The organism is Micromonospora profundi (assembly GCF_011927785.1).
GTDB lineage: Bacteria > Actinomycetota > Actinomycetes > Mycobacteriales > Micromonosporaceae > Micromonospora > Micromonospora profundi.
Genome location: NZ_JAATJK010000001.1, coordinates 1,609,693 through 1,667,363, shown reverse-complemented (window position 1 = coordinate 1,667,363; position 57,671 = coordinate 1,609,693). Strand labels below are relative to the sequence as shown.

The following is a 57,671-nucleotide window of genomic DNA, read 5'->3' as shown; positions in this document are numbered from 1 at the left end:
CTCGACTACGCGCCGCTTGCCGAGATCCTGGGCCGCTCGCACATCGCCTCCCAGGCGCTGAACTGCTCCGCCCCGGACACCGGGAACATGGAACTGCTCACCATGTTCGGCACCGAGGAGCAGCAGAAGCAGTGGCTCCAGCCCCTGCTGGAAGGCGAGATCCGTTCCTGCTTCGCGATGACCGAGCCGGCGGTGGCCAGCTCCGACGCCCGCAACATCCAGTGCTCGATCGTCCGCGACGGCGACGAGTACGTCATCAACGGCCACAAGTGGTGGATCTCCGGTGCCGGCGACGCCCGGTGCAAGATCGCCATCGTGATGGGCAAGACCGACCCCGACGGCCCCACCTACCGGCAGCAGAGCATGGTCCTCGTGCCGCTGGACACCCCGGGCGTCACGCTCGTCCGCAGCCTCACCGTCATGGGCTACCAGGACCAGGAGGGGCACTGCGAGATCACGTTCGAGAACGTCCGGGTGCCGGTGACGAACCTGCTGGGCGAGGAGGGCGGCGGCTTCGCGATCGCCCAGGCGCGGCTCGGACCGGGCCGGATCCACCACTGCATGCGGTCCCTCGGGGCGGCCGAGCGCGCCCTGGAGCTGCTCTGCCAGCGGGTGACGTCCCGCGTGGCGTTCGGCGGCCCGCTGTCCGAGCAGGGTCAGATCCAGCGCTGGATCGCCGACGCGCGGATCGAGATCGACCAGGCGCGGCTCTACACGCTCTACACCGCCTGGCTGATGGACACCCAGGGCAACAAGGCCGCCCGGACCCAGATCTCCGGGATCAAGGTCATCGCCCCCAACGTCGCGCTCCGCGTGCTCGACCACGCCATCCAGGCGTTCGGCGCCGCCGGCCTCGGACCGGACACCCCACTGCCCAGCATGTACGCCCACCAGCGCACGCTGCGCTTCGCCGACGGCCCGGACGAGGTGCACCGGCGCTCGATCGCCCGTGCGGAGCTGAACGCTCAGACATCAGCCTGACCGGAACGATGGCGGCGTGGGCGACAAGGCAGAGGAGCTGACCGTGGGGATCTACCCGGACCGCGTGCTGGTGGCCAACCGGGGCGAGGTGGCCGTCCGTGTGCTGCGGACGCTCGCCGACCTCGCCGTGCCGTCGGTGACGGTGTACGCCGCCGACGACGACCGCTGCCTGCACGTACGCCGGGCGGACCAGGCGGTGCCGCTGCCCGGCGCCGGAGTCGGGGCGTACCTCGATCAGAACGCGTTGATCGAGGCCGCCCACGCGGCCGGAGCCACGGCCGTGCATCCCGGCTGGGGGTTCCTGAGCGAGAACGCCGAGTTCGCGCGCCGCTGCGCCGAGGCCGGGTTGGTGTTCGTCGGTCCGGCGCCGCAGGTGCTGCGGGTGCTTGGCGACAAGACCGCAGCCCGCGCGGCGGCGGAGTCGGCAGGTATCCCTGTGGTGCCGGCGACCGGGCCGGCGACGTTCGACGAAGCGGCGAAGTTCCTGGCCGGCGCGCCGGAGGGCATCATGCTCAAGGCCGTTGCCGGTGGCGGCGGGCGCGGGATGCGGCCGGTCACCGACCCGGCCGACCTGGCCGCCGCGTTCGAGCGCTGCCGGTCCGAGGCGCTCGGCGCGTTCGGCGACGGCACCCTCTACGCCGAGCAGCTGCTCACCGGCCGCCGGCACATCGAGGTGCAGATCGTCGGCGACGGCACCGGCGCGGCCGTCGCCCTCGGCGACCGGGACTGCAGCCTCCAGCGGCGCCGGCAGAAGGTGGTGGAACTCGCCCCGGCGCCCGGACTGACCGCTGGACTACGCGACGCGGTGCACGACGCGGCGGTACGCCTGGCCGCCGGACTCGGCTACCGCGGGGTCGGCACCGTCGAGTTCCTCGTCGGCACTGACGACTTCGTCTTCCTGGAGGCCAACCCGCGCCTGCAGGTCGAGCACACGGTCACCGAGCAGGTGTTCGACGTCGACCTCGTGGAGATCCAGCTGCGCCTGGCAGCTGGAGCGAGCCTCGCCGACATCGGTCTGGACGGGCCCGCGCCGAAGCCTGCCGGAACGGCGATCCAGCTGCGGGTCACCACCGAGACGGTCCGCCCCGACGGCGGCAGCCTGCCCGCCACCGGCGTACTCACCGCCTTCGACCCGCCCGCTGGCCGGGGCGTACGCACCGACACCCACGGCTACGCCGGCTACCGGGTCGGCACCGGGTACGACTCGCTGCTGGCCAAGGTGGTCGTGCACGAGCCCGGCGGTGACCCGTCGGTGCTGCGGCGCAAGGCGTCCCGGGCGCTCGCGGAGTTCCGCGTCGAGGGCGTGGACACGAATCTGGGCGTACTGGGGCGGCTTCTGGAGCACCCCGAGGTGACCGACGGGACCGCGACGACCGCCTTCCTCGACGAGCACGCCGCCGGCCTGGCCACCGCGCCGGCCCGGGAGCCGCTGTGGTTCCCCGGCGCCGACGTCGATCCGGCCGCCGCACCCGAGCCGGAGCAGGCCACGGACGGCATCGCGGTCCGGGCACCCATGGAGGCCACTGTCATCGCGGTCCCGGCTGCCGAGGGCGACCAGGTGACAGCGACGTCCGTCCTGGTGGTGCTCGAGGCGATGAAGATGGAACACCAGGTCGTGGCTGGCGCGAGCGGCGTGGTGGACCGGCTGCCGGTGGCCGTCGGCCAGACCGTGCACCCCGGCACGCTGCTCGCCTCACTGCTGGCCGGCGAGGTCGCGGCGACGACTGTCGACACGGTGGCCGAGGCCGACCCGGACCTGATCCGCCCCGACCTGCGGCGCGTCCTGGACCGGCAGCACAAGACCCGGGACGAGGCGCGGCCGGACGCCGTGGCGAAGCGGCACGGCCGAGGGCACCGCACCGCCCGGGAGAACCTCGACGACCTCTGCGACGCGGGCACCTTCTCCGAGTACGGCTCGCTGGTCCTTGCCGGCCAGCGGGCGCGGCGCAGCCTCGACGACCTGATCGACCGGACCCCCGCCGACGGCCTGGTGGCCGGTGTCGGCCAGATCAACCGCACCGGCTGCGTGGCGATGGCCTACGACTACACGGTGCTGGCCGGCACCCAGGGCTACAACGGGCACCGCAAGAAGGACAGGCTCTTCGAGCTTGCCGAACGCAACAGGTGGCCGGTCGTCATGTTCGCCGAGGGCGGCGGCGGGCGCCCCGGCGACACCGAGAACCCGGGCGTGGCCAACCTGGACACCCGCGCGTTCGCCCTGCTCGCCCGGCTCAGCGGGCTCGTGCCGACGGTGTCGGTGGTGACCGGCAAGTGTTTCGCCGGCAACGCCGCCCTCGTCGCGTGCAGCGACTTCATCGTGGCCACCCCGGACGCCAACATCGGGATGGCCGGACCTGCGATGATCGAGGGCGGCGGCCTCGGCGTGTACCGCCCGGAGGAGATCGGGCCGACAGCGGTACACGCCGTCAACGGCGTTGTCGACCTTGTGGTCCCCGACGACGCGGCGGCTGTGCGCGCCACCCGTCAGTACCTCTCCTACTTCCAGGGTCGGCTCGACACCTGGGAGGAGCCGGACCAGCGGGCGCTGCGCCACGCGGTGCCGGAGAACCGGCGGCGCACGTACGACGTGCGTACCGTGATCGACACGCTGGCCGACCGGGACTCGGTGCTGGAACTCCGGCGCGAGCACGGCGTCGGCATGATCACCGCGCTGATCCGGGTGGCGGGCCGCCCGGTGGGGCTCATCGCCAACAATCCGCGCCACCTCGGCGGTGCCATCGACGCCGAGGGCGGCAGCAAGGCGGCCCGGTTCATGGAGCTGTGCGACGCGTTCGATCTGCCGATCGTCTCGCTGTGCGACACACCGGGCTTCATGGTCGGCCCGGCGGCCGAGGAGAGCGCGCAGGTGCGGCACTTCGGCCGGATGTTCCTGGCCGGCGCCAGCCTGACCGTGCCGATGGTGACGGTGGTGCTGCGCAAGGGGTACGGGCTGGGCGCGCAGGCAATGGCTCGCGGCGGCTTCTACGAGCCGGAGCTGACAGTGTCCTGGCCTACCGGCGAGTTCGGCGGAATGGGCCTGGAGGGCGCGGTACGGCTCGGCTACCGCAAGGAGCTGGACGCGGTCACCGACCCGGACGAGCGCGAGGCGCTCTACCAGCGGCTGGTGGCGCAGATGTACGAGCGCGGCAGCGCGCTCAACATCGCGAGCGTGTTCGAGGTGGACGACGTGATCGACCCGGCGCAGACCCGCAACCGGATCGTCGGCGTGCTGGACGCGGCTCCGCCGCCAGCACCCCGGTCCGGGAAGAAGCGACCCCTGGTCCCCGCATGGTGACCGGGCCGGCACGACGAGGAGGAGGTCGGATGAAGGCGTGGCAGGTGACCCGGTTGGGCGAGCCCACGGACGTTCTGGAGTGGACCGACGTGCCGCAGCCCCCGGCACCCGACGGCGCCCTCCGGGTCGCTGTCGAGGCGGTGGCGCTGAACTTCCCCGACGTGTTGCTGTGTCGGGGCGAGTACCAGGACAAGCCGGCGCTCCCGTTCACGCCCGGCGCTGAGGTGTGCGGGCGCATCGTGGACGGGCCGCGGGCCGGCGAACGGGTGCTCGCCGCGCCCGAGTTGCCGTACGGCGGGCTCGCCGAGCAGGTGGTCGTCGCGCCGCACCGGGTGTTCGCCATCCCTGACGACATGCCCGCCGAGAAGGCGGCCTCCATGCTGATCACCTACCAGACGGGGTACGTCGGCCTGCACACGCGCGCCCGCCTGCAACCCGGCGAGTGGCTGCTTGTGCATGCCGGGGCTGGCGGCGTCGGGTCGGCGGCGATCCAGATCGGCAGGGCCGCCGGCGCCCGGGTGATCGCCACGGCGGGCGGACCGGACAAGGTGAAGGTGTGCCGGGACCTCGGCGCGGAGGTGGTCGTCGACTACCTGTCGGAGGACTTCGTGCCGGTGGTCAAGGAGGTCACCGGCGGGGCAGGGGCGGACGTCATCTACGACTCGGTAGGCGGCGACGTCTTCGACAAGAGCCGCCGGTGCGTCGCCTTCGAGGGCCGGATCGTCGTTGTCGGCTTCGCGGGCGGCCGGATCGCCCAGGCGCCCACGAACCACGCCCTGATCAAGAACTACAGCGTTGTCGGCCTGTACTGGGGGCTGTACCACGTCAAGAACCCGGCAGTGATCGCCAGCACCCACGAGCGGCTTGTCGAGCTGTGGCACCAGGGCCTCGTCGACCCCCTGGTCAGTGAGGTGCTCCCGATGAGCGCCGCCCCGTCCGCCCTGGCCAACCTCGGCGACCGCCGCACCGTCGGCAAGGTCGTGCTCGTCAACAACCCCATCTGAGGACGTACCCATGAGTGAACAGGATCTGGTCCGCGACCGGTGCGTGGTGGTCACCGGCGGCGGCAACGGTATCGGCCGGGCGATCGCCCGGAAAATGGCAGCCCAGGGTGCCCGCGTCGTCGTCGGCGACCTGGACTCCGCCGCAGCCGAGCGGGTCGCGGCCGAGGTCGGCGGCGTCGCCGTGGGCGGCGACGTGTCGACCGACGAGGGCGTGGGGCGGTTGCTGAGCGCCGCCGCCGGACGCGTCGACATCTTCTTCGCCAACGCCGGAGTGGGTGTCGGAAAGGGCATCGACACCCCCGACGCCGACTGGCACACCGCCATCGAGGTGAACGTCCTGGCGCACGTCCGTGCGGCCCGCGCGCTGATCCCCGACTGGCTGGAGTCCGGCGGCGGCCGGTTCGTGGTGACCGCCTCCGCGGCGGGACTGCTCACCATGCTCGGCAGCGCGCCGTACTCGGTGTCGAAGCACGCGGCCGTCGCGTTCGCGGAGTGGCTCTCGGTCACCTACGGGCATCGCGGCATCACCGTCCAGGCGCTCTGCCCGCAGGGGGTACGGACGAAGATGCTCGACGACTCGGGCGAGTTCCGGGATCTGCTGAGCCATGACGTCGCGTTGGAGCCCGAGCAGGTCGCCGAGGTGGTCTGGGAGGCGCTGCACGACGACCGGTTCCTGATCCTGCCGCACCCCGAGGTGCAGCGGTACTACGAGACCCGCGCGGGCCGGACCGACGCCTGGCTGACCGGCATGCGCAAGCTCCAGAAGCGCTTCGACGACGCGGCGGTGACCCACAATGGCTGAGCGCAAGGTAGCTGTCGTGACCGGCGCGGCACGCGGAATCGGGGCGGCGGTGGCCACCCGGCTCGGCGCTGACGGTTTCGCCGTGGCCGTGTGGGACCTGGACGCCGACGGGTGCGACAAGATGGTGGCCGACCTGGGCGAGAAGGGCGTTCCGGCGTACGCGGTGGTCGCCGACGTGTCCGACGAGGCGGCAGTCGTGGCCGGTGTCGAGCAGATCGCGCAGCGGCTGGGCCCGCCGGTGGCGCTTGTGAACAACGCTGGCGTCCTGCGTGACAACCTGCTGTTCAAGATGTCCTCAGCGGACTGGGACACGGTTCTCGGAGTGCACGTCCGGGGCGCCTTCCTCATGAGCCGGGCGGTGCAGGCACACATGGTCCAGCAGCGGTGGGGACGGATCGTGTCGTTGTCCAGCACCTCGGCGTACGGCAACCGTGGCCAGGCGAACTACTCGGCGGCGAAGGCGGCGCTTCAGGGCCTGACCAAGACGCTCGCCGTCGAGCTGGGCCCGTTCGGCATCACCGCGAACGCGGTGGCGCCCGGCTTCGTGCAGACCGAGATGACCGCCGCTACCGCGCGGCGGATCGGCCGCCCGTTCGACGAGCTGATCGCCGAGGCGGCCGCCGGGATTCCGGTACGCCGGGTGGGGCAGCCGGAGGACATCGCCGAGGCGGTCTCGTTCTTCCTGGGGGAACGGGCCGGCTACATCAGCGGTCAGGTGCTCGACGTGGCGGGCGGGCCGCAGCGATGAGGGTCTTCACGGGCATCGAGGAGTTGCGCGCGGCCGTCGGCGAGCACCTGGGGCACAGCGACTGGCACCTCGTCACGCAGCAGCAGGTGGACACGTTCGCCGAGGCCACCGGCGACCACCAGTGGATCCACGTCGATCCGGAGCGGGCAGCCACCGGGCCGTTCGGTGCGACGATCGCGCACGGTTTCCTCACCCTCTCCCTGATTCCGACGCTGGCCGCACAGGTGTACCGGGTGGACGGTATGAGCATGGGCGTGAACTACGGCTCGGACCGGCTGCGGTTCCCCGCGCCGGTGCCCGTCGGGTCGCGGATCCGTGCCGGGATCACCCTCACCGGTGTGCACGAGGCCCGTCGCGGTTTCCAGGTCACCTCGGACATCCAGATCGACCTGGAGACGGGCGGACCGCCAGCATGTGTGGTCGCCGCCATCTCGCTGCTCGTCCCCTGATCCGCAACTCAGAAACAGGAGCGAATCGCGTGCAGAATTCTTTCGAGGGCCGGACCGCTGTGGTCACCGGCGCGTCGCGCGGGATCGGTCTCGCCGTGGCCCGCCACTGGCACGAGCAGGGCGGGAACGTGGTGCTCACAGCCCGCACCGCCGAGGCCGCCGAAGCCGCCGCCGCGACGCTCGGCGAGCGGGCGCTCGGCTTCGGCGCGCACGTCACCAACCAGGACCGCGCCCAGGCGTGCCTGGAGACCACACTGGAACGCTTCGGACGCATCGACCTGCTGGTGAACAACGCCGGCACCAACCCGGCGTTCGGGCCGGTGGTCGAACAGGACCACGGGCGCTTCGCGAAGCTGATGGACGTCAACCTGTGGGGTCCGGTGCTGTGGACCTCGCTGGCCTGGCGGCTGTGGATGCGGGACAACGGTGGCGCGGTCGTCAACGTGGCGTCGCTGGGCGGGCTGGCGGTGAGCCCCGATCTCGGTCTGTACCACGTCTCCAAGGCGGCACTGATCCACCTGACCCGGCAGTTGGCTCTGGAACTGGCACCCGGGGTACGGGTCAACGCCGTCGCGCCGGGAGTGGTCCGGACCCGGCTGGCCGAGGCGCTGTGGAAGGAGAACGAGGCCGACGTGAACGCTGTGACACCGCTGGGGCGGATCGGCGAGCCCCTCGACGTGGCGGAGCTGGTGGTCTTCCTGGCCTCCCGCTCGGCGTCCTGGATCACCGGTGAGACGGTCCTCGTCGACGGTGGGCAACTGCTCACCGGCTCCGCTGTCGAGCCGGTCGGCGCCTGAGATGGCAGTGGATGTCGTTGCGCTCGGGCGCTGGCTACGGCAGTCGGGGCAGCCCGTGGTCGAGCCGCTGACCGCGACCCGGATCGGCCTCGGCCAGTCCAACCTCACCTATCTGCTGACCGACGCGGCGGGCTGGCGTGCCGTGGCCCGCCGGCCGCCGCTCGGGCACCTCCTCGCCTCGGCGCACGACGTCGCCCGCGAGCACCGCATCCTCGCCGCGCTGGGCCGGACCGACGTGCCGGTCCCCCGCGTCCTGGGTCTGTGCCGCGACGAGCAGGTGGCCGATGTCCCGGTGCTGATCGTCGAGCACGTCGAGGGCCTCGTCGTGGACAGGGTGGAGACCGCGGCGGCCATGACGCCCGAGTTGCGCAGCGCCGTCGGCCTGGAACTGGGCCGGGTGCTCGCCGACCTGCACGCCGTCGACCCGGCCGAGGTGGGCCTGCACGACCTGGCCAGCCACTCCCCGTACGCGCCACGGCAGTTGAAACGGTGGTCCCGGCAGTGGGCCGCCAGCCGTACCCGTGAACTGCCCGAAGTGGAGAAGCTGACAGCCCTGCTGCACGATCGGATTCCCGAGCCCGGCGACCTGGTGCTCGTGCACGGCGACTTCCACCTGGTCAACCAGATCGTCGATCCGTCGTCCGGTGCCGTCCGCGCGGTGCTGGACTGGGAACTCTCCACTCTCGGCGACCCGCTGGCCGACCTCGGCAGCCTGCTCGCCTACTGGCAGGAGCCGGACGACCCGCCCCTGGGCCTGTTCAACGCCTCCCGCCTGCCCGGGTTCCCGTCAAGAGCCGAGGTGAGCGCCGCGTACGCCGAACGGTCCGGCCGTGACCTGGCCGCGCTGCCGTTCTGGCACGTGCTCGGCCTGTGGAAGGTCGCCATCATCCTGGAGGGCGTGTACCGCCGCGCGCTCGACGAACCGGCGAACGCCGCGCTGCCGGGCTCCCTGCCGGACCGTGCCGTCGTCGACCGTCTCGTCGCTCAGGCCTGGTCGGTGGCGTACGAGACGGGGCTGGCCGACTGAACGGGGCGATCCCGCACGCAGGCCGGGTCAAACGTCGCAGGATGGTGTCATGTTTCACCGTGGTCTTCTCCGGTAGGCCGCTGTGACCACCCGGTAGTCTTGATCGGGTCCAGACTGTACGTATATGTCCCGCACCGGAGGGGTGACCATGCCCGATCGCATCGACGTCACACGCCTGCAGGAGACGCTCGACGGGCCGTGGGCAAAGGTCCGCCACGCGCATCGGGAGCACCTCGACGAGCGCTTCCTTCCGGTGTACGGCGAGACAGGCGATCAGGCACGTGAGCGGATCACCCGGCTACTCGGCGAACTCCCCGTCGAGTTGGGCATCGCGTCGGCCTTTCCCGCCGAGTACGGCGGCGGATCCGACGTGGGCGGCTCGATCGTCGCCACCGAGATGCTGGCCCAGGTCGACCTGTCGCTGATGGTCAAGGCCGGCGTGCAGTGGGGCCTGTTCGGCGGCGCGGTCGCCGCCCTGGGCACCCGTCGGCACCACGACGCCTACCTCCGGGACATCATCTCGGGCACGATCTTCGGCTGCTTCGCGATGACCGAGACCGGTCACGGCTCCGACGTCCAGCAGCTGCGCACCACCTGCACGTACGACCCGCAGACGCAGACCTTCGACCTGCACACCCCGCACGAGGCGGCCCGCAAGGACTACATCGGCAACGCCGCCCGCGACGGACGGATGGCTGTGGTCTTCGCACAGCTGATCACGAACGGTGAGGGGCACGGCGTACACGCGTGGCTGGTCCCGATCCGCGACGCCGAGGGCAACCCGCTGCCCGGCGTGACGATCGGCGACGCCGGCCCCAAGGCCGGTCTGCTCGGTGTCGACAACGGCCGGTTGAGCTTCGACCACGTGCGGGTGCCCCGCGACATGCTGCTGGACCGCTACGGTCAGGTCGCCGAGGACGGGACGTACTCCAGCCCCATCGAGAACGACTCCCGCCGTTTCTTCACGATGCTCGGCACCCTGGTCCGTGGACGGGTCAGCGTGGGCGGTGCCGCGGCGGCGGCCACCAAGTCGGCGCTTGCCATCGCGGTGCGCTACGGCGACATCCGCCGCCAGTTCGGCACGCCCGACTCCGACCGCGAGGTGCTGCTCAACGACTACCTTGCCCACCAGCGCAAACTGCTGCCCGCCCTGGCCACCACGTACGCGCTGCACTTCGCGCAGGCCGAGCTGGTAGCCGCGTTGCACGAGGTGCAGGGCAGCGACGGGCCTGTCGACGAGCACCGGCAACGGGAGCTGGAGTCCCGGGCGGCGGGTCTCAAGGCCGCACAGACCTGGCACGCGACCCGCACGATCCAGACGTGTCGCGAGGCGTGCGGCGGCGCCGGCTACCTGGCCGAGAACCGGCTGCCCAGCCTGAAGGCCGACACCGACGTCTTCACGACGTTCGAGGGCGACAACACGGTGCTGCTGCAACTGGTCGCCAAGGGGCTGCTCACCGGCTACCGGGACGAGTTCGGCTCGCTGGACGGCTGGGGGCGCGCCTCGTTCGTCGCCGAGCAGGTCCGCGAGATGGTGCTGGAGCGCACCGCCGCGCGGTCGCTCATCGAACGGCTCATCGGCGCCGTGCCCGGCCGCGACGAGGAGGTCGCCGTCACCGACCGGGGCTGGCAACTCAAGGCGTTCGAGGACCGCGAGAAGCACCTCCTGGACGGCGCGGTCCGCCGCCTGCGCGGTGGCGCGACCACGAAGAAGGACCGCCCCTTCGACATCTTCAACGACGTCCAGGACCACGTCCTCACCGTCGCCGCCGCGCACATCGACCGCGTCACCCTGGAGGCGTTCGTCGCCGGCATCGAGGACACCGCGGACCCGGCGGTCCAGGCGCTGCTCTCCCGGGTCTGCGACCTGTACGCCCTCAGCGTCATCGAGGCCAACAAGGGCTGGTTCCTGGAGCACGGCCGGCTCACCCCGGCCCGCGCCAAGGCGATCACCGCGGTGGTGAACAGTCTGCTCAAGGATTTGCGCCCGTACATGCGCACGCTCGTGGACGGTTTCGCCATCCCGGACGCGTGGCTGCACTGCACGATGCTGCGCGAGGAACCACGCCGGCAGGACACCATGGCAGCGCATGACGCCGCCGGCGATCCCCACGCGGCCGCGGCGTAGGGGCGGCGTCACCGAGTCGGAGATCGGACGCACAGCGCGTCGATCGCAACCTCTGTGGACCGGTGGACGTGTTGTGGGAAATCGCCGCCCCTGCCGATCCCGGAGGAACAATGACCCCGACCGCGCTCCGCGCCCTCGCGCCCGTCGCCCTACTGGCGGGCCTGGCCGGCCTGGCGGCCTGCACCAGCGCCTCCTCCCCCACTGCCGGGGCGAGCGCCACACCCACCTCTGGTGTGGCGCTGCCCTCGGCCACCGGCGACGCGGCACCGACCCGCAGCGCCGCGTCGCCTACGCCCGCCGCCGCGTCGCCTGGTGCCGGCACGAAGATCTGTCCGGTCAGCGCGGCGACCCTGCAGCGGGCGTCGGGGCTTGCGAGCACCACCCACCGGATCGACCCCGATCACATCAGGTGCGCCGGGCAGTGGGCCACGGCCGGCGTGATCGCCGTCGACCCCACGCAACAGGGCGACGGGGTGCTGCTCTTCACGTACGCCGACGGCGAGTGGAAGAAGCTCGGTGAGGGCAGCGCGCTGGAGTGCAGCCCCTTCGGCATCCCGCCGGAACTCGGCGACCAGCTCGGCTGTCTCGACCGCTGAGAGGCCGGTGCCACCGCTCGTGGGGCTCGTCAGCCACCCACGCCACGGACCGCGTCGATGATCGTCTCGGCGACCTCGCTCGGTTGGGACACCGCCATCGCGTGGGAGGCGCCGGCGACCTCACGCTGACCCCGAGCTGCCGCGCGTTCGGCCATGAACCGGTGCGCGGCGACCGGGATGTTCATGTCGGCGTCGCCGAACACGAACCAACTGGGCAGCGATCGCCAGGCGGGGTCGCCGGAGAGCGCGTCGCCCAGTGCCTGCTCGGTGATCGGCCGCTGGGTCCGGGCCCATCAGCGCGGCCATGTCGTCCGACACGTCCGCAGCGAACTGCGCATGGTAGCGGTCCTGGCCGATCGCCACCTCGTTACCGCCAGTGGACACCGGATACTGCACGAGCGTGTCGGCAAGCGTGCTGCCGGGGAACTTCCCGGACAGCGACAGCGCCGAATCGCCGGTGTCCGGTGCGAGGGCGTTGACGTACACGAGGGCTCGCACCGACGGATCGTCGGCCGCGGCCTGCGTGATCACCATGCCGCCGTAGGAGTGACCGACGAGGATGACCGGGCCGCCGATCCAGCCCATCACGTCCCGCAGGTACGCGGCGTCGGACGGGACGCTCCGCAGCGGGTTGGCGAGGGCCACCACGTCGTACGCGGCACCTAGGTGATCGATCACGCCGTTCCAGCTCGCCGACTCGGCGAACGCGCCGTGGACGAGGACAATTGTGGGCTGCGGATCGGTCATGGCGTGCGCTCCTCACGTCGTGGCTGGTCCACCCGCCGGCCGCGGCGGTCCGCATGAATACCCAGGACGCGAAAGTGAAACCTCCCCTCCACCTGTGGCCGTCAGCCGTGCCCTGCGGGCAGGACGCCGGTCAGGGACCGGCCGGCCGGCCGCCCTCGGGGTCGCGTCGGGCCGGATCCTCCGGGACCGGAACGGCCCGCCTGCCCGCCTCCGTCGATCGCGCCGCGTGCTGGGTCGGCAGCCGTGGCCCCTCGCCTGCCTCGGCGGCCAGCCGCTCGGTTTCCTGCACCAGGTAGTGCGGTCGGCGCTTGGTCTCGTAGTAGATCCGGCCGATGTACTCACCGATCACACCCAGGATCATCATCTGGATGCCGCCGAGCCCGATCACGCTGACGATGATCGTGGTGTAGCCCGGAACGTCGATGCCCTTCTCGATGGCGTCGGCGACCACCCAGGCCATGTAGGCCACCGCGATGAGGGTGAGGAACAGGCCGCCGTAGATCGCCAGGCGCAGCGGCCGGTTGTTGAACGACAGCAGGCCGTCGAACGCGTAGTTGAACAGCTTGCTGAGCGTCCACCTGCTCTTTCCCGTCTGACGGGTCTCGTTCTGATGCGCCACCACCACCGTCCGGAACCCGATCCAGGAGAACAGGCCCTTGGAGAACCTGTTGTATTCCGGCATCGCCAGGATCGCGTCCACCGCGAGCCGCGACAGCAGCCGGAAGTCACCCGCGCCGTCCTGGAGGCGTACGTCGATCCACCAGTTGACCACCCGGTAGAAGGACCGGGAGGCGACCATCCGGATGAACCGGTCACCACGCCGGTCCCGGCGGGCGATCACCTGGTCGAAGCCCTGCCGGTACAGCGCGACCATCTCGGGCAGCAGCCGGGGCGGGTGTTGGAGGTCGGCGTCCATGATGACGACCGCGTCGCCGGTGGCCCGTTGCAGGCCGGCGAGCATCGCCGCCTCCTTGCCGAAGTTGCGGCTCAGCGACGTGTAGCAGACGGTGGGGTCGGCGGCGGCGAGCCGGCGCAGCGCCGCGAGGGTGCCGTCCTCGCTGCCGTCGTCGACGTACACCACCTCGATCTCCACGTCGGACAGGTCGGCGAGCGCGGCGGTCACGCTCTCGTGCAGCCGCTCCACCGACTCTTCCTCGTTGAAGCAGGGCACCACCACTGACAGACGCATCGTCGTCACCCCGCCCGGCCCGCGCGCGGGCCTCCGTCGGCACGCGGTCGGTCAGAGGCGGTAGACAAGCGCACCATCATGATCCTCCCGGGTGATGCCGAGCCCGTCCACGGGCCGGGCCTCGATACCCTCCCACGGCGTCCCCGCGGCGCGGCTCGGCACGGCCAGCACCGACCGGACGCCGATCCCCCGCAGGTACGCCACACTGCCCGCGTCGGGGAACGACGCCACAGCGATCCGGGTCTGCGCCTGGGTGACCGGCTCGAAGCCCCCCAGCCCGTTCGTCACCCGGGGAAACCCGTCGGTCGTCCACAGCATGACCGTCAGGTCGCCCACACCGCCGGCAGGGAGCACGAGCATCGGCTCCGGCGCCGCCTGCATCGCGGCCGGCGGCCGTGGCACCGTCGGGTGAGGTGTCCGGTTGACGCCCTCCAGGGTGACAAGGGCCAGCGGCACCAGCAGGAGCACCGGCATGAGCATCCGCGTCCAGCGCCGGGGCGACGACTGGTCCGGCAGCGGGTCCGATGGCGGGGCTGACGACTGGTCCGAGGGCTGCTCCGACGCCTTGTCCGACGCCTTGTCCGACGACGGGGCCAGCGCGGTCACCAGCCCGGCGGCCAGCACCGCCAGCAGCAGGCTCGTCCAGTGCATCATCCGGCCCGGCGTACGCAGCGCGTCCCAGCCGGGCAGGAGCGTGGACAGCGTCAGGTAGCCGGGATCCCCGTCGCCGCCGAGGGTCGCGCCCAGGCCCAGCAGCACGGTGCCGAGCACGCCGAGCCCCAGCGCGATCCGGTGCCGGAACGGGAACGCCGAGACGAACAGCCCCGCCGCCGCCAACCCGATGACGGTCATCCCCGGCAGCAGCGCCATCTCCGGTGGCCAGGACAGCTGCTCCCGCGCGGCGGCGTGGCGCTCGCCCCACAGCCACGAGTCCGCTGGCGCGGTGACGAAACCGATGAGCGGAGGCGAGAACATCTTCGTCCAGTCCAGCGTTCGCTCGGCCTGGGGATTGAGGTCGACCACCCGCAGGTAGACGAGGCCGAGCAGCAGCGTCACCGCGCCGAAGACGGCCCCACCGCCCAGGTCCGCGAGCAGCAGTCGCCGGCCGAACGGCGGGCGTTCCCGCTTGCGCCACCACGACCAGCCGTAGCAGCCGGCCGCCACGAGCACGGCGGCCAGCAGGAAGTAGACGAGCGGCAGCCCGATGCCGAAGCCGAGGCTGATCTGCCAGGCGGCGACGAGCCACCCGGCAAGTGCCCAGCCGGGGCGTCGTCGCTCCGGCCGGTATCCGTGGCGCAGCGACCAACCGTGGCCACGGGCCAGCATCGCCAGGGCCAGCGCGATCCCCCCGCTGGACAGGATGTTCAGGTGGCCGGAGTGCGCCAGCCGCCACGGCGCGTACGCCCACGCGATGCCCGCGAACGCCCCGCCCCACCGGTTGGCCCCGAGCTGCCGGGCCAGCGCGTACGCCCCGAGGAAGGCAAGCGCGTGCAGCAGCACGTAGAGCACGTTGTACCTGATGACGGCGGCCTCGAAGCCGGAGCCGAGCATCCCGAACGGGGCGTACCCGAGCAGGGTGTCGCTGTAGGCGTACGTGTATCTCTCCGGATAGAACGTGTTGGAGTTCCAGAGGTTGGTGGGGTCGCTGAGCAGAGCGTGCCCGGACCAGGCGACCTGCCAGGCCTGCAATGTCGGGTCGCCGAGGTCGCCGGGGATCGTGGTCGCCGGGTGTCGCAGCGTCGGCCAGGTCAGCACCACCGCCAACAGCAGACTGCCAAGCGTCGCCACTGTCCACTCCAGGCGGGGCCAGCGCCATCGACCCCGATCGCCAGGTCTCCGGTCATCGGAGGCCTGCTCGGGTTTCGCGTGCTCGTCTGTTGGTGGGGCGCCGGTCGACCGGGTTGTCATGAAATAGATGATCCGCAATCCTCTCGACCTTGTCCATCGGCTGTCCGAGTCGTGGATCCACGCACGGTAGGCGGTCGGCACGATATCGGTCGAGGAGCACCCTCGGTGCGGCGAACGGCGGTCCACGGAGACCGACCCCGGCCAGATCCCCACAAACCCGGCCGGGGTCAGCTCCACCCCCTGAGAAACGCCACGCGGCGTACGGCTGCGCTCGCGACCGCCGCTACGAGGTGATGAAGTCCAGCAGGTCGGCGTGGAACCTCGCCTGGTAGGGGCTGCCGACGATGCCGTGCGGCGCACCCTCGTACACCTTCAGGGTCGCGTCCTTGAGCAGTTCGGCGGTCTTCACGCCGGAGATGGCGACCGGCACGATCTGGTCGTCGTCGCCGTGCACCACCAGGACCGGGATGTCGATCGTGGGGAGGTCGGAGCGGAAGTCGCTCTCCGAGAACGCGGCGACGCAGTCGTACGCGGCCTTCAGGCCCACCTGCATGCCGGCCAGCCAGAAGGCGTCGCGCGTGCCGTCCGAGATCGTGACGCCCTCGCGATTGGCGTTGTAGAACGCGGTGGGCAGGTCCTTGTAAAACTGCGAGCGGTCGCTCTCCACGCCGTTCCGGATGCTGTCGAAGGTCTCGATGGGCGCGCCCTCCGGGTTGTCAGCGGTTTGCAGGAGGAACGGCGGCACCGCACCCAGCAGCACGGCCTTTGACACTCGGCCGGTACCGTGCCGACCGAGGTACCGGACCACCTCGCCACCGCCTGTCGAGTGACCCACGAGCACGGCATCCCTGAGGTCGAGCTCCTGGATCAGCGCCGCGAGGTCGTCGGCGTACGTGTCCATGTCGTTGCCGTTCCAGGGCTGCCCGGACCGGCCGTGACCACGGCGGTCGTGGGCGATGCCGCGGAAGCCGTTGTCCGCGACGAGCCGGAGTTGAGCGTCCCAGGCGTCGGCGTTCAACGGCCAGCCGTGGCTGAACACGACCGGCCGGCCCGATCCCCAGTCCTTGTAGAAAATCGGCGTGCCGTCGAAAGCGTCGATCGTGGCCATCGGACCTCCTCAGTCGGATCTTTCCGACGAGACTGCCGGCCGAGGACGCCAGCGGGCATCTGCCATTTGACTGCTGACCCTTGTCGCGTCACCGCAGCCGCCGGCGCGGAGAGCGCGCCCTCCGCGCCGGCGGCCGGCGCGCTCGCGCGGGATCCGCACGCATAAGGTGCGGCCGGGTGGGGAAGTGCCGACGGGTCCTGATCACGAACCGGGGAGCTGCCATGGAGTACGCCGTTCACCACGTACGCCGGCCCGGTCTGACCCGGGACCTGCCGTACGGCCCGCAGGACCTTCTGTGGGTCAGCAACGCCGCCACGCTCGTGCTGGGTGCCAGCGACGCGGTGCTGATCGACACCTACGTCACGGTGGAGCAGAACCAGCAGTTGATTGACTGGATACGGTCGTTTGACCGTAGGCTCACCCACGTCTACGTCACTCACGGCCACGGCGACCACTTCTTCGGCCTGAGCCAGATAGCTGAAGCGTTCCCGGGTGTGCGGGCCGTGGCCACCGAGGCGACCGCTGCCGCGGCGGAGGTCCAGGCCGGGACCGACATGGTGGGTTCGTTCTGGGAACGGCTGTTCCCCGGTCAGATCCCGGCCCGGCTGACCACTCCGCAACCACTTGCCGACGATCACCTCGAACTCGACGGTCAGCGGTTGGAGATCGTCGAGACCGGCTTCACCGACACGCCGGGCAGCACTGTCGTCTGGGTGCCCGAGCTTCGGTTGATTGCGGCCGGCGACGTCGCCTACAACGACACCCACCCGTACCAGTCCGAATCCACTGCCGCGACACGGCGGGAGTGGGCCGCGACGCTCGATCGGCTGCGTGACCTCGACCCGGCCGCAGTGGTGGCCGGGCACGGGAATCCGGACCTGCCCGACGACCCGGGAATTCTCGCCGAGACGGCAGCCTATCTGCGCGAGTTCGACGCGCTCGACGCCCGCACCGCGACGGCCGAGGAGTTGTACGCCGCGATGCTCGACAGGTATCCACGGCGGCTCAACCCCGGCTCGCTCTGGGGCGCCGCGAAGCGGGCGAAGCAGCCCTCCTAGCCGGGGCGGCGGTGGTCCCGTTCGAATCGGCGGGGCGTCACGTCAGGTGCTGCTCGAACACACTGCTGTAGGCGTTTATGGCCGGCTGTCCGCCGAGGTGCGCGTACAGGACGTTCGAGTTCCGGGGGATGTCGCCGTTGCGGACGAGGTCGATCAGCCCGGCCATCGACTTCCCCTCGTACACCGGGTCGATGATCACGCCTTCGAGCTGGCCGGTGAGCCGGATGGCATCCAGAGTGGACTGCACGGGGATGCCGTAAAGGTCGCCGGCCCAGCCCTCCAGCACGGTGATCTCGTCGTCGCGCAGGTCACGGCCGAGTCCGATGAGTTCGGCGGTGTTGCGGGCGATCTTCGCCACCTGGGACCGGGTCTCGTCGATCGTGGCGGAGGCGTCGATGCCGAGCACCCGCCTCGGCCGGTCCTGACCGGCGAACCCGGCGATCATGCCGGCGTGGGTGCTGCCGGTCACGCTGCACACGATGATCGTGTCGAAGAAGACGCCGAGCTCACGCTCCTGCTGCTGCACCTCGTAGGCCCAGTTCGCGAAACCGAGGCCGCCGAGCGGATGGTCGGACGCGCCGGCCGGGATCGCGTACGGTGTGCCGCCTGCGACACGGACGTCGTCGAGAGCCTCGTGCCAGCTCTGCTTGAAGCCGATGCCGAAACCGGCCGGCGCGAGGCGTACGTCGGCGCCCATGATCCGTGACAGCAGGATGTTGCCGACCTTGTCGTTTACCGGGTCCGGCCAGTCCACCCACCTCTCCTGGACGAGGACGGCATTGAGCCCCGCCCGGGCGGCGACAGCGGCCACCTGACGGGTGTGGTTGGACTGCACTCCACCGATGCTGACGAGCGTGTCGGCACCCTGCTTCAGCGCGTCCGGAAGCAGGTACTCCAGCTTGCGGGTCTTGTTGCCACCGAAGGCAAGGCCACTGTTGCAGTCCTCGCGCTTCGCCCAGATCCGCGCGCCACCAAGGTGCGCGCTGAGCCGGTCCAGCGGGTGGATGGGGCTGGGGCCGAACAGCAGCGGGTAACGCTCGAACGCGTCGAGGGGCATGTCGTTCCTTCCACAGGATCCGGAGCTGGAGCGGCTCACGAGACGGAGAGTCAGATCAGGCGAGACGACGCGGATTGGCCGCCGCTCCGCCAGCGTCACGGGCGCTCCGGCATGCAATATATTGCGTGCCACTCGGGGCCTGTCAAGGATCCGGGAGAGACAACGATGAACCACTGGCCCTCCGTGGCGTCAGGTAGGTGGAAGTTGACCCACGGAAGGACCAGGATGGAAAAGAATCTTCAGCGGCGCGCCGTGCTTGCCGCGATGGCGGGCACCACTGTCGGTATCGCGGCGTCGACACCGGCCGGCGCGAACGCCACCCCGGCGACGCCCGAGCGACTGAAGGGCTACACCTATCCGCTGAGCCCGCGTGGCGTGGCCAACCTTGCCGGCAAGCCACCGTGGCACTACGTTGGCGACGCCGTCGGCGTGGAGTTCTGGACCAGCCCGGAGGCGGCCGCCGCATCCCTGCCCACCGGCCTCGACCCGGATCCGGCCAACCCCGGCCACGGTTACGCCGTGTTCATCGACTGGCAGTTCAACGGTGCCACCGACGACTACCTCGACCCGCCGTTCAGCCAGTACTCGGAGTTCCTGGTGCTGCTCGACGCGCAGTGGCAGGGCACCCCGGTGGCCTGGTGCCCCTTCATCTGGGTGGACAACGACGCCTCGCTCGCGCGCGGCTGGGTGCAGGGATTCCCCAAGAAGATGGGCTCCATCCGTCAGACCCGAGCCTTCGCCATCGACAGTCCTGCCGCGCCCACGGTCGGTAAGGGTGGCCGCTTCGCGGCGGTCATGTCCGCCGGTGGCCGGCGTCTGGCCGAGACCACAGTGACTCTCGACCGGACCACGGACCGGCTGCCCGCGCTGACGCGCCCCCTTGTCAACCTGCGTCACTTCCCGCGACTCTCCGCCGGGCAGCACGACAACCCGGCCGTACACGAGCTGACCATGTCGGTGCTCGCCAACCTGAAGTTCGCGAACACCTGGATCGGCACAGGCGAACTGCGATTCCTGCCGGCGCCCCGGGAAGAACTCGCGGACCTCACGCCGAGGCGGGTCGGCGTGGGATTCCGCGGCTCGCTGTCCTACACCGTCAACGACCTCCGCATCCTGTGAGGACAGCCCGGGACTGACGGCACCGCGGCCGAGTCTGTTCCGCCCCTTCCAGGGGCGGAACAGACGACGGGCCCGATGCGCTCACTGCGCGGGCGGGTCGTCCGGGCACTCGACATCGAAGAGCGGATCCAGGCTCAACCAGTTGTCGCGGGCGGCCAACGCTGCCCGCTCGGCGTCGCCGGCCGCACAGAAATCGATGATGCGGTCGTGCAGGGCAACCGAGTCGCGCGCGTTCAGCGAGGAGAATCGGAGCCGTTCGAGCCGGCGCAGAATCGGCGTGAACTGCTCCAGCACCGAGGAGATCGCCGAATTGGCGGAGGCCGTCACCGTGACGCAGTGGAATTCGTCGTCCGAGGCGATCGCCGCGTCGACATCGCCCGTGTGCAGTGCTTCCGCGAACCGCCGGTTGGCCGCCCGCATCGTCTCGATCTCCTCGGGCGACAGATTGGGCACCGACTGACGTACGGCAAGCTCGTGCATCGCCGCGGTGACCGACTGCGCCGCCCGGGCGGCCTGGACGTCCAGTGGAGTGACCATCGTGTAGCGGCCGGGCTTGGTCTGGACCAGGCCTGCCTCCTCCAGCCGGGCCAGCGCCTCGCGCACCGGGGTGCGGCTCACCCCGAGCCACTGCGCCAACTCCGCGTCGTTGAGCCGCTCCCCCGGCGCCAGGGTGCCGTCGACTATCGCGTCACGGATGGTCCGGAACGCATTTTCCCGCAGTAGGGCACGCGGGATGACACCCTGACGCTCGGGGATCGGCATGCAACATATTCCACACCGCGTGGAACCAACCGTCAACGAGGGGATCGCCACTACTCAACAGCGTCAATCAAGCGGCGCGACTTGGTTTCGCCGTCCCGACGGCGCGTACACCATTTCGCTGGCCCCTTCAGGCGCCGGGAAAGTCAGCGTTCCGGGCGAGCGTTTCGGAGGCGCGGACGTCGGCGAGGGCGCTCTCGAGCGTGGTGACGACCGCGTCGAATCCGGCGCTGCCGAGGACGAGCCGGTGCGGAGGCGCGTCCTGGGCCATGACGGCCAGCACCGCTCGTACGCCACGCTGCGGGTCACCGGGCTGCTTACCGTCCTCGTCGATCATGGCCTTGCGGACGTTGTCGAGCATCGGCAGGTACTCCGTGATGGTCTCCTGAAGGGCATCGTCGGCGAAGCCGGCGTAGGCGCGGGTGCGGAAGGCGCCGGGCTCCACCGCCAGCACCCGGATGCCCAGCGGCGCGACCTCCGCGCGAAGGACCTCGGTGACGGCTTCGAGCGCGAACTTGGAGGCGCTGTAGTACCCGAACCCGTCGATGCCGCACAGCCCCGCCACCGAGGACATGTTGATGATCCAGCCGCTGCCTCGGGCACGCATCCCGGGAAGGACGGCCCGGATGACCGACAGTACGGCGAAGAAGTTCAGCTCGAACATGCGTCGGACGTCGGCGTCGGCCATGCCCTCGATCGACCCGTACCAGCCTCGGCCCGCGTTGTTCACCAGCACGTCGATGCCGCCGAAGTGCTCCTCGGCCGCACCCACGGCCTGCTCGACGGCCGTCGGATCGGTGACGTCCAGGGGCAGGATCAGGACGCGCTCGCCGTACCGCTGCGCCCACTGACGCAGCTCTTCGGGCCGGCGCACCGTCAACGCCACACGGTCACCGTTGTCCAGCGCGGCCTCGGCGTACGCCATGCCGAACCCGCCCGGGGTGCCGCCAGTGATGAACCAGGTCTTCATTCTTGGTGTGTTCCTCGCCTGAGAAGAGGCACCGGTGGCCGGCTGACCAGCCCGCGGCACCCACGAATCGTCGACCCTCTCCTCGGGAGAGGGTCAAGGGAAGGTTGCGGCGTCGCCGCTACGGTTCGATCACCAGCCGGCGGATCAGGGCGCCCTCCAGGTCGAACCGGTAGTGCAGGTCGGCCGACCCACCCGGGAAGTCCCCCTCCAGGTGCTGCAGCACGTCGACATGCCCCTCCCCCGTCCGGGAAGCGCCGACGAACTCCGTGGTGTACGTGTACTCGCTGGCCCCGTTGTCCAGCCAGAACCGGATCTCGTCGCGGCCCCGGTGGGTGCGGCCCTCGTCGGTCACCTCGGCGTCGGCGGCGAAGGCGCTGATCGCGGTCTCCGTGTCACGGGCCTGGTGCGCCGGAAGGTACGCCGCGATCGGGGCCGGAAGTTCGTCCCAGGAGATGACGCTGCCTCGGCCTGCGTTCGTTTCCATGTCCCCACCGTCAGGTCTCCCCCAGCGGGAGAGTCAAGGGCGTGAGCCGCTTCACTCTCCTGGTCGAGGTCGTCCAGAAGCACCAGCCGGGCACCCGTGCGGCCAGCCGCGGTCGTACGCTCGACCGGCAGGCCACGCTGCCGGGCAAGGTCCGCCGCCGCGTCGCCGAGCACGGATTTCCCCGACCCGGGAGGTCCCACCACGATCAGGCGACCCCCCGCACCGGCGACCGCGCGGTCCAGCATCCGGTGCACGGCGGCGAGTTCACGCCGGCGTCCGATCACGCTTCGAGCGTAGGTGCTACCGCCGCGCCACCCTGTCGACTCGGCCCGTCAGGCGTCAGGCGGGGTTACGCGGAAGACCGGCCAGCCCAGTTCGGTGCGCCACCGCGTGGGGTCGCCGGTGTCCCGGGGGCCGGCGAGGTACGTCTCGTGGACCGGCCCGGCGACGCCCAGCGCGTGGGAGACCACCCACGCGCCGAGGCGGCCGTAGGTGACGTCGATGTCGTCATGTGACCCCGGGTGGACGGTCACGGCGAGATCGACCGACGGCAGCTCGACCACCTCGATCCGGCCCCCACCGCAGGGCTCGCGCACCGGCCGGAAGACCGTCATGACGCCGACTCCGTCGGTGAACAGTTCGTTTGTGTACTGCCCGCCGGGAGGCCCGCTGCGCTCGGCGGGCGGGAACGCCTCGTCCAGCTCGTCCATTGCCGTGTCGAACCAGGCGAGCGCGTCCTCCTGCCGAACCTGCTCGCGGATGGCGGCCACGGTCCGGGCGGGCACGGACCGCAGGTCGACGTCGAGCGCCGCGGCGTCGGGGTGCAGCAGTTGGCGCAGCGACACGACGGCGGCGCGGGTGCGGTCGAGTTCGGCCTCGAGTCGCCGCAGGTGACCCGATATGAGCTCGGCGCGCTGTGCGGTGTCGTCCGTCGCGAGGATCGACCTGACCTCGGCCAGCGGCACATCGAGCTGGCGGAGCCGGTGGATGACCTGTGCGGTCGCGATCTGGTCGGGCAGGTAGTACCGGTAGTTCGTGTGCGGGTCCACCGTCGCGGGCTCCAACAGGCCCGCCTCGTGGTAGCGGCGCAGGGTCCGCACGCTGAGGTGGCTCACGGTGGCGAACTCGCCGATGGTCAGGCCCTTTCGCATCGTCACAGTGTCCATCCTCGGGCCGGCACGACCGCAACGGCATCCTTTCCGTACTCCGAGTGACGATGGCTTCGCGGGTTGGACCGATGCCGTGATACTGGCCGTAGTCAAGCCGGTGACGGTGTGAATTCTCTTACCTATGCCGAGATGCCTCCTGAATTGCTGTCCGCGCTGAGTTGCCTGTCGAAGAACGTTCTCAGGCCCGCGGTGCGCGTCATCACCACCTTTGCTCGCGCAACTGTCATGGACAACGGTATGGAGTGTGACCAGATAGACAGAACCCTATTCGGTTCGATTGGGCTTCGCGGCCCGGCATCCGCAGCCATCACGGCGCGGTCCGCGCTCCGACTGGTTATCAGGGCGCTGCCTGTGAGGCCAGCGCCATCGGCTCGATCTGGCGCGGCGGCGACGGGCGCCCCAGCACAAGCTGAGGGCCGGCCGAACAGCCGGGAGCGGCACCTACGATGACACCGTTGTGGACGATCTCGTCGAGCAGAGCGTCCGGCGGTGGCATCCCACCGGCGCTGAGATGGGCGGCCTTCCGACCGCCGTCCGCACCGAGCCGGCCCTGCTCGACGCCCTGCTGCCCACGCTCGCGGGCGACCTCACCGCGGGCTGCGGCCGGGCGGCGCGACGCGGCGAGCGTATGCGAGCATTACGCCACGACTCATTACCACGTGACGTGTCGCGCCGAGCTCACGGCACCGCGCGCAGGTTCGACGACGCGCCGCGCATGTCTATTCCGACGACACGCCCATGCCCTCGTCAGCCAAGCCGACGACGACCAGAGCTGCAGGGGCACCGACCGATTTCCCGTGCACGAGCAGGCCTTGGCTTGATTCAATTGACTTAACAAATAGGCGAATCCGGATGGTAGTGTCGCGATAACAGGCTGCTATCCAACCTGCCACCTAGACTCTTCCAGTACGCCGAACACCGAAGGGGGCTGCATGACGGTCAGGCAGCCGCACCACATCCGATGACCCGTGGAACTTCACTGGACGACGCTACGCGCCAGAGTAGGCCCAGGGGTGACCAGCCCGCCCCGAGTGACGGCGAGGACAGCGGCCGCGCGATGGCGCGCCGCACCCCGAGAGCACGGAAGCGGGCACCCGCAGGATCCCCAGCGTTGTACGTCGCCTGGCCGGCCGAGTCACCGCCCTCGTCGCCAGAGCCGGAGGACGGCAGGGTCGCGCTCGTCAGCGGAGGCAACCGCGGGCTGGGGCTTCAGGTCGTCCGAATGCTCGCCGAGCGCGGCATGCGCGTGGTGCTGGGCAGCCGCTCGGTGGAGAGCGGCCGTCACGCGATCGAGTCCCTGGGTGACCTCGCGGACCGGGTCGCGGTCCGCCAGCTGGACATCACCAACCCGGACAGTGTCGCGGCGCTCACGTCCTGGTTGGACCGGCGGCTCGGTCGCTGCGACGTGCTTGTCAACAACGCTGCAGTGCTCCTCGACGACGACGACATCGACGCCACCGCCGTCGACCTGGACGTGGTGGTCAGCACCCTGAACACCAACCTGCTCGGCACGTGGCGACTCACCCAGGCCGTCGTGCCCCTGATGCGGGCCTGTGGGTACGGCCGGATCGTCAACATGTCCAGCGACGGTGACGGCGTTCCACCGCCGGGGCGCGGTCTGCCGGCGTACCGACTGTCAAAGGCCGCGGTCAACACGTTGACCCGCATGCTCGCCGCCGAGCTCGCCGACGACGGCATCCTGGTCAACGCCTGCACTCCGGAACGGGCGGGCATCCTGACCGGGCGGGCTGTTCCCCCCACGCCACTCGCCTCGGCGGCGGTGTGGCTGGCAACCCTCCCCGACGGCGGGCCCACCGGCGGCTTCTTCAGGGGATTCTCGGCCGTCGAGAGGTAGCCGCCACCGGCCGGAGCCGGTGGCGGCCCACCGCGCCTATCCCGCCGGGCCCTGCTCGACGACGTCGAAGACCAGGCCACTCGAACCCTCGCCGCGCCCCGGCCGCTTCCGGCGGCCGATCCAGGTGTGCGTCGACCCGTCCGACCAGCGTGCCCGCTGGTGTACGCGTGTGACGTGCAGCCCTTCGCGCGGCACCTCCTCCGAGTGGATCGTCAGGTCGCGCCCCGGTTCCAGCAGTTCGCCCCGCGGCCGGGGGTCGACGGTGTGGCCCGCGTCGTGTCGGGGGACGCTGCCCCGGCGCAACAGGTAGGCGCCCCGCACCGGTTCCACAGGCAGCAGCGGGAACCAGTGCTCCGGCACGCTGGTGGCCAGCCGGTAGTGGTCGGCTCCCGCCGCGCCGGGCCCCACCGCTGAGCCGCCGGAGCCCGTCGGAGCGCCGGCGCCTGTCAGTTCCGTCGTCTCGTGCCGGCGTACCCGGCGGCCGGTCGCCCCCGCCACAATGGTCTCCACCGCCCACGCGACGTTCGCCATCTCGTCCCGGAAGAGCCGGACCTCCTCCACCGGCTCGGCCTCCAGGCTGTCGGCGATCGCCGGTGCCACCAGGAAGCGGTCCGACCGCGCACCTGCCGCCGCCCGCGGGCCGGTGACGGTGTGCCGGAACAGGCTCCAGTCCTGGCCGTCGCCGGGCAGCGCACCGGCGGGGCGGATCAGGGTCCGGAACCCGAAGGTGTCGGTGACCACGAGCGACCCGATCCGCACCACGGAGGCCACCGGCAGGGTCAGCGGCAGCAGGTACCAGTCGTTGCTGTAGACGGTGGCGTACTCCATGAGCAGCAGCCGGGACAGGTCGGTCGGCTCCGCCTCGACCCGCCCGTAGTCCACCCGCGCGTCCTCGAACTCCCACCAGCGCGCCGCCGGCATACCCGGGTAGCCGGCCGGAGCCGGTAGGACGGTCCGGACGATCTCCTCGACCGGCTCCTCAATCGGATCGGCCGCCGGCAGTGTGGCACCGGTGTCCACGCTGAACGAGTACCAGTCGAGCCTGCCGCCGTCGTACTCGGGTGCGGAGAACACCGTGTCGACACCGCCGGAGTGGGCCGCCACCTCGAACCGGTACTCCATCCTGGACGGGTCCCAGGCCGGCGGCGCCGTGTCCGTGCCGTCCGGGGTGAGCCCGAGCGAGTCCAGCCAGGTGAGCCAGGACCGGGCCCTGGACCGCATCGCGCGCTGGTCCGCGAAGGCCACCGTCACTCGGGTCGGTGGCGTGCCGTTGTCGGCCAGGGCGCGCAGATCCGGCAGCAGTTGGGCACCGCTCGGCGTCCTCGGCCCCAGCACCGACAGCCAGCGCCGGCTCTGCGGGTCGAGCGGGCCGTCACCGCCGTCGTCGAGGTTCAGCGGGTACGCCGCCGCGAAGCGGTCACGGTAGGCGGCCAGCGCCGGGTCTCCCCCGAGCAGCCGCAGGAAGTGCTGCCCGGCCCGGGCCGCGATCCGCAGGTCGGTGAGGCGACCGGAGGAGCCCGCCTCCACGGCCGTCTCCAGTGGACGGTTTCGGTCGTAGGGCCGCGCGGTCCCGCCGTGCGGGCGGTAGCGGGCCACCGGCGCGACTTCCGCCCGCAGGCGTACCGACACCGGGGAGCCGGCGTCCTCGCCGGTGAACTCCCCCAGCTGCCACTGCCGGGCCAGCATCCAGAGCGGGTCGTGGATCCGGGCCTGTAGGCCGGGGGCGAGATCGTCGCTACGAGCGCCCGGTTCGAGCCGGGTCCATGAGGTGACAGAAGACATCGTGAGTCCTTAGCCGGCGGGAACGGTGCGGGTGAAGTCGGTCGCGGCGGTCTCCCCGTCGGTGTTGAACGGGAAGTAGAGCGCGGGCAGGAACTGGCCGACCTCGCCGAGGGTCGCCACGTCGATGGCGCGCAGCGGGGCGAGTTCGAGGGTTTCCACGAGGGTGCGTTCCAGGGCGTCCCGCGTCCACAGCGCCGCGTCGTCCGCCGGCACGGCGAGCAGGATGGCCTGCGGTGCCGCCTGACCGGGCGTCTCGGCGTGGAACGCGACCCCGGTGGTCTCGGCCTCGTTCGGCACCACCTCGACCCACTCGTCGACGAGCAGGCCACACAGCGGCACGGCCGGATCGACAGTGGCCGGGGCGTCGACGACCATCGACAGCCGGGACCCGGCGGGCCGGTCGGCACCGAAGCGAAGCCCCACCCACCGGTCGCCGGGCGCGTACGGCAGCTGCGCCACCCGCAGGTCCTGGTACCGGTCGGGGCGGACCGCCTGGGCGTAGCCGCGTACCGTCTCCAGCCGGTCGGCGCCGGCCCGGACCGGCGCCGAATCGGCAAGCCAGTCGCCGGCCTCGTGCGGCGACCCGCCCTGCAGGTCGGTGCTCGCGGCCAGCGCCGCGGTCAGGCCCGCCGGGTCGGCGAGGGTGAACGCCGGCAGGACCCGGAAGTCCGCCCCGAAGACCGCCTGCAACCGGGCCACGTCGTGGTCCCGGCGCTGCTCGGCGGTCGCCCTGGCCCGGTCGAACCCGGTGGTCAACCCGAGCAGGGCCGCGTGCCGGGCGCCGACTTCCGCGCCGACCGCGCGGGCGCGGGCCAGCAGCGCCGGCGGCGTCGCGTCCGGACCGACGTACGCGCCCAGCACGCCGATGCCGGCGGCGGTCGCCAGCGCCGGACCGAGTACGGCCGGGTCCTCGCTGGCCAGGTCGGTGACGAGCCGTCCCAGCAGGTCCGCCGCGTCGTCGGCGCGGTCGGGCAGAGTCGGGTCCGCGTCCGGTCCGGTGCCTTCCGTGTCCGCCTCGGCACCGCCGGGGGTGAGGTCGGCGGCGGTCAGCGGGCGGGCCGAGGCGACCAGGGTACGGACGGCGCGGGCGACCTCGACGAACTCGTCCAGCGCCAGCACGTCGGCCGCCCAGTCCTCGCCCCGGCCCGGCAGCACCCGCTGCGGCCGGGACCCGGTCGCGCCTGCGGGCGGGGTCGCGGCGTCCAGGACCCGGGCCACCAGCTCGCCGTCGACGGAGATCTCCTCGGCGTCGGTGAGCGCGAGCAGGTCCAGTGGCGACCGGCCGATCCGGTCGAGGCTGACCTCTCCGATGAGCGGGGCGCCCGGCCCGGCCCACTCCACCCGGGCACGCACCGACGCCGGACGGGGCAGCAGCCCGCCGACCAGCGCGTCGAGCCGGGGCTCGGCCGCCGCCCGGGGGGTGGGTCCCGTGGTCGGCCAGTCCGGCGTCGCCGCCGGCCAGTCGTTGCCGAGCAGCACCACCCGGTGGGTGATCGCGAGGCCGGTACGCGGGGTCCGGGCGAACTCCAACTCGCTGGCGGGTACGTCGCCCCGGGACGCGGCGTCCAGAGTCGCCCCGGTCCGCATCGGGTTGCCCTGCGCCGCCTGGTGCACGCTCTCGGCCATCAACGCGTCGGCCACCGCGTCGATCGCCTCGCCCAGCGAGGTCAGCACCTCGGCGAGGGCCACCTGGTCGGCGTGGCCGGCGTTGGGCAACTCCGGGTCGCCGTTCCAGTCGACCCCGCCGTCGCGCCACCGCTGGTACAGGTCGAGGCCGTCCACGACTGCGGCGGAGGCGACGACCGGCTCGACGTCGGCGTCGTGCTGCACCCGCAGTGCCCGGATCGGCGCGATCTCCCGCAGCCGGGGCAGGTACTGCTCCAGCACCCGGGGGTGGTCCTGCAGTTGGCGTTCGAACCGGTAGCCGAGCAGTTCGGTGAGCGGCTGCCCCTGACGTACCCCGTCGAGGAGCCAGTTGGCCAGCCGGACCCGGTCGGAGCTGAGGTCCACGGCCAGCGGGTTGTCACCGCTGGAACGGTGGGCGCGGTAGCCGGCGCGCAGGACCGCGGCCGTGGCCGCCTGGCCGAGTGAGGGGGCGTGCACGTATCCGGCGTCGGCGGCGCCCTCCCGCAGCGGACCCGGCTCGCCGGGCGGCGGGAAGAGCACGGGCGCGGTGGCGGTGCGGCTGCGACGCAGGTTCTCCACCCAGCCGTACCCGCCCAGGTGCACCCCGGTCGGCTGGGTCTTGCGCACGGTGGCGAGTCGTTTGGTCGCGAACGAGGTGATCCAGGCGTCGAGCCGGTACGCGCAGAGGTCCAACGACTCGGCGAGCAACCGTTCCAGGTCGGCGGCCGGGTACGCGGCCAGCGCCAGCGCGCTCTCCCGGAACGCGAACAGGTCCGTGCCGGGGGCGGTACGCAGGTGCTCGCCGACCTCGGCGGTCGACCCACCCGGCAGCGGGATCTGGCGGGCCAGCTGACGCCAGAGCGTCCAGCTCGTCCGGTCGGGGCGGATGTCGATCAGTTCCGCCTCCCGGTACGCCTCGGCGGGCAGCGGCGCCACCGTCTGCTGGAGTCGGCGAGCGGCGGTGGCGTACTCAGCCAGGGCGGACTGGCGCAGCAGCCGGTAGAGCAGCGGAGTTTGCGTGCCGTCGGTTTCCGCCTGGTCCCGCAGGTTGGTCCAGGTGCGCTCCAGGGCGGCGAACCAGGGCAGGTAGTCCGCCGGTCCCGCGCCCTCGGGCGGCGCGACCAGGGGTCCACCGATCGTGAAGGCCCGTTTCGCGTAGGTGGCCTGGGAGAGGCGGGTCTCCCAGTCGAGTTCGAGCAACGTCATCAACTGGCTGGGTTCGAAGGCCTGCCACACCCGCCAGTTCTCGTCCATGTCCAGTCGCATGAACCGCCACAGGTGCGTCAGGTAGTCCATGCCGAGCAGACTGCGGGCCTGCCACTGCGACCCCAGCGGCCCCTGGGCCAGGATCCGCAGCAGCACCTGCCGCTGGTCACCGGCACCACCGAGCCGGGGTACGCCCGGCAGGCCGGTTTCCGGCTCGATCTCGGTGGCCGACGGACGCCAGACCCGGTCACGCAGCAGCCGAAGGAATCCGACCAGGGCGTTGTCCCGGGCGTTGGTGCTGGTCCACGTGTCCAGCGCGGTCACCGGCAGCACGCCGTACGGTTGCTCCGCCACCCGTAGCGCCGGCACCGGCCCGGCGGCCCGCACATGGTCGATGTAGTGCCGCCGCCCGTGCCGGATGTCGTCCTCGGTGACCACCCCGGTCATCATGTCGCTGAGGAGGTATCCCCAGGTAGCGGCCCAGGTGACGGTGTTCATGTGGCGGGCGCCGGCGGATTGGGACACCGCGGCGCGCTCCGAGGTGTCGGATGGCCCCTGTCCTCCCAGCGCGGCGCGGGCCAGCGCCCGGGGTGACCCGGTGGCTGCGCCGCCTCGGACGAGGTGCAGCGGGTCGCCCGGCTGCGCGACGAGCGGGACGCCCAGCGCCCGGGCGGTGACCGGCGCGTCGCCGTCCACCCCGGTCGGCGGTTCCTGGCCGGGCAGGATCCGCAGCCTGTCGATCCGCTCGGGGTCGTCGGGGTCGTGGCCGGAACGGGCCCCGGCCGTGTTGTTGGTCGGGGTGCCCGGCGGCACAAAACCGAGGCCGTGGGTGTGGAAGTGGGCGTCGAAGAGTTCACCGAGGATCCGGGCGCCCCGCCCGGCCGGGGTTTCCGGCGCGACCGTCTCGTCGGTGTCCACGCCGAACACCACCAGCCGGTCGATGCCACCCTGGGCCATCTGCAGGGGCAGCGGAATTCGCATCGCCATACCGGCGTCGACGGCGGCCTGGAAGTCGACCAGCCACCGGCTCGCCTCGTCGACCGGCGGCTGGTCGTCGCCGAGGGAGGTCAGGTCGGCCACGGGTGACGGGCCGACGACCAGCGGGCGGCGTACCGGCGCGGACTGTGCGTACACCGGTGCGACGCCGGCCCGCCACAGGGTGGCGTGCCATTGGCTCGGCAGTGCGCGGGCGACCGGCGCACGGTCCCAGGCCTCGGCGCCGCCGGTAACCGGCGGGAAGTTCGGCTCCCGGAGCAGTGGCCGGCCGGGTGGGACCGGCTTGCCGGGGCGGCCGTCCGGCGCCGGCTCCAGCGCTCGGGCGATCCAGGCGGCCCGTTGCGGGTCGACGAGCTGGCAGAGCCGTCGCCAGGCGATGACCTCGTCGGCGGAGACCCGCCCGGCCCGCCACACGTCGATCCAGTACTGCTTGCCCCAGGCCACCTCGTCGTCGGTCAGCGCGGGCTGGTGGGTGTCGACGTGCAGCACGTCCGGCAGCACCCGCAGCCACAGCTCGGTGCCGGTCGGTCCGGTGTCGACGAATCGGGTTTCCACGCGCACCGGCAGCAGGGCCACCGGCCACTGGGTGGGCAGGTGCCACGGCGGGTTGGGTGTACTCATCACGCGTCCTCGGCCAGTTCGGGCAGGAATAGCAGGTTGTTGGGCAGGTCGCCGTCGGCCTCGGTGGTGAGGTACGGCCGACCGGTGGCGGTCCGGGACACCAGCACCTGGACCTGGTCGCCGACGGGGCGTTCGACGAAGAACCGTTCGTGCCGGCCGATCGCGGCGATCACCTCCTCGGTACTCATCCGCCACGGCGTGCCGTCGGCACGGCGCCCGCCGACGGCGACGATCCGGTGCTGGGGCACCCCGGCGGCGTGCCGGGCGACGGCCTCGATCTGCCAGGTGTCGTCGATGGCTGGGATCATGTCGCTGGCATGGATCGCCACCAGGACCGGCCGTTGGAGAGTGATCTGCGCCTGGTGGGCGCTGTTGTAGCCCCACTCCAGGCCACCGAGCCGCAGGCTGCTCAGCCGTCCGGAGGCCTGGGCGTGCCGCAGTCGTTCCTCCTCGGACGCGTCGCCCATGAGGTGCCGCCAGTGCACGTCCGACCAGTGCGTCGGGGCGCCGCCGTGGCTCGCCCCGTCGGGCGGGGCGTCCAACCCGAACCGGGCGTCGGTCGGCGGCTGCCGCAGCACGATGAACCAGCCGGCATCGGTGTCGCTGCCCCGGGCCTCGGACACCCCCAGCGGCAGACCGAAGAACTGGATGTCGGGGTCGAGCCTGCCGGCGAACTGCGGCTCGCGCGTCTCGTCGGCCAGTTGCCGGCTGCCGTCCTCGGCGAAGAAGGCCCTCTGCACGTAGATCGCCGTGCCCGGGTAGCGGCGCAGCAGCTCGCCGCGGACCAGCACCACCAGCAGGTCGCCGGCACCCACGGCGGTGGCGTTCTCGCCCAGCCCGTTGCCGGGCTTCCAGCCCTGGATCGGTGGGATGTCGGAGAGCGGGCCGACGGACGGCTGCGCGGACCGCACGTCCCAGAACTGGGAGAAGAAGGTGGCACCCAGGTCCGTCGGGTAGCGCCGCCACAGCATCTCCCGGCCCAACTCGGAGTTGAGACCCACCATGAACGCCTCCACGAAGGACGCGTTGACACGCAACAGGGTGACCGTCTCCGGCGGGATCGCGGACACCCCGGGGAAGAGCAACTCCTGGGACAGGTCCCGCAGCGCCTCGTACATCGGGCGGGTGAACCGGGGTACCACCACCAGTTCGCGCAGCTCCTGCACCGACTCGACGCCCGCCAACTTCATCCGACCGGCGGTCTGGTCGGTGATCCCGCCGACCGGCTCCAGGGCGGTGGTCATCCGGGCCGCCAGGGTGGCGGTGTCGACCGAAACCCGGCGCTTCGTGTCGACCAGCTCCTGGGCCGCCAGGACCCGGTCCTGGTGGCGGCCGGCGGCGGCGGTGAACCGGTCACCCATCGCGGTGCGGGTGGCGGTCAACGCCGAGTCGAGGTCGGCGAGGGCGATCGCCGCCCCCTGCCCCTCCCATCCGAACCATCCGGGGACCTCGGCGTCGGCGCTCCAGCGCCGGGCCACCCCGTGCCGGTCCAGGTCCCAGCCGACCCGGTAGTAGCCGCGGTTGGACTGGGCCGGGTTGGCCACGTGGAACAGCACCAGGTCGGCCCGACGGGTGCCGGTGACGTCCATGACGGCGATGCCGGCCCCCTGGTGCGCCGCCGGCAGCGGGTCGCCGCCGACCACTCTGGCCGGCGTCCAGCCGGCGCTGACCCGGCCCCGGGCGTTGAACTGCCATCCGATCCGGTAGACCGCCCGGTTGGTGTCGCCGGCCGGCTCGATGGTGAGCACGATGATGTCCGGGACCAGGTTGTCGTCGAGGTCGGCGACCGCCACTCCGACGCCCTGTACCGGTCCTGGCGTCCAGGGCACCGACACCGAGTCGGACCATCCCCGGCTGATCGCCCCCTGGGCATCCAGCCGCCAGCCGACCCGGTAATACAGTCCTGGTGTGGCGCCGCCGGTGGCGTACGCCAGGATCAGCTCGGGATGGCCGTCGCCGTCGAGGTCCGCCACGGCGAGGTCGGCGCCCTGGATCTCGGCGGCGACCTCGTCGGGCAGCCGGTGCACCGGGCTCCATCCGCCGGTCACCTCGCCGTTGGCGTCGAGATTCCAGCCGATCTGGTAGGAGACGGCGTTGGCGCCAGCCGGGTTGTCCACCCACATCAGGATCAGGTCGGGTTGGCCGTTGCCGTTGACGTCGGCGACCGCGATACCCAGACCCTGGGTCTCCCAGCCGATCGGACCCGGCTTGTCGATCTGCGCGGTCCAGCCGCCCCGTACCTCGGCCTCGAACCCGAGGTCGCGGCCCACCCGGTGGTAGACGACGTTGTCGGTCGCGCCGTTGTCGACGTGTGCGGCGACCAGATTGGACATGAAGCCCAGCGGCAGTTGCCACCGGGCGTCACTGGCCGCGAACGCGCCGATCGGGCCGGCGCCCCGGGAGTCCACCGGCAGGCCGTTGTCGGTCCAGCTCCATCCGCTGCTGGTGCGGCTCACCGTGAAGAGGCGGCCGTCGCTGCCGGTCACGAAGATCGCCAGTCGGCTCTGCATAGCCGCGCCGGGCACCTGCATGACCCTCGTATCGGGCGGGAACCCCAGGTTCTGCCACGACCAGGCCGAACCATTCCACAGCCGGATGTACAGCCGCCCGTCGGCGGCCCCGCAGAAGATCATTACTTCGTTGCCGCTGACGATGATGTCGCCGGGGGCGTTGGTGAGCACGGTCCCCGGCGGGGTGCCGTGGTCGCCCCAGGTGCTGTTGGCCAGGACCCGTTCGATCAACCGCCCGTCATAGGACACGGCAAATACGCTGGCCGGGGCGGTCCGCGGCGCGACGTGCCGCAGCGGGGCGCCGGTCGGGTGCCCGTGCCAGCGCCACTGCCAGCGGCTGCCGGTCCAGTAGCGCTCCCAGAGCCGGCCGGCGCTGCTGGTAACGAAGAAGCTCGTGTTGCCCCGAGCGCTGCCCGGGGTGCTGACGATCCTCTCGCCACTGTAGTGGCTGGGGTTGCCGTGGTCGACCCAACTCCACTGGTTGCCGTCGCGGCGCCGTTCCCAGAGCCGGTTGCCGTTGTCGTTGGTGGCGGTGGTCAGGAAGATGCTCTGGTTGTTGAGCACCAGGAACGGTGAGCTGCCGAGCCCGTAGCTGCCGGGGGGGTCCGGGTGCTGGCGCCAGTACCAGCGATCCTCCTCGCGGTAGTGCTCGAAGAGTCTGCCGTGCACGGAGGCGATGAAGATTCGCCGGCCGCCGTCCATGATCCCGCCGGGCTCGACCCCGGCGGCCTGGGTGCTGGTCGGTGCGCCGTGGTCGAGCCAGAGCCACCGGGTGCCGTCGTAGGAGCGTTCGAACAACCGGCCGTCGCTGGTGGTGACGAAGGCCTGCCGGTCGTTGAACGCCCAGCCGGGCGGGCTGAGCACCATGCCTGGCTGGCCGGTCGGGGCAGCGGGGTAGCCCACTCTCAGCGGGCCGGCGTCCGGGTACACCACCGGCGACGGCTGTGGCGGTTCCGGGGTCGGCTCCGGATCGGGCTCCGGGTAGGGGTCCCGCGGCGGCCAGTTCGGGTCGTCCGGAGGCAGCCTCGGCTCGATGGGTCGCATCGGCGCCGGTATCCACGTCTCGCCGAACTGCTCGGCGGTGGCCTTGCCGACCGGGGTGTCGAGGGGGCCAGGCAGCGCCGCGGCGCTGCCGTCCGTCGGCGCAGCCAGCGTGACCTCCGGCAGCGCAGTCGGCCGGGCGTCATCCGGCACCGGGGCCGGCGCATCCCCTGCTGCGGTCGGCACCGGGGCGGGGCTCGCCCCGGTGGCTGCGGCTGCGGTGCGGCCCCGCCACCAGGGGTCGACGCGGTCGATGCGGGTCCGGTTGATCAGGTGGAAGGCGATGTCGTCGCCCGCGACGTCGTCGAACAGCACCGTGCCCGCCGGCGGCTGCTCCGGCGGCGTCGCGGTCACCTCGTTGCTCGCCGCCGCCTCGACCACCGAATCCAGCGCGTCGGCGCCGGCTCGCCGGGCCAGCGGACCGTCCGGCCGGGTCATCCGGCGGAACGCCGCCGACAGGGCCGCCGTCGCGGTCGGGTTGCGGAGCAGCTCGCCGCTGATCAGCCGCTTGGCGCGGGGGGTGACCGTCACGGCGTCCAGCACCGCCCCGGAGACCTGCAACAGCCGGCCGGGCGGCAGCGGGCCGCCGAGGGCGAGCCGGCCGGCGGACGCCGCGTCCGTGCCGGACCGGGCGAGGGCGGCCGCCGCCGGACCGGCGATTCGGCGCTCGTACGTCGAGCGGCTGACCTCGGCGGCGAGCTGGGCCTGGCGGATCGCCTCGTTTGCCCGCTGCACCTCGGCCGCCTGCTCCCAGGCCGCCGCCATCAGCTCCTCCTGCTGCTCGCGCACCACGCGGGTGCCCAGCGCGGCGGCGATCCGGTGCCGGGGGTCGAGGTTCAGCTCCCGCAGCCAGTGCGGGTGGGCCGCGTCGCCGGGTACCCGGTCGACCCCGGCGTACCGGCCGCCGTAGAGCGGCGGGCCGAGGCGGGTGCCGGTGTCGGCGATCAGCGCGCGCAGCAGCTCCTCGAACGCCTCCCGGGACTGCGCGGGCCAGAGGGTCGGCATGGTGAGCGCCCCGCGCAACGCGCCCTCGGCGCCCAGGGTCACGGTGGGCACCGACAGGTCGAGCCCGGGAACGCCGGACGGGCCGAGCAGCATCGGGCGCAGCCCCGCGTCGGCGGGCAGAGCCCGGGCCTGCAGCCGCCGGACCAGGGACTCGAAGTCGCCGTCGGCGCCGGTGGAGAACTCCCAGCTGTGGTAGACGGGCAGCGGCGGCGTGGCGCCCAGACCGGGCGCCCAGGCCGGCGCGAGGGCTGAGTCGTCGTGGACGGGCAGCCCCAACCCGGCCCGCCGGCCGGCCTCGAACGCCGGCACCAGGCAGGCCCGGTAGGTGATGCCGGCGGCCAGCCGGCGCGGGCTGATCAGCCGGGACAGGGTGCGTCGCGGGTCACCGGCCAGCACGTCGGCGACCGGCTCGCCCGTCCCGGTGGTGGCGACCTGGGCATGTGCCCAGGCCCACGACTCGGCGAGGTCGGGCAGGTCCGACAGCGCGCACTGCAACACCGGCAGCGGGGCGCCCGTGTCGGTACGCAGCTCGGAGTTCGCCACCGGCACCACGACGAGGAACAGCCAGGGGCGCAGCCGCTGCCGGCTGCCGGGCGCGGCCGGGGTGAACAGCCACGGGAAGTCCGGCCGATCGAACTCGATGGTGACCAGGTTGTTCGGCTCGAAGTCACTGGCCCGCTCCGGCGGGTCGGTGCGGATGACCTGCCGGGTGTCGATGCCCCGGATGTCGCCCGGCCCGTACAGGCGGATGTCGAACGTGCGCTCGGTGCGACCGGCCAGCCGGACGCCCACCGTGACCGGCTGCCGGGCGGGGATGTCCGTCTCCAGCGGGTCGGCCACGGCTCCGGCGGCGGCCAGCCCTTGCCGGACGTACGCCAGGAAATGCAGTTGCGCCGTCACCGGCGTGCCTCCTCGGGGGTGCGCGAACCGGCGACCGGCTCGGTGAACCGCACCAGGGGGGTCAGCCCGGCGCGGTAGGCGGCCGGGCCGGCGGCCCGGGCGGGGGCCAGCGCGGCCGCGCTGGATCGGGTCAATCGCTTCAGGGTCGCTCCGTCCATCGGACGCATGGCCGGTGCCGGGTCGACCGCCCACCTCTTCGCCCGCCCGGCACCGCGGGGGGTACGGGCGGCGACGTCCGGCTCGTCGATGATCAGCACTTCGTAGCCGAGCGCCACCGGTGGCGGGGCGACCAGGTCGTACTCCACCTCCGGGGAGGAGAAGCTGCGGCCCGCCTCCATCCGCTCGAACGAGGGGGTGGAGAGCAACTGGTCGTCGGTCATTTTCTGGAACTGGGCCCGCGCGAAATGCTCGTAGGTGACCGCGCCGGCGTCGGTGGCGTCGACACCGCCGAACCGCACCGAGGCGATCGAGTACCCGGTCTTCTGGGTCACCGGCGCGCTGCCGAACCGCTCGATGGTCAGGCCCAGCGGAGCGACCTGCTGGGTGACCGCTATCGCGCCCAGTGGGTGGGCCAGGAGCTGCCCGGGCGCCGCGTCGATCTTGCGGAGGGTGACAAGGGCCTCCCCGTGCGGCGGCAGTTGCGCCGTCCAGTTGCGGGGGTCGGCGAACGCCGCGTCGAGCTTCCCGCCCACGTCGACCGGGCTGGGCAGCGGCGGCGGCGTACGCGACCCGATCGTCAGGTCGAAGGAGACCGAGGCGCTGACGAACAGCACCTTGAACTTTGCCTTGCCGCGCGCCCGCCACGGCCGGGGACCGCTGAGCGTCACGCTGAGCGCGACGGCCATCAGCTCCCGCTTGCCCCGGCGCAGCGCCACCGCCGCCCCGATGTCGGCGACGAAGCTCAACGGCGCCAACTGCACAAGGGTGTCGAAGGAGAGCATCCCGGAGACGTTGAAGCCGGCCGCCTCGGCGTAGACCTCCAGCCGGGCGCCGAACTGCACGGTGTTCGAGGTCAGCGCGAGGTACGACTCCAGCCGCAACCGGGGATTGTTCTTCTCGGACAGGGCGATCGCGAGCCGACGCAGTTGCGGGAAGTTCGGCGGCGGCTGGAATCGCGGGTTGAACCCGCCGGCCGCGAGCGCGAACGTCGGTTTCGCGCCCCAGGACATCCGCATCGCCATGTCCCCGCTGATCGGGAAGCCGGCGATCTGCGAGTCGTAGAGCGAGGCGTCGATGGAGGCCTGTTCGGCGCCGAAGTCGACGATGCCCAGGACGTCCATGTTGATCTTCACGATCGGGTTCTTCTCGTCGGGCAGGGCCATCCGCAGCCGGCCCAGCACCACCAGCCGCAGCGGCGCCGGCAACTCCAGCACCAGACCGAGGTCGAAGGTGAGCAGGGTGGGCGTGCCCCAGCCGATCCGGGCCATCGGGCCGAAGACGTACCTGCCGACGGCCACCGGGAAGATCGTGCCGACCGTCGCCACCGTCTCCGCGGCGCGACCCACCGGGTCCGTGGGGAACATCAGCGAATTCAGCGACCCGTTGCGCACCCCGGACCGCAACGCCTCGACGTTGACCGTCCGGTGCACGCCGAGCATGCCGCCGACACCGTTGAGGGTGAAGCCGAAGCCGAGCTGGATCGGGGTGAACTCGCCCGCGATGATGACCAGCAGGGAGAATCCGTCGCTGCCGTCCGGCATCCGGATCGGCGTCCCGTCCGGGTTCTTCGTGGCGAGCAGGCCGACCGCGCTCACCGCGATCGACTCGAACTGGAGGTGCAGTGCACCGGCGTACTGGCCGGCTTCGGCATCCACGAAGAGGTAGCCGCCGCCGACAAGCGGCCCGGCGGCGAGCGACAGCCCGATGCCCGACGGCGGTTTGAACGCCAGCGCCGTCTCGGCCGGGCCGAGGTTGCCGCCTCCCGGCGGGAAGGTCAGGCCCGCCTCGACACCGATCCGCTCGGCCACCGCGCGCAGTGGCCCCAACCGCAGGGTCGCCGAGGCGGCCAGCGCGGCGAAGAGCCCTTCCCCGCGTACGCCGAGCGCCGCGTGCAGCCCGAAGATCTCGACGGGGCCGGCCGAGATGTGCAGCGGCAGGTCCGCGTCGAGCCCGGCGGCGCCCCGGAACGTCAGGCCCTTGCGCAACGACCAGGTCAGCGCGAGGTCGAACTCGGCGCGCAACCCCTCCGGCGGCAGCACCTGGGCGAGGAACCCGTCGCCGTCGCCGGCCGCGACGACAAGCGCCGCGCGGGCCGCCGAGATCGACAGCTCGATGTCGTCCACCCCGCCGCCCAGCGCCGCGCCGGCGGCCAGCCGCAGGCCCTGGACCTCCAGCCGGGTGCCGGTGGCGCTGCCGATGCGCAGGGCCATCCCGGTCCCGTCCGGCACCCGGTCGGCGGTGAGTGCGATCCGCACCATTGAATCCAGGCCGGCCGGCAGGGTGAGCCCGTCCGGTCCGATCGCGAATCCGGCACCGGCGCCCTGGACCGCCAACCGCAACGCCCAGCCGGCGACGATCCGGTCGAGTTCCAGGGCGCCCCGCAGCGCCAGGACCAGGCCGAGCCCGCCCCGGTCGGTGGCGGACAGCGCCGCGCTCGCCCCCACGGTGACCTGGGCGTCACCGATTCGGACCGGGGCGGCCACGGTGAGCATCCGGGCGGCCAGTGCGGTGCCGACGGCACCCAGGTCCGGCCCGTCGGCCGGGTTCAGGCCGTACAGCGCCGGCACGCCGAGTTCCTTGAGTACGGCGGCGATGCGGGGAAAGAGCTTCGCCGCCGCCGCGTCCGCCGCCGCCGTGGCGGCCAGCCCGTCCGGGAAGTACTCGGCCCGGAGCGTGCCGACCGGATCGGTTAGCAGGTCACCGAGCCGATCCAGGTGCAGTTGCGGTCGGGACCGGGGCAGCCGTACCGGGGCGCCGGTCGTCGGCATCGGCGCGCTCACCGGCGGCTCACCGGCCGGGGTGAGCAGCGTCAACAGGATCGCCACCTGGTACGCCACCGGGTGCTGGCGTTGCAGGTAGTTGACCGTGAGGAAGGTGATCAGGTCCTCGGCCAGCACCTCGGCGGGCGGCAGGTTCGCCGCACCGGCGTTCAGCGCCGGCGGCAGCCCGCTGACCGCCGCGACCGCCGACGACACCGTGTCCAGCGCGGCGGTCAGGTCGTCGAGCGTCTCTGGTGGCCCGTGCTCGATGATCTGGCGGACGCCGTCGACCGCCTCGGCGCAGTCGGTCAACCACTTCTCGAACTCCTCGGGCGGCATCCCGGCCAGCGCGGCGAGGTCCCACCCGAGCGAGTCGAGGATGCCGGAGCGACGCCACTGGCTGGTGGCGGCCATGGTGATCGGCGACAGCAGCGCCTCGATCTCGCCGAGCAGTTGTGTCTGGAAGTTGCCGTCGTCGGTCATGCCGTCTCCGGTCCGTAGTGAGCCGCGGTGAAGGCAGCCGGCCGGTTGTAGACCGTGTTGATCCCGTCGGCGACGTTCGGGCGACCCGCGGCGTCGGTGTAGTAGGTGATGGCCGGGACGCCGGCGTGGGCCAGGACCTGGTTCGGGTAGCGCAGGTTGCGGTTAGGGCCGGAGGCCGGGTCGTCCGCCGTCCGATACTGCAGACTCGGCTGGATCTCCCAGGTGGTGCCGCTCCATTGGAACTCCCGGCCGCCGTTGTAGCGGCGGATCGTCTCCCGCTGGAAGACCGCGCGGGTGCGCTGGTCGATCGGGTTGGGCATGTGGCCGCTGATCAGTTGGTAGGCATCACCACCGCAGTTTGCGAAAAGTAGGCGCACGGCGGTGCGGACGTTCTCCACCCAGTTCCACACTTCGTTGGGGTTCGCGCCCACCCGCGGCCGAGGGCCCCAGTTGTCGAGCTGGCCGATCCCGTAGCCGTGGGGCGGCCCCATCAGCGGCATGTCCTTCTCATGGCCGTACCAGTGGTTCCTGTACGTCACGGTCGACGCGCCGTCCTCGCGGAACTGGTTGTAGCCACCGCGTAGCCCACTCTCATGCGTGAAGATCAACATGGCGGTCCGCCGCCAGCACTCCTGGCTCAGGATGTTGACCTGAGGAAGCGTGTCGTTGTCCTGGTAGTACGTCTGAACGAATTCCTCGATCAACTCCTCGATGTCGGCATCGGGCGTGGGATTCACGCCGCAGACCCGGAAGGCGGGCAACGCCAGCAGCGGGACACCCTGCGGCGGCGGCCCGAGCACTCCCTGCGTGCCAGGGATCAGTCCCGGGTCCAGCGACCGCTCATCGAAGGAGACGGCCGACACACCCAACTCCCCGTCGCCGCCCCGGATCACCTCCTGCCCGTTCTCGGTCACCGATGGTTGGAACTCCAGTACCAGCGCCGGCCGGTCCTGGGCGCCGGCGCGCCGCCCCCACGGCCGCTGCTGCCCGCTGACCAGCACGGCGGGCAGCCGCCGGTTCGCCACCGGGAACGGAATCGCAGTCGGTGCGGGCGTAAACGCCGCCGGTACCCTCCCCTGGCCGTCCACGACGAGATCCCGCCCCTTCGCGTCGGTGAACTGGCCGGTGGCGCCGTAGTGCAGCACCACCGTCGGGTTGCCGGTGAGGGCCAGTTGGTAGTTGTGGCCAAGGTGCGCGTTCTGCATCGGGGCGGTCACGGCATCGGCGTTGTCGTCCGGGCCGTCCCAGCTCAGCCGCAGGTTCCAGGTCCAGTCGATGCGCAGCTTCCGAGGCGGGGCCGGGTTGGCCGCCGGGTCCGGCGGGTCGGACACCGCCGACCGGGCGTACCGACGGCGCAGCAGGTCGCGCAGTTGGTCGTCGGTGACGCCGACGAACTGCACCTCCCCCATCCACATCGGCATCTGCGGTCGCAGCCGGTCCGGCCCACCGGCAACCAGTGGCCGCCGCTCGTTGCGCAAGTGGTACGGCACCATCCGCCGGACCCTCGTCTCGGCGTGGAGAAGTGGTTCGGTGTCCTGTGGTGAGCGGAGGAAGTCCACGACCTGGAGTTCGTCCGCCTCGCCGCGCAGCGGGCCGCGATCCTGCGCGGTCGGGTCGTCGACAAGCGCGGTCTGCATGCCGCACAGGTGCATGGTGAACGACTCGACGTGTGGCACCGCCGGGCCGTCGGCGACGACCAGGACCTCCACCGGGCCGAACGCCGCCGCCGCGTCGGCCAGGAACACGGTCGCGGTGAACGTCCGCACCCCGCCGTCCGCCGGTGCCAGCGTCGCGGTCACCTCGGCTGCGGTGGGCGCGTCGACCGCGATCCCGGTCCGCAGTAGCAGCGCGACGCCGGCTGAGGTCTGCAGCCGTAGCCGTACCCGGGTCGCCGCACCGTCGACCTGCCCCTCGATGCGCAGGCCCCGCTCCACCGGCCGGTGCGGCGCCACCGCGGCCGGGGCCGGTGTGCCGTCCACAGGGTCCGTCGCCGTCCACACCTCGGCCCCCGGCGGGAGTTCCCCCGTGGCGTAGGTGTCCGGCACATGCCACAGCACCGGCCAGAGCGCCAGTTCCTCGGGACTGACCAGGTTCAGCAGACGGGCGGGCAGGGTGATCGCGACCGGCTCACGTTCCCCGTCGACGGGCGATGGCACGGGTGGCACGGTGCGCTGCTGGAACAGGCCCGCGGTGCCGAGCAGCGCGTCCGGCAGAGGCCGGGCCCCGGTGCTGTAGGCGACCTCGGCGACCGTGCCGGCGGCCGGCTTGAACGCCTCGGTGTAGTCCCATGGCTCGGTCGAACCGGCGACGGCGCTGGCGTACAGGTAGCCATCGGTGCCGGCGCGCAGCCGGCGGACAGCGCCGCCCGTACGCCAGTAGACCCAGGTGTCCTCCGCGGGTTGGCTTGTCGCGGCGACCGCGCCGGCGGCGGGCCGTTCGGTCATCAGCACGAGGTGATCGGGGTCGTGCGGCGCGGTGGCCGCCCGGGTGGAGAGGCTCACCGCGCAGCGGGTCAACGGTGCGGCGGTTTCCTGGCCGGGCAGCCGCCACCACAGGGTCTGGATCGCCTTTTTGGCGTTGCCCGGCTGCCACGAGAGGCTGACCTCGCCGATGTTCGCGTAACCCACCACCTCCTTGCCGTCGCCCCACTTGCCCAGGTAGTCGTCGTGGTTCTCGGTGGCCGCCAGGTACTGCCCGAGGGCCGCCGAGCGGTCGCCGGTCGGCGGGTAGACCGGTCGCGGCGAGCCGGGTCGGGGCGGGATCGTCGGATCGGCGGCGTCGTGCTTGGCGAAGCTCAGGTCGTAGGACCAATCCGGGGTACGCGTGACAGTGCGCAGCGGCCCGGTCTCCGCCACGGCGGGGGTGCCGCTCACCGTCCACGGCACGCTCCGCAGGTGCCCGGTGATCGTGTCGACCAGCTCGGTGCCGACGGTGAGGCTCCCGCCGTCCGGGTTCGCCCAGCCGACCCGGGTGCTGCGGGGCAGCACGTCGGCTGTCACGTCGAAGCCGGTGCCGTGCAGGAACCGGGTCAGCCCGTCCTCGTTGCGCGCCGCGCTGGCCACGAACTGCGCGACAACTCCCCGGGTGGGCACCGGATCGGTCGCCCGGAACGGTGCCGTGCCCTCGTAGCGCAGCCGCGCGGCGAAGCCGTAGCCGACCTCGCCGGAGAGCAGGATGAGTCGCTGCCCGCGGGTGCCGTCCGGTCGTACGGCCCCCCGGTTGAACAGCCGGGACAGCAGCTTCTCGTACCCGGCGCGTTGCAGCCCCCACGCCTCGCCGTCCACGGTGGCCCGACCCCGGTAGCGCTTGCCGAGCAGTTGTTGCACGAAGTCGGAGACGAACGGGTAACCGACCACCGGCGTCGCGGAGACCACGAAGGTGGCCGCGTCCGGGCCGAGGTCCGGCGGGTCCAGCACCTCATCCTTCAGGACGGCGTCGCCGTAGAGCAGGGCGGGCGGGTCGTCCGGCCCGCCCACGAAGACCCGGGTGGTCCGGGTGTCCAGCACGATGAGCTGATGCTGCGCCCACTCGACGTGGTAGTGCCAGCTCAGCGCCCCGGCGGGACGCAGCGGTACGCCGCTGTTGAAGCCGGTGGGCAGGCCGACGCAGGCACGGATGGCCGCCGAGGTGTCGTTCTCGGTGCCGTCCCAGCCCGCGACGGCCGCCAGCAGCCGTTGGCCGGGCTCACCGGCCGGGCCGGCGGGAGCGAACCGCTCCGGCGTGTTCCCCCAGCCCTGGCAGAGGGCGTACGCGGTGAGCGCGTTCTGGATCACCCGGCGGCCCAGCCCGCTGGCGTCGCCGGTGGTGGCCAGTGCCTTCTCCGCCCAACCCTGCGTCGAGAACCAGTCCTCGCTGACCTCGTGCTCGCCGAGCACCAGGTAGGTCGGGGTGTTCGCCAACACCCGGCGGACCGCGCCGACACTGGACCGGAACTCCAGCACCGCCGCGCGCTCGTCGGCGAAGGTGTCCCGCCGCTGCTTGGCCGGCCCGTATCGAGCCACGGACGCCCACGCGTCGGAGAGCCCCGAGTCGGTGAGCGAGCGTTCCAGCAGCGCGTGCTCGTCCGGGTGCACGTCGGCGAACTCCGGCAGCTTCTCCGGCCAGAGCACGTCGGACCAGACGAGCAGGTACATCGCCCAGAACTCGGCAAGCGACAGCAGGTGGCTCTTCGCCGCCGTGGCGGTCAGCCCGGCCGCCCCGGACACCAGCTCCTGGCGGTATCCGGGGCGCAGTCGGAGGTCCGCGTCGACGACTCCGGGCAGCGCCTCGGGGCCGGCCTTGAGGGTCTGCCCAAGCCCGGTGACGACTGCCAGCAGCGGATCGGCGACGTCGTCGGCGTAGATCTGGCTGCCACTGAGCACCAGTTGCTGCGGCCGGGCGAGCGGGTCGGCGACATCGGCCCGCAGGATCTCGTCGAGCACGGCGAGCGCGTCGTCGCCACCGCCGTGCGGCTTGCGGCAGGAGGTGTGCACCACGCGCAGCCGGTTGAGGTCCTCCGGCGGGGTGGCGAAGCTCGGCAGGCTTGGCGCGCCCGGCCCGGCGTAGGTGAGGGCCGAGCGGGCGGCGGCCGCCGTGGTGGCGACCACGTTCGGGGAGTACAGCCGGGGCTCGGTGGCCGGCACCGGCACGGACTCGTCGCCGACGGCGGCGAAGAACACGTCGTACCGGTAGAGGGTTCCGGCGGCCAGCGGCGCCGCGGCGGTGGCGGTGACCGCTACCAGGTGGCAGTTGGCGGCCACCTTTACCGTGTTGCGGCTGCCCTCGCCGACCTGGGTCACCCCGACGCCGTCGGCGTCCGACGAGTAGACCCGCAGGGTGACCTTGCGGGGTTCGCGCAGCGCCAGCCACACGGTGACCGACGTGCCGTCCACCCGTCGCAGCAGAGGACCGGCGAGCACCAGCGGGAGGCTGGCGAGCGGGCGGGGTTGCCAGGTCACGCCGACCTCCACGAGCCCGAGTCTGCGGCATCGAGCCGACCATTACCGTCCACTTTGGACATAGCTACTGCACTGGATCCCTTCACGCGCCACCCATTCCACGCTCGCCGACGTCCGGAGCATTCAGTTAACGCGCGGTGACCACTGAGTAACATCGCTCGATTGCCGATCAACTCGTAACCCTTCGTTTGCCAACCGGGGGCCTTTCGCGGGCGACCGACCTACCGATCGGTCGCTCGTGCCTCAACCTGTTCGGCCCACCTACTGCAAGGAAGTTGACTCTCCCTTGTGGACGGAGATTTTCGGGATTCAGGCTGGTGGCGACCGCGGTGACCGGGATGGTTCGTCTCCCGTACCGCCGCCGCGACCCGACCCCTGAGAGGACGACATGGACCGGGGACCTGGCATCGACTACCCCGACATCACCCATTACGACGAGGACGACGACCCGGGCAGCCTGATCGGCGAGGAGATCGAGTACGACCTCGGACCGGACGACGACCCGGGCATCGACCCCGGTTGGGAGGAACCGGACGACGACGAGGAGGGACCGCCCAGCCTGCGCCCACCGGTCCGGCTCGCCCCGGTGCTCGTGTGCCTGCGAAACGAGATCAACGCCCGCTGGCCGAACCGGGATCGCGCCTCGGACGGCTGGATCGGCGACACCGCCCACCAGGCCACGAAATCCGACCACAACCCCGACCAGGACAACTCCGTCAACGCGCTGGACGTCGACCGGGACGGCATCGATCCGCAGCTGGTGGTACGCCGGGCCATCGCCCACCCGTCCACCCAGTACGTGATCTTCGACCGGACCATCTGGAGCCGTACGCGGGGATTCACGCCGTCGCGCTACACCGGGTCGAACCCGCACACCAAGCATCTGCACGTCAGCGTGAGTCACGCCACCGACCTGGAGAACAGCCGCCGGCCGTGGGGCATCGCCACCGCCGCACCGACAGTGGCGCTGAAACTCGGCGAACGGGTCCTGCGCAAGGGTTCCACGGGCGGTGACGTCCGCGAACTCCAGACCCTGGCGAACACGCTCGGCGCGAAGCCGCCGCTCGCCGTGGACGGCGACTTCGGCAGCCGGACCGAGGCGTGGGTGCGCGACTTCCAGAAGGCGAAGAAGCTCACCGTCGACGGCCTGGTCGGGCCGAAGACCGTGGCGGCCCTCCGGGCGGCAAACAAGCCGGAACCGGCGAAGCCGTCGACTCCCCCCAAGCCGTCGACTCCCGCGAAGCCGGCCACGCCCGCGAAGCCGCAGAGCAAGCCGCCGGCTCAGCCGCGACGGACGCCCGGTAGCCGTACGCTGCGCCGGGACGCGACGGGCGACGACGTCGGCTTCGTCCAGCGGTTCATCGGCGAGCGGCAGTGCGGCAAGGCGGACGGGAAGTTCGGCGCCCGGACCGAGGCCGGGGTGCGCTGGTACCAGAAGATGCAGGGCCTCGCCGCCGACGGCGTGGTCGGCCCGCGCACCTGGCGCAAGATGGGAGTGAAGGTCACGTACTGACGACTGGTGTCGGCTGACCGAGGGCTGCCGGTCGTCGTGACGGCACCGGGTCACGAGGCAGCCCCGGGCACCGGCCGCACGACCTGCTCCGGTCGGCCCGCCGGCACGCCGAGGGCCGCCGACAGGTCGGCCCCGCCCTGGTCGATCCCGTCGACCGTCGACAGGGCGAACACGAACCGGTCCGGCCGCAGCACCACCAGGTCGGTGTGGTGACGCCGGAGCCATTCGCCGAGCACGCCGTCGACGTCGACGACATCGACCCGGTCCGGCTGGCCGTCCTCCGGCAGGTCGGCCACCGGCGTGCCGGCCGGGTGGACGGCGACGAACCGCACCGGCAGCCCCCGCCACCCCGGGCCGAGCGGACCGCCCGCCGTGGCAGGGCTGAGCGGTCTGACCGCTGCGGCGGGGCCGAGCACCGCGAAGCCGTCGCCGAGCGCGTCGTCGAGCAGTCGCGCGTCCGGCGACCCCGCGACGACGATCCGGGGCTGGGGGAACATCGTCCCGACCACGCCGTCGCGCCGGCCGCCGGCCATCAGACCCCGCCGGTACGCCGGGACCGGCTTGAACTCGAACCGCTCCACGAACCGCCGTACCCGGGGGATCGCCTGGACCGCCCGGAGCACTGTGTCCCGCATCCAGGCGGCGGCCCGGTTGCGGGTCAGGAAGACGCGCCCGAGCCGGACGCTCGTCTGCGCCATCTCCACGGTGTGCGGGCGCCGCTCGGTCTCGTACGTGTCAAGCACTGCGGCGTCGGCGGCGCCGGACAGCACCAGAGCCAGCTTCCACGACAGGTTCGCCGCGTCGCGCAGACCGCTGCACAGGCCCTGGCCCAGGAACGGGGGCATCTGGTGGGCCGCGTCGCCCAGCAGGAACACCCGGCCTTCTCGCCACCGTTGCGCAATGAGGTGGTGGAAGCTGTAGACCACCGCCCGGGTGACGTCGAACCGGTCCGGGTCGACGTACGGCGAGACGAGCGCGGCGATCATGTCCGGGCGCCGCATCTCGGCTTCGGTCTCCCCCGGGCGCAGCATGAACTCCAGCCGGTAGCTGCCGGCCGCGCCGGGAGACACGAACGCCGGGCGCCGCCAGTCGCAGACGAACCGGGTGTCCCTGACCCGCACCGCGTCGGGCGGCACATCGCCGGAGACCGCCAACCACGGCTCGGCGTAGCTCGCACCGCCCAGCGGGATCCGGACGGCGGCGCGGGTGGCGCTGCGGGCGCCGTCGCATCCGAGCACGTACTTCGCGCGGACTGCACGCCGCTGGCCGGTGCCCACCTCGGACAGGAGCACTGTCACCCCGTCCTGGTCCTGCTGGAGACCGACCAGCTCGGTGCCGAGTGAGAGCTGGACGTGCGGGAAGCGGTCCAGCCCGGTCCGCAGCGTCTGCTCCAGCCGTGGCTGGTCGAAGAAGCGCAGCGGGGCGTGTCCGTACCCGAAGTCCGTCTCGGACAGCGCCATCCGGGCGAAGACCCGGCCCGCGTGGTTGACGTACTCGACGAGCGGCGGGGCGATCGTCTCTCCGCGGATCTCGTCGAGCAGGCCGGCCTGCTGGTAGATGCGCAGCGCCTCGTCGTCGCAGGAGAAGGCCCGCGGCTGGCCGTGCGGGGCGACGCTGCGCTCCACGACGAGCGTGGTGACGCCGCGGGCGCCGAGCAGGTTGGCGGTGAGCGCACCTACCGGCCCGCAGCCGATGACGGCCACGTCGACATCCTGGACCGGGTGGTGGGCCGACGACTGAACTGGACGCATGGCGGTGCCCTCTCGGAACACGTTCCCGTGGGGACGGCTCCGAGCCGTCCTCCTCCGACGTCAACCAGGGCACCAGGCAGGCGTGGAGAAGGTGTGGAGACGGCGTGGAGGCGGGCCTCCACGCCGGTCAGAAACCGGCGAACCGGGGCAGCAACAGCCCGGCTCCCTGCTCGGCGGCGATCCGGGCGCCGAGGTCCCACTCCGTGCGGTCGCGGCGGGCGACACCGCGGATCCGGTGCAGTTCCGCGGCGAACACCAGCTCGCCCAACCGCTCGGCCACTGCCAGGCCCTCGTCGGCGAGCGTCGCCGCGGTCTCCGGGCGACCGGCGGTCAGGTACGCCTCGGCCATCGCGCAGATCGTGATGGTCCGGGTGGACCGCAGCCCGGGACGATAGATCTCCTGGCCTGCTGCGCGCATCGCTTCGAGCCGGCCGTGGTCGCCGCCACGCGCGGCAGACCACTCGATGAAGAACGCGCCCGTGGCCATCATGTGCGGCAGGCCGGTGGCCTGGCCGATGTCCCGACACCGCCGCCCGGCGGCGTCGGCCGCGTCGACGTCGTGTTCCTGCATCGCCAGCCAGGCGGCATAGAGTGCCGCGTTCGCCCGGCCGTACGGGTCGTCCAGCTCCTCGGCGAGCGCCGCGGCGTCGGCGATGTCCGCCCAGGCGCCGGAGGGGTTGCCGCGCACCGAGCGGACAAGCGCCCGGAAGTTGTGGCAGCCCAGGACCGGACGCCTGCCGACCTCGCGGCGCAGCAGCCCACGATCGACGGTACGCAGCCGGTCGATCGCGGCGGTGAGCCGGCGTTCACCGTCGGCCGGCCGGCCGGTGAAGTAGCCGACAACGCCCAGCAGGTACTCGCCGGCCACGGCGATCAGCCGGCTGCCGTCGTCCTCGGCCCGTACCAGCCGCTCGGCGAGGTCGGTGCAGATCGCGAACTCGGCCCGGTTGGCGGCCAGCTCGCCCAGTGCCCAGAGCGCGGAACGGATGTCGGCGTCCGGCCCCACGAGCGTCAACAACTCGCGGGCACGGGCGCAGACCTGGTCGACCGCGTCGCTGCCGACGCCCACAGTCATCTGCAACAGCGACGCGCGGTGCAAATGGACTGTCAACTCGATGAACGCCCTGTCGGGCGACACCTGCGCGGTCGGGGCCAGCCGGTGCGCGGCGCGTTCGAGGTGACCGAGCGCGTCCTCGTAGGCGACCCGCCTGGTCGCGTCGTCGGCGGCGAGCAGCGACCACCGCAGGTGGTCCTCGCCGTGACCGAGCCCGATGGCCTGACCGAAGTGGTGGGCCAGCTCTGCCGGTGCGACGTCGGCTGCCCGTTCGTAGGCAACCGCCAGTCGGGCGTGCAGCGCGGCCCGGTGCGGCGGGGGCAGCTCGGCGTAGGTGACCTCGGCGATGAGCGGATGGCGGAAGGTGACCGCGCCCGGCCCGGCCTCGGTCACCAGTGCGGCCGTGTACGCCGGGACGAGCCGCTCGGCGACCGCCGGCGCCGTGGTGTCCAGCGCCGCCGCCAGCACCTGAAGGTCCAGGTCGTGTCCGGCGACACTGAGCAGGTCGAGGCAGCGCCGGACAGGGTCGGGCAGCCCGCCGAGCCGCAGCCGTAGGGTGTCCCGGACACTCGGCGGCAGCTCCCCGGCATCCGCCGGGTCGGCCCGGGACCGGAGCAGCTCCGTGATGAAGAACGGATTCCCTCCGGTACGGGTGACGAGTCGGGCCACGGCCGGCTCCGGTGGTGCCACCCCGGTCCGCTCCCGGATGAGGTCGGCAACCGAGGAGGCGTCCAGCCCGGCGAGCCGCAACTGACCGAAACCCCAGCCGCGAGCCAGCTCGGCGACTGTCGCCACCAGGACGGGGTCATGCTCGTACGGTCGGAGGGTGGCGACCACGAGCGCCCGCGACGCCGACAGGTCGGCCGAGAGGAACCGCAGCAACAGCAGCGAGTCCGGATCGGCGGCGTGCAGGTCGTCAAGCACGACAAGCAGACCCCGCCGCCGGGCCACAGCGTGGACCAGTTCCGAAACGGCCTCGTACACCTGGAACCGCGCCGTCGGGTCGAGTCCGCCGCTGTCGGCGGAGCCGGGCAGCGATCCGGCGGCGAACCCGTCCAGGCGGCTCGCCGAGCCGGTGGCGCTGGCCTCCGGCATCGCCACGAGCGCGCGGACGACCTGGCTCCAGAGCCAGAACGGCGGCGCCTGCCCGACATCGGGGCAGCGACCCCAGACCACCGGAACGCCGCTCTCGGCGGCCTGCGCGCCGAGTGCCGCGGCGAGGCTGGTCTTGCCGATGCCGGCCTCCCCCACCAGGGCCAGCATCCGCCCGCCGTGCCGGTTGGCCGCGTGCAGTGTCTCCCGTAGCCGCTCCAGCTCCGCGTCCCGGCCCACAAGCGGACCCGCACCCCGGTCGGGCGACACGTCGGCCACCGCCTGTTCCCGCCCGGACGGCTCAGCCCCACGCTCCCCCGCCTGCGCTTCGGGCTCGGTTGGCTGCGTTCCGGGCTCGGTCGCCTGCGCTTCGGGCTCGGTTGGCTGTGCTCCCGGCTCGGCGGCGGGCGGTGGGGTCTCGGCCACCCGCACGGTCTGCCGACCGGCGGCCGCGACAGGGTCGGCCTGCGCCGGTACGGCCTGCTCAAGGATCAGCCGGTACGCCGCCCGGACCTGTTCGCCGGGGTCGATCCCGTACTCGCTGGCCAGGATCCGACGCCCCTCGTCGAAGACCGCAAGCGCCTCGCTCTGCCGGCCGGACCGGTACAGCGCCACCATCAACTGCGCCCGCGCCCCCTCGCGCAACGGGTTCGCCGCCACGAACCGGCGCAGCTCCGCCAGGAGCGTCGCGTGCCTGCCGGCCACGACGGCAGCGGTCAGCCGCCCTTCCTCGGCGCTCAACCGCAGCTCAGCCAGGCGTGCCGCCTCCGGGCGCACCGCAGCCAGCTCGGCGACGCCCGCGAGTGGTTCGCCCCGCCACAGGGCCAACGCCTCGGCGTAGCCGGACTCGGCGGTCGCCGGCTCCCCGGCCGCGAGCGCGTCCGCCGCCCGATCCACAAGGCTGCCGAACCGGATCGCGTCGATGGCTTCGATCTTCACCCGCAGCTCGTACCCTTTGGGGCGGCTACGAAGGAAGCGCGCCGGCTCGCGGTGGGACCGCTCCGGCTCCAGGACCCGACGCAACCCTGCCACGTACGTACGCAACGTCATGTGGGCGCTGGCCGGCGGCCGTCCGTCCCACAGCGCCTCGACAAGCCAGTCGGCGGCGACGAACCGGTTCGGTCGCAGCAGAAACAGGGCCAGCAGCGCCTGCTGCTTCGGGCTTCCGAGGGGCACCACCTGCCCGTCCCGGACGACCTCCGGCGGACCTAGCACCCGGAACTGCACGCCATCACCACAACGACGATCCCCACCTGTCCAGTGCCGAGTATGGCAGCGGTGGGTCGCGTCGGACATCCGCGACCCACCGTCCAGTGTGTCCTGTCATGGCGGCGGTCAGGTCAGGCTTTCGGTCCGGCCCGGCCGCATGGAAGTGCCGGAAGCTACCCGTGGGCTCCCCGGGCACTGACGTGGAAGTTGAATACTGCGCCGTTGCGGACGAGGGTGAAGTTCCACTTCCCGCCCGTCTTGAGCACGTTCGGCTTGGATCCCGGATACCGCTTCCGGAACCACTCCTCGAGCCGCTCCGCCTCGGCGAGGGACAGCTCTCCGACGTCATCCACCTTCGCCGCAACGCCCCGATCGTCGTTACAGCCGGCGTTGAACCGGTAGCTGGTGTCCCGGTTCCACCGGCCGTTGCCGAACATGGTGACAGTGACCGGGCCGGACCGCTTGGACTCCAGCTGCGGGATGGGAGGGTCGGCGACGACCACGCCGGGTGGCGTCTCCAGCGAGGGGAACGGCACCGCCACCGTCTCGATGATCGCCTGTGAGGCCCAGTTGAAATCAACGTTGAACGGCATGCCCATCCCCCTGCCCGGAGTTCCACGCCCGCCGGCCCGTCGTGGCGGCACGTCGACGTGGTCCATCATCGGGCCGTGCCGAGGTCAGACGGCGCGCACTGTCCGTGCTCGGACAGTGCCGCGCAACCGACAGCGCCGACGATTCGCGCCGGCCCTCATCGGGCCGAGCGCCGGTTCTGAGCGATGGGTGTCGGTCAGGCCGACGCGTGGCAGCGGATCAGGGCGTCCAGCGCACGCCGGGGTTCACCCTCCCGGACCAGTCGAAGACGGCCATGTTGTCCCACTGGTTTCCGGTGCCGTTGATGTTGGCTGGGTCCCAGCCGTTGCCGTTGACGGCGTACCAGGTCGGTTCCCAGTAGAAGACCCCGACGGCTCCCGCGTTACGGGCGGTGTTCTGGACCCAGTCGAACTCCTGGGCCTGCCCGGCCCAGGTCGCGCTGATCCCGTCACATGTCGCGTCGCCGATGGCGTTCGGCTCGCTGTCCGCGTTGTTCCGGGTGAACGGGTACGCGGTCTCCACGATCACCACCGGCTTCCCGTAACGCCCGCGAACGTCGACGATGTTGTTGTAGAGATTCGACAGGCTGCCGTGCCACATGCAGTAGTACGACAGCGCCGTGATGTCCCACTGCACGCCCTGCGCGCGGATGCCGTCGTAGAACCAACGGGCGTTGGCGTTGCTGTCGGCGTTCGCGGTGTGGATCATCACGGGGATGCCGCTGCCGCACGCCTTGGTGGCGTTGTAGCCCTGCTTCAGCAGCCCGGCCAGCGGGGCGAAGTCGTTGTTGACGACCTTCCCCTCGTTCCACAGCATCCCGACGTTGATCTCGTTGCCGATCTGCACGCTGTCCGGCGTGGTGCCCTGCCCCCTGAGGCTGGCGCAGACGTCGTAGGTGAAGGCGTACACGTCGCTGCGCAGTTGGCTCAGGCTGTGACCGGCCCAGGCAGCCGGCTTGTACTGCTTGCCCGGGTCGGCCCAGGTGTCGGAGTAGTGGAAGTCGATGAGGACCTTGAGGCCCTTCGCCTTGGCCGCCCTCGCCTGCCCCAACACCCTGCTCTTGTTGTTGTAGCCGCTGATCGGGTTGTTCCAGACGCGGAGCCGTACGTAGTTGACGCCGACGGACTTCAGGATGTCCAGAGGGTCGCGGGCGGCGCCGCCGGCGTCGTAGTACTTCGCGCCCAGGTCGAGGCTGCGCTGCAACGATGAGACGTCGGCGCCCCGCATGCTCAGCGTGTTCGCGGCGGAGGCGGGCGTGCCACCGAGCGTGGTGGAGGCCACGAGGATGCCGGCCGTGACGGCGCCGATCAGGGCCCTGCGAAGGCGATGAGGTGTGGCCGGATGCGTGCTCACGAGACTCCTTCGCAGAAGGGGGACGGGGTCACGCTCAACCCACGGTGCAGGGCGCGCCGTTCAGCGAGAATCCGGCCGGCGGGGCGTTGCTGGCGCTCCACCGCCCCTGGATGCCGAAGGACGCGGAGCCGCTCGGCGCGATGACGCGGTTCCAGTCGACGTTGCGGGCGGTCACCGTGGCACCCGTCTGGGCGATCGTGGCGTTCCATCCCGAGGTGACCTGCTGGTCTCCCGGGAAGCCGAAGGTGACCGTCCAACCGTCGATCGGCGTCGCCCCGGAATTCTGGATCGTCACGGTGGCCACGAAACCGCCCTGCCACTGGGACTGGTTCCGGTAGGTCACCTGGCAGGTAGAGGGCGGCGGAGGCGGAGGCGGCGAGGACGGCGGAGGCGACGTCGGATCGGACGTCGTGGGCAGCTCGACCGTGTTGGAGGCGATCGACACGTTGCCCACCGCGTCCCGGGCACGCACGTAGTACAGGTTGTGCAGCGGCGTCGAGGCGGGCAGAGATACCGTGTACGTCGTTGCGCTCACGGTGGCGACCAGCCTTGAGGTGAACCAGCCGTCGAACCGGTAGACGTCGTACCCGAGGACGCCGACGTTGTCCGTCGACGGCGACCAGGACAGCGTGGCGGTCGAGGCGGTCACCGCGCCGACGGTCAGGTTCTGCGGGGCGCTCGGCGGGGTGGTGTCCGGGCCGGTGTCCGCCACCGGGGTGACGACTGTCAACACGTCCCCGTAGCTCGATCGGTGGCCGAGGGAGTCCCGGGCGGACACCCGGAACGAGTACTGCCAGCCCGGCCGGATGTAGTTGGTGATCGTGGTGGTGGTGACGGGCCCGACGCTGGCGCTGTAGATGACATCGCTGAACGCCTCGTAGTACATGATGTCGTAGCCCTCGATGGCGCAACAGCCGCGCGTGGAAGCTGTCCAGGTGAGGGTGACCGAGCCGGTGCGGACCTGGCTGGCAGCCAGGTTGGTGGGCACGCTCGGCGGGAAGGGTGAGGTGCTCGGCGTGCTGGGCGCCGAGGTCGGCGACGCGGGCCCGGTCGGGTCGGCCGCCCCAGCGGGGGCCGGTGCGACCCCGGGATAAGCGGCGGCGGCCGGTGCCGTGCCGGCGTCGGCCGCCGGTGCGACGCTCAGAGCGGACGCGAGTACCGCCGTCGACAGCGCGGCCGCAGCCAGCAGGCCCGGCCGGAGGCGGCGGAACAGCGAGGACGAGAAGACGCCTGTCATACCTCGACGATGACGCAGTGCATCGATGATCGCCAATGCATCTCACGCCTCGGTCGATGCTCTTAATGGGCTACCCGTCAGACGACGGTGCGCGACCACTGCTGATTGTCGCCGGTGTTGCACGTGTACTGCTTGAGGATCACCCCGTCCGCTGTCGACGCGGCCGGTACGTCCACGCACTTGCCGCTGTGGCGCGCCCGGAGCTGGAAGTAGCCGCCGCTGGTGACCATCTGGAACTGCTGGTTGGCGCCGGCGCCACAGGTGTACTGGACGAGTTCGGCACCGTCGGCGGTCGAGGCGCTCACCACGTCGAGGCACTTCCCGCTGTGCCTGCTGATGATGCGCCAGTAGCCGCTGCCGGCATCCTGGAACTGCCACTGCTGCCAGGCGCTGCCGCCGTACGTGTACTGGCCGACGCGCGCGCCGTTGTCGGTGTTCGGTTGCTGGACGTCCATGGCCTTGCCGCTGTGCCGCACGGTGATCCGGTAGTACGTACCCGTCGAAGGCGGGGGCGTCGTGGGACCGCCACCGATGGTGTCGCCCCACGCGTACCGGATCTGGTCGGCGCCGGAGGTGTTGCGCACGGTGAGGTTGAGGTCGGTGCCGGTACCGCTCAGGGAGAACATCGAGTACCAGTCGTAGCCGATGGTGCCGGGCTTGCCGCCGAGGGCGGGCCAGTAGGTGCCGCCCATCTGGTTGTCGCGCATGACCTGGGCCATGGCGCGGATGTGCCGCACGAAGTTGTCGCTGCTGCCCGCGTCGGCGTAGTTGCGGCCGTCGTTCATGGGCGCGCCGAACTCGGTCGCCACCGCGCGGGAGGCGCAGTTGCCGAGGCGGGTCTGGATGTGGCTCCGGAAGGCGTCATAGGTCATCGCGCCGTAGAAGAAGGCATAGTGGTGGAAGGACAGCAGCGTCGAGGCGAAGCGGCTGTCGTTGCAGATGTCCCGCAGGTCCTGGCTGAAGCCGGTGCCGCCGATGAGCACCCGGCCGGGCACCGCCGAGTAGTGGTAGCTGAGCCAGTTCGCCGCGACGTTGCGCCACTCCGCCGAGCTGTAACCGTGCGGCTCGTTCATCGGCTCGAAGTAGACGCTCGTGTTCGCCCCGTACGTGTTCGTCACAGTGGACCACATGGCGTTCCACGCGGCGAGGTTCGTGATCCGTCCGCCGGAGGCGGCGCCGTCCTCCCAGTACGCGAGGATGACCTTGAAGCCGCGCGCGGTGGCAGCGTCGATGGCGCCTCGGTACGCCTCCCACCACGCCGTCCCGACCGTGTGGGTGTTGATGGGCAGCCGGACGGTGTTGACTCCCATTGTGGAGGCCATGTCGTCGTAGAGGGCGTTCGCCTTGGCCCGCACCGTCGCATTGCTGTCGGAGGCACTCAGGCCCTGCACGACGAGCGGGCCGGTGCTGAAGTTGTCACCCAGCACCGCCCAGTTCATGCCTCGGAACTGGTTGGTGGCGGCGGTGGCGGGCGACGACGTGACGACGATGGCGCCGACAAGCACTGTCAACGCGGTCACCAGAGTGATCGCCAGCCGACGTGCCGACCTGATCCGTGTCATGACATGTCCAATCGGTGTGGGCTCAGACGACGTTCAGCTCGTCACGCGGAAGGTGGCGTCGGCGCGGCTCTGCGCGTCGGTGACCGGATCGAGCCGGAGCAGGTAGTTGTAGTGCCTGATGTAGCGGTCGGGGTGGCTGTAGGACTGGAACGACGTCCACGACGAGTTGGCGAGGCCGGCGACCTGCCGGAACGTGGCGTCGGCAGCGAAGGTGGTGGTGCCGTCGTTGGCTTCCAGCCGGAAGTCGAACCCGTAGTGGCGCAGGTAGTAGCCGGGGTAGTTGACCGACTGGATGGAGACCGTGCCGGAGCCGGCGAGGCCGGGCACCAACCGCCACTGGCCGTCCTGGGCGGGGCTGACGTTCGCGTCGACGCGGGCGTCGTAGTTGGCGTGCCGCACGTACCGGTCCTGGAGGTTGTACGACTGGATCCGGTTGACCGCTGTGGCGGGCCAGCGGGCGAGCACGCGGCTCTGTTCGGCGGCGGTCAGGTTGAGGATCGATCCGTGGCGTTTCTTGGTGCCACCCAGGGAGTACGAGCCGGAGGCCGGCAGCCGGAAGCCACCCGGGCTCGACGGATCGGTTGTCAGCACGGGCAGGTAACCGCGCCCGCTGGCGTACTGGTCGAGGTAGAGAACCCACTCGTTGCGGGTGTTGAACTTCAGCCACATCGGGCCTTCGACCTGGGCGCCGGTCAGCCCGATGCCGGACAGGTTTCCGAGGGTCGTCCAGGTGCCGAGGATCGAGTTGCTGCCTTCGAGTGTGATCTGACCGTCCCGGGACGCCCGGACGTAGCGGTAGGCACCGACGCCGGCCGGAACCTCGACGATCTGGGTGTCGATGATCTCCTGGTTGCCGGGTCGGCTGATGTAGAGCTGCGGTGTGGTGATGCTGCGGAAGTTCGTCGTCCGCGCGTAGTAGATGCGGTGTTTGGTGACCCCGTTGAGCGGGACGTTCGTCGCCCAGTAGAGGACGTAGTCGCCGGTGGCCGGGTTCCAGATCGCCTCGGGCGCCCAGGCGTTGCGCCCGTCCGGGATGGCGCCAGCGACGTTCAGCAGCCACGGCGCCGACCAGGTGACCAGGTCGGTGGACTCCC

The 57,671-nt window shown here is 71.7% G+C and carries 35 protein-coding genes and 1 pseudogene (2 of these 36 only partly in view); 14 read left to right on the top strand and 22 right to left on the bottom strand.

What is annotated here, in order from left to right:
• The 10 genes from F4558_RS07160 to F4558_RS07115 all read left to right on the top strand — a co-directional run.
• A protein-coding gene (locus F4558_RS07160; protein ID WP_053656580.1) for an acyl-CoA dehydrogenase family protein crosses the window boundary here: on the top strand, positions 1-981 show its 3' portion. It extends 231 nt beyond the left edge of the window; the window shows 981 of its 1,212 coding nt (coding positions 232-1,212); its start codon lies beyond the left edge, outside the window; it ends in the stop codon at positions 979-981.
• A 16-nt stretch (positions 982-997) separates the two neighbouring features.
• On the top strand, positions 998-4,276 hold the full coding sequence (locus tag F4558_RS07155; RefSeq protein WP_209273211.1) for an acetyl-CoA carboxylase family protein: 3,279 nt from the start codon (positions 998-1,000) through the stop codon (positions 4,274-4,276).
• A gap of 29 nt (positions 4,277-4,305) precedes the next feature.
• Entirely contained in the window at positions 4,306-5,280 is a 975-nt protein-coding gene (locus tag F4558_RS07150; protein ID WP_167943572.1) for an NADPH:quinone oxidoreductase family protein, read from the top strand.
• 10 nt (positions 5,281-5,290) lie between these two features.
• Positions 5,291-6,082 carry an SDR family oxidoreductase gene (locus tag F4558_RS07145; protein WP_053656576.1) on the top strand — a complete coding sequence of 264 codons (792 nt, stop codon included), beginning with the start codon at positions 5,291-5,293 and terminating at the stop codon, positions 6,080-6,082.
• Positions 6,075-6,830 carry an SDR family oxidoreductase gene (locus tag F4558_RS07140; RefSeq protein ID WP_167943571.1) on the top strand — a complete coding sequence of 252 codons (756 nt, stop codon included), beginning with the start codon at positions 6,075-6,077 and terminating at the stop codon, positions 6,828-6,830. The genes F4558_RS07145 and F4558_RS07140 overlap by 8 nt, the downstream gene beginning before the upstream one ends.
• Positions 6,827-7,279 carry a MaoC family dehydratase gene (locus F4558_RS07135; protein WP_167943570.1) on the top strand — a complete coding sequence of 151 codons (453 nt, stop codon included), beginning with the start codon at positions 6,827-6,829 and terminating at the stop codon, positions 7,277-7,279. The genes F4558_RS07140 and F4558_RS07135 overlap by 4 nt, the downstream gene beginning before the upstream one ends.
• A 29-nt stretch (positions 7,280-7,308) precedes the next feature.
• Positions 7,309-8,076, top strand: a complete 768-nt coding sequence (locus F4558_RS07130) for an SDR family oxidoreductase (RefSeq protein WP_312877284.1) — start codon at positions 7,309-7,311, stop codon at positions 8,074-8,076.
• Position 8,077: 1 nt separating this feature from the next.
• Positions 8,078-9,103 (top strand): phosphotransferase family protein, encoded by a 1,026-nt coding sequence (locus tag F4558_RS07125; protein WP_053656568.1) that lies wholly within the window; start codon positions 8,078-8,080, stop codon positions 9,101-9,103.
• A 148-nt stretch (positions 9,104-9,251) separates the two neighbouring features.
• A complete protein-coding gene (locus F4558_RS07120; protein WP_053656934.1) occupies positions 9,252-11,231 on the top strand; it encodes an acyl-CoA dehydrogenase family protein in 1,980 nt (659 codons plus the stop codon).
• A 110-nt stretch (positions 11,232-11,341) separates the two neighbouring features.
• Positions 11,342-11,827 carry a hypothetical protein gene (locus F4558_RS07115; protein ID WP_167943568.1) on the top strand — a complete coding sequence of 162 codons (486 nt, stop codon included), beginning with the start codon at positions 11,342-11,344 and terminating at the stop codon, positions 11,825-11,827.
• Positions 11,828-11,856: 29 nt separating this feature from the next.
• Here the strand turns inward: F4558_RS07115 and F4558_RS07110 are convergent.
• The 4 genes and pseudogenes from F4558_RS07110 to F4558_RS07095 form a co-directional block, all read right to left on the bottom strand.
• Positions 11,857-12,574: pseudogene (locus F4558_RS07110) on the bottom strand (alpha/beta fold hydrolase).
• 130 nt (positions 12,575-12,704) lie between these two features.
• Positions 12,705-13,772, bottom strand: coding sequence for a glycosyltransferase family 2 protein (locus F4558_RS07105; protein WP_157552622.1), 1,068 nt, complete (start codon positions 13,770-13,772; stop codon positions 12,705-12,707).
• Between the two features lie 42 nt (positions 13,773-13,814).
• The gene (locus tag F4558_RS07100) at positions 13,815-15,671 is read right to left on the bottom strand and encodes a putative glycosyltransferase family protein (RefSeq protein ID WP_167943567.1); all 1,857 of its coding nucleotides are present in this window, start codon (positions 15,669-15,671) and stop codon (positions 13,815-13,817) included.
• A gap of 223 nt (positions 15,672-15,894) precedes the next feature.
• Positions 15,895-16,719, bottom strand: a complete 825-nt coding sequence (locus F4558_RS07095; RefSeq protein ID WP_053656560.1) for an alpha/beta fold hydrolase — start codon at positions 16,717-16,719, stop codon at positions 15,895-15,897.
• 221 nt (positions 16,720-16,940) lie between these two features.
• Here F4558_RS07095 and F4558_RS07090 point away from each other — a divergent pair, with 221 nt between their 5' ends.
• Entirely contained in the window at positions 16,941-17,777 is an 837-nt protein-coding gene (locus F4558_RS07090; protein WP_167943566.1) for an MBL fold metallo-hydrolase, read from the top strand.
• 37 nt (positions 17,778-17,814) lie between these two features.
• Here the strand turns inward: F4558_RS07090 and F4558_RS07085 are convergent, their stop codons facing one another.
• Positions 17,815-18,834, bottom strand: a complete 1,020-nt coding sequence (locus F4558_RS07085) for a 1-aminocyclopropane-1-carboxylate deaminase (RefSeq protein WP_167943565.1) — start codon at positions 18,832-18,834, stop codon at positions 17,815-17,817.
• A 225-nt stretch (positions 18,835-19,059) separates the two neighbouring features.
• Between F4558_RS07085 and F4558_RS07080 the strand changes: the two genes are divergently transcribed.
• Positions 19,060-19,953, top strand: coding sequence for an acetoacetate decarboxylase family protein (locus tag F4558_RS07080; RefSeq protein ID WP_197281555.1), 894 nt, complete (start codon positions 19,060-19,062; stop codon positions 19,951-19,953).
• A gap of 81 nt (positions 19,954-20,034) precedes the next feature.
• On the opposite strand, the gene F4558_RS07075 is transcribed toward F4558_RS07080, so the two are convergent.
• The 5 genes from F4558_RS07075 to F4558_RS07055 all read right to left on the bottom strand — a co-directional run bounded on the left by F4558_RS07075 (position 20,035) and on the right by F4558_RS07055 (position 23,317).
• Positions 20,035-20,715 (bottom strand): GntR family transcriptional regulator, encoded by a 681-nt coding sequence (locus F4558_RS07075; RefSeq protein ID WP_053656556.1) that lies wholly within the window; start codon positions 20,713-20,715, stop codon positions 20,035-20,037.
• A gap of 127 nt (positions 20,716-20,842) precedes the next feature.
• Complete coding sequence (locus tag F4558_RS07070; RefSeq protein ID WP_053656554.1) at positions 20,843-21,682, bottom strand: SDR family NAD(P)-dependent oxidoreductase; 840 nt, start codon at positions 21,680-21,682, stop codon at positions 20,843-20,845.
• Positions 21,683-21,800: 118 nt separating this feature from the next.
• Positions 21,801-22,109, bottom strand: coding sequence for a nuclear transport factor 2 family protein (locus F4558_RS07065; protein ID WP_369814807.1), 309 nt, complete (start codon positions 22,107-22,109; stop codon positions 21,801-21,803).
• A complete protein-coding gene (locus F4558_RS32330) occupies positions 22,031-22,411 on the bottom strand; it encodes a hypothetical protein (RefSeq protein WP_369814806.1) in 381 nt (126 codons plus the stop codon). The genes F4558_RS07065 and F4558_RS32330 overlap by 79 nt, the downstream gene beginning before the upstream one ends.
• A gap of 87 nt (positions 22,412-22,498) precedes the next feature.
• The gene (locus F4558_RS07055) at positions 22,499-23,317 is read right to left on the bottom strand and encodes a MerR family transcriptional regulator (protein ID WP_053656918.1); all 819 of its coding nucleotides are present in this window, start codon (positions 23,315-23,317) and stop codon (positions 22,499-22,501) included.
• A 1,129-nt stretch (positions 23,318-24,446) separates the two neighbouring features.
• Between F4558_RS07055 and F4558_RS07050 the strand changes: the two genes are divergently transcribed.
• Positions 24,447-25,190 (top strand): SDR family NAD(P)-dependent oxidoreductase, encoded by a 744-nt coding sequence (locus tag F4558_RS07050; RefSeq protein WP_053656551.1) that lies wholly within the window; start codon positions 24,447-24,449, stop codon positions 25,188-25,190.
• Between the two features lie 36 nt (positions 25,191-25,226).
• On the opposite strand, the gene F4558_RS07045 is transcribed toward F4558_RS07050, so the two are convergent.
• Genes F4558_RS07045 through F4558_RS07025 form a run of 5 tightly spaced genes read right to left on the bottom strand, consistent with a single transcriptional unit; the run spans position 25,227 to position 45,227 of the window.
• On the bottom strand, positions 25,227-26,972 hold the full coding sequence (locus F4558_RS07045) for a hypothetical protein (protein ID WP_167943564.1): 1,746 nt from the start codon (positions 26,970-26,972) through the stop codon (positions 25,227-25,229).
• 9 nt (positions 26,973-26,981) lie between these two features.
• Positions 26,982-31,421 carry a hypothetical protein gene (locus F4558_RS07040; RefSeq protein WP_167943563.1) on the bottom strand — a complete coding sequence of 1,480 codons (4,440 nt, stop codon included), beginning with the start codon at positions 31,419-31,421 and terminating at the stop codon, positions 26,982-26,984.
• A complete protein-coding gene (locus F4558_RS07035; RefSeq protein WP_167942849.1) occupies positions 31,421-36,877 on the bottom strand; it encodes a DUF3892 domain-containing protein in 5,457 nt (1,818 codons plus the stop codon). The genes F4558_RS07040 and F4558_RS07035 overlap by 1 nt, the downstream gene beginning before the upstream one ends.
• Entirely contained in the window at positions 36,874-40,278 is a 3,405-nt protein-coding gene (locus tag F4558_RS07030; protein WP_167943562.1) for a DUF6603 domain-containing protein, read from the bottom strand. The genes F4558_RS07035 and F4558_RS07030 overlap by 4 nt, the downstream gene beginning before the upstream one ends.
• Positions 40,275-45,227 (bottom strand): hypothetical protein, encoded by a 4,953-nt coding sequence (locus tag F4558_RS07025; protein ID WP_053656541.1) that lies wholly within the window; start codon positions 45,225-45,227, stop codon positions 40,275-40,277. Before F4558_RS07025 ends, F4558_RS07030 begins: the two co-directional genes overlap by 4 nt.
• 376 nt (positions 45,228-45,603) lie before the next feature.
• Between F4558_RS07025 and F4558_RS07020 the strand changes: the two genes are divergently transcribed.
• Positions 45,604-46,728, top strand: a complete 1,125-nt coding sequence (locus F4558_RS07020) for a peptidoglycan-binding domain-containing protein (RefSeq protein ID WP_053656539.1) — start codon at positions 45,604-45,606, stop codon at positions 46,726-46,728.
• 50 nt (positions 46,729-46,778) lie between these two features.
• Here F4558_RS07020 and F4558_RS07015 read toward each other — a convergent pair whose 3' ends face one another.
• From F4558_RS07015 to F4558_RS06985, 7 genes are all read right to left on the bottom strand, one after another.
• Positions 46,779-48,479: a bifunctional 3-(3-hydroxy-phenyl)propionate/3-hydroxycinnamic acid hydroxylase gene (locus F4558_RS07015; RefSeq protein ID WP_167943561.1), complete on the bottom strand. Its 1,701-nt coding sequence runs from the start codon at positions 48,477-48,479 to the stop codon at positions 46,779-46,781.
• A gap of 127 nt (positions 48,480-48,606) precedes the next feature.
• Positions 48,607-51,852 carry an ATP-binding protein gene (locus F4558_RS07010; protein ID WP_167943560.1) on the bottom strand — a complete coding sequence of 1,082 codons (3,246 nt, stop codon included), beginning with the start codon at positions 51,850-51,852 and terminating at the stop codon, positions 48,607-48,609.
• A 155-nt stretch (positions 51,853-52,007) separates the two neighbouring features.
• Positions 52,008-52,427 (bottom strand): hypothetical protein, encoded by a 420-nt coding sequence (locus tag F4558_RS07005; protein ID WP_157552616.1) that lies wholly within the window; start codon positions 52,425-52,427, stop codon positions 52,008-52,010.
• 217 nt (positions 52,428-52,644) lie between these two features.
• Positions 52,645-53,778 (bottom strand): glycoside hydrolase family 53 protein, encoded by a 1,134-nt coding sequence (locus F4558_RS07000; protein WP_312877283.1) that lies wholly within the window; start codon positions 53,776-53,778, stop codon positions 52,645-52,647.
• 34 nt (positions 53,779-53,812) lie between these two features.
• Positions 53,813-55,015: a cellulose binding domain-containing protein gene (locus F4558_RS06995; protein ID WP_167943559.1), complete on the bottom strand. Its 1,203-nt coding sequence runs from the start codon at positions 55,013-55,015 to the stop codon at positions 53,813-53,815.
• Between the two features lie 77 nt (positions 55,016-55,092).
• Positions 55,093-56,577 carry an RICIN domain-containing protein gene (locus tag F4558_RS06990; RefSeq protein WP_167943558.1) on the bottom strand — a complete coding sequence of 495 codons (1,485 nt, stop codon included), beginning with the start codon at positions 56,575-56,577 and terminating at the stop codon, positions 55,093-55,095.
• Between the two features lie 33 nt (positions 56,578-56,610).
• Positions 56,611-57,671, bottom strand: partial view of a glycoside hydrolase family 43 protein gene (locus F4558_RS06985; RefSeq protein WP_167943557.1) — the 3' portion only. The gene runs 379 nt beyond the window's last position; 1,061 of the gene's 1,440 nt are visible here — the last part of the coding sequence; the start codon falls outside the window, past its right edge; it ends in the stop codon at positions 56,611-56,613.

Coding starts and splice junctions, on each gene's coding strand:
- F4558_RS07145 (WP_053656576.1), top strand. CDS start 5,291: ATGAGTGAACAGGATCTGGTCCGCGACCGGTGCGTGGTGGTCACCGGC.
- F4558_RS07100 (WP_167943567.1), bottom strand. CDS start 15,671: ATGACAACCCGGTCGACCGGCGCCCCACCAACAGACGAGCACGCGAAA.
- F4558_RS07080 (WP_197281555.1), top strand. CDS start 19,060: ATGGAAAAGAATCTTCAGCGGCGCGCCGTGCTTGCCGCGATGGCGGGC.
- F4558_RS07045 (WP_167943564.1), bottom strand. CDS start 26,972: ATGTCTTCTGTCACCTCATGGACCCGGCTCGAACCGGGCGCTCGTAGC.
- F4558_RS07030 (WP_167943562.1), bottom strand. CDS start 40,278: ATGACCGACGACGGCAACTTCCAGACACAACTGCTCGGCGAGATCGAG.
- F4558_RS07090 (WP_167943566.1), top strand. CDS start 16,941: ATGGAGTACGCCGTTCACCACGTACGCCGGCCCGGTCTGACCCGGGAC.
- F4558_RS07040 (WP_167943563.1), bottom strand. CDS start 31,421: ATGAGTACACCCAACCCGCCGTGGCACCTGCCCACCCAGTGGCCGGTG.
- F4558_RS07120 (WP_053656934.1), top strand. CDS start 9,252: ATGCCCGATCGCATCGACGTCACACGCCTGCAGGAGACGCTCGACGGG.
- F4558_RS07125 (WP_053656568.1), top strand. CDS start 8,078: ATGGCAGTGGATGTCGTTGCGCTCGGGCGCTGGCTACGGCAGTCGGGG.
- F4558_RS07015 (WP_167943561.1), bottom strand. CDS start 48,479: ATGCGTCCAGTTCAGTCGTCGGCCCACCACCCGGTCCAGGATGTCGAC.
- F4558_RS07150 (WP_167943572.1), top strand. CDS start 4,306: ATGAAGGCGTGGCAGGTGACCCGGTTGGGCGAGCCCACGGACGTTCTG.
- F4558_RS32330 (WP_369814806.1), bottom strand. CDS start 22,411: ATGCTGGACCGCGCGGTCGCCGGTGCGGGGGGTCGCCTGATCGTGGTG.
- F4558_RS06990 (WP_167943558.1), bottom strand. CDS start 56,577: ATGACACGGATCAGGTCGGCACGTCGGCTGGCGATCACTCTGGTGACC.
- F4558_RS07095 (WP_053656560.1), bottom strand. CDS start 16,719: ATGGCCACGATCGACGCTTTCGACGGCACGCCGATTTTCTACAAGGAC.
- F4558_RS06995 (WP_167943559.1), bottom strand. CDS start 55,015: ATGACAGGCGTCTTCTCGTCCTCGCTGTTCCGCCGCCTCCGGCCGGGC.
- F4558_RS07055 (WP_053656918.1), bottom strand. CDS start 23,317: ATGCGAAAGGGCCTGACCATCGGCGAGTTCGCCACCGTGAGCCACCTC.
- F4558_RS07020 (WP_053656539.1), top strand. CDS start 45,604: ATGGACCGGGGACCTGGCATCGACTACCCCGACATCACCCATTACGAC.
- F4558_RS07005 (WP_157552616.1), bottom strand. CDS start 52,427: ATGCCGTTCAACGTTGATTTCAACTGGGCCTCACAGGCGATCATCGAG.
- F4558_RS07085 (WP_167943565.1), bottom strand. CDS start 18,834: ATGCCCCTCGACGCGTTCGAGCGTTACCCGCTGCTGTTCGGCCCCAGC.
- F4558_RS07135 (WP_167943570.1), top strand. CDS start 6,827: ATGAGGGTCTTCACGGGCATCGAGGAGTTGCGCGCGGCCGTCGGCGAG.
- F4558_RS07070 (WP_053656554.1), bottom strand. CDS start 21,682: ATGAAGACCTGGTTCATCACTGGCGGCACCCCGGGCGGGTTCGGCATG.
- F4558_RS07115 (WP_167943568.1), top strand. CDS start 11,342: ATGACCCCGACCGCGCTCCGCGCCCTCGCGCCCGTCGCCCTACTGGCG.
- F4558_RS07140 (WP_167943571.1), top strand. CDS start 6,075: ATGGCTGAGCGCAAGGTAGCTGTCGTGACCGGCGCGGCACGCGGAATC.
- F4558_RS07075 (WP_053656556.1), bottom strand. CDS start 20,715: ATGCCGATCCCCGAGCGTCAGGGTGTCATCCCGCGTGCCCTACTGCGG.